This is a genomic window from Priestia taiwanensis (assembly GCF_014638355.1).
In the GTDB taxonomy this organism is placed as follows: Bacteria; Bacillota; Bacilli; order Bacillales; family Bacillaceae_G; genus Priestia_D; species Priestia_D taiwanensis.
This window is the reverse complement of the sequence record NZ_BMFK01000001.1, coordinates 1,414,002-1,471,672: the sequence shown is the minus strand read 5'-3', so window position 1 is coordinate 1,471,672 and position 57,671 is coordinate 1,414,002. Positions and strand designations below refer to the sequence as shown.

Sequence of the window (57,671 nt, the reverse complement as noted above, 5' to 3'; positions counted from 1 at the left end):
TGATTCAATTGAAGAGAACGTACAACAATTATTCATCGTATCTGAGTTCGTTGTAGCAGCTGGTGAAGCACCAGAAGAAGCACAACAATTCGATACATGTGCAATCGTAGTAAAACAAGCAGAAGGCGATACGTGTGAGCGTTGCTGGACTGTAACACCAACTGTTGGAACAGATAGCGAACATGCAACATTATGTACGCGCTGTGCATCAGTAGTCAAAGAATTAGCATAACATGTAAAGACTGATTAGCGATGTAGCTAGTCAGTCTTTTTCGGGTAGAAAAGACAGAATTTTGTGATAAAATCACAATTAAAGGAAAAAGGAGGATGACGATGATTACGATTGAAAGAGCGAATGAACAACATATTGAAGGGATTTGCAAAGTATGTACAGATGGCTATCGGGAAACGTATAAAGAGATGTATCCGCAGTATTATATTGAACGAGTGATTGGAGAGTTTTATAGTTATGACCGAGTAAAAGGGGAAATAGAAAACATCTCAAAAGAATGGAATGTCTGGTTCGTTGCTTTAGAGAATGATGAGGTTGTTGGTGCTATCGGTGGAGGGTTAACCGCAGATACAGTAGGAGAAGTACATGTGTTTTATTTAGATCCAAATCGAAGAGGAGAAGGTATTGGCACGCTACTATTAAAAGGTTTAACAGATGTGCAAAAAGAGTTAGGTATAACAGAACAAGGGGTGTCTGTATCTAAAGGGAACAATAAAGGTATTCCTTTTTATGAAGCGAGAGGATTCGTATTTCAATCCGAAAGACCTAGCTATGCAAATGAAGAAGGGGAAGCATACATTTCGAACCGTTATCACCGAACAGTTTAAAAAGTTCGTCATTGCGACAGAAGGTCTACTTTTTTAATGCCTATAATGAACGGTGAAAGGATGTATGTAAAATGATTGGAATACTAGCGGGGATGGGACCGATGTCCACAGGTCCTTTTATTGATAAAGTGATGATGCAGTGCCAGCAATTATACGGAGCAATGGAAGATATGGATTTTCCAGAAGTGATGATTTACTCGTGCCCGACACCTTATTATACGAATAAGCCAATTAATCATAATGATATGGAAAAAGCAATTATTGCGGGAGCTAAACGCTTAGAAAAAACTGGTGTAGATTTCATTGCGATGCCATGTAATACAGGGCACTTGTACATACATAACATTAAGCAACAACTTACCATTCCTATCTTACATATCGTTGAAGAAACGATGAAAGCGATTCCTAAAGAAGCGAAGAAAGTTGCAGTTTTAGCAACGCAAACGACTGTGGATTCTTGTTTGTATGATGAGTACTTACAGGAAGTAGAGCATATTCAGAAAAATGAATGGCAAGTAGCAATTAATGAATTATTAGCAATGATTAAGGCAGGGAAGATAGTTGAAGCTACACGTGTATGGAACAGTTTATATAAAGAGTTGAAAGCGACTGTAGACGTTTGTATCGTTGCTTGTACAGATTTAAATGTCGTAATAGACGTGGAAGCAGAGAAAGACTTTTTCGTTGATTCGTCTACTTGTTTAGCACAGGCGACTGTTCGTGAATACATAGTACGTAACAATGTACAAGTTAGATAAGTAAAAGGTATTTTCGTTGTGATTTCGGATATATCCTTTTATGATAAGTGTATAACAGACAGAAAGGATTGTGGCACACATGGCAACTATATTTGTAGCAGGAAACATACCAGAGGAAGGATTACGTTTGTTAGAAGGGCATAACGTAGATATGTATACTGGCGAAGAATTAATTAGCGAGGAAGAGCTTCAAGTACGCGTCCGTAAGAGTGATGCGATCCTTAGCTTATTATCAACGAAAGTAAGTCGTGCAACAATCGATGTAGCAACGAAAGCAAAAATTATTGCGAATTACGGCGCTGGTTTTGACAACATTGATTATCAATATGCGGAAGAAAGAGGTATTCATGTAACAAATACACCGAATGTATCGACCGAAGCAACGGCTGAATTAACGTTTGCATTACTGCTAGCGGCTACTCGTCGTGTTGCAGAAGGAGACGAATTGTGTCGCGCAGTCGGTTTTAATGGATGGGCACCGCTTTTCTTCTTAGGGCGTGAAGTATACGGCAAAACACTTGGTATTATCGGTTTAGGGAAAATTGGCCAAGGTGTAGCGAAGCGTGCAAAAGCATTTGGCTTACATGTTATCTATACTGGGCCAAATCGTAAAGAAGAAGTAGAGAAAGAACTAGGTGTCACCTATGTACCATTTGAGGAGTTATTGCAAACGGCTGATTTCATTACAATTAACTGTTCGTACAACGCATCGATGAAACATATGATTAGCACGGACGAATTAGCAATGATGAAGAAAACAGCGTATATTGTAAACGCATCGAGAGGCCCAATCATGAACGAACAAGCATTAGTTGATGCGCTAAAAAATGGTGTCATTGAAGGTGCAGCGCTTGATGTATTCGAATTCGAGCCACATATCACGGAAGAATTAAAGACATTAAAGAATGTGGTGTTAACACCGCATATTGGCAATGCAACAATTGAGACGAGAGATGCAATGGCTGTGATGGCAGTGGAGAATATACTTGCTGTCCTAGGCGGAAAGAAGCCGCTTACGCCTGTTAATGAAGTGAAAGAATGTGTATATAGCTAAAGAAGAGGACGATTACTATGCAACTAGTAGTCGTCTTTTTTTATGAAGAGGATGAAGAGTTTTTATAAAACGGAACGGAGAGTGAGGACTCAAGCGGGGAGGTATATGGTATCGAAATCCTTGGATAATTTTGCGGGATTAAATATTTGAATATAAGGAAAAAAGTGTGTGCCGTAGAGAAAAAAATTTCGGATACACTAATGACTACAACAACGACTTACAACAACGTTTCAAGGAGGATTTTCATAATGAGGGATGCATTTTTGGAAATACAATCAGAGCTTGAACTGACAAAGAAAGAACTTGAAACGAGATTATTGAAAGAGTATTACAATAAGTATGATACAGAAATAAGTGAAGAGTTAACATTTCACCCAGGAAAAGCTGCTGAAGAACAAGTAAAACGTAAAATGCTTGTGCATCATATAAAAGAAGATTTACAAGATGTAAAGCGAGCGCTTTTAAAGATGCAACTTGGGATTTATGGTATTTGTGAAGAAACAGGAACGAGAATGGAAATAAAGCAACTACGTATTTTACCGACGGCGCGAACAGTGGCGGACGTATCATACCAGAGATTTTATCGCTGAATACTTGCCAATTGTCCATAGAAAAAGAAGAAAATATGCAATTCTCGTATGTTTTCTAGACAATCCCTTTTCTCTTATAGAAAGAGTGTGCTAAAATGCATAAGTAACACCTATACTATTATGGCACACTAGAGGGGGAAATTATGTATTTTTATCTCATTGCATTCGTAGTAATATTAATTGACCAGTTAACAAAATGGGCAATTGTCAAGTATATGGAATTAGGACAAAGTATTCCTGTTATTGAAAATTTCTTATATATTACTTCTCACCGCAATCGTGGTGCAGCGTGGGGGATTTTACAAGGTCAAATGTGGTTCTTCTATATCGTAACGGTTGTCTTTATTGCAGGAGTTATGTATTTTGTACGTAAAGAAGGTTTACAAGATAAATTATTAGGAACAGGATTAGCATTAATGTTAGGTGGAACGATTGGTAACTTTATTGATCGTGTGTTCCGACAAGAAGTAGTTGATTTTGTTCATACATATATTTTCTCGTATAGTTTCCCGGTGTTCAACGTGGCAGACGCGGCTTTATGTATTGGAGTAGGACTAATTTTTATTCAGACGATTTTAGAAGGGAAAAAAGGAAGCTAACACGCTTCCTTTTCTTTCGTAGCATATAAGAAAGAGGGATAGTTAAATGGAAACAAGAACAATTACAATTGATGATACATTGCAAGGTGAGCGTATTGATAAAGTATTATCAACTGTAGACGCACAGTGGTCTCGTTCGCAAGTACAAGCGTGGATCAAAGAAGGTGTTGTAACCGTGAATGGAAAAGCACCAAAAGGAAATTACAAAGTAAAATTAAATGATGAAATTGTTATCGAAATACCTGAGGCACAGCCGTTAGATATTTTACCAGAGAAAATGGACTTAGACATTTACTTTGAAGATAGCGACGTATTAGTTGTGAATAAGCCAAAAGGAATGGTTGTTCACCCTGCAATCGGACATGTGACAGGTACATTAGTAAACGGTTTAATGGCACATTGCACAGATTTATCAGGAATTAATGGTGTAATGCGTCCAGGTATCGTTCACCGTATTGATAAGGATACGTCTGGTTTATTAATGGTTGCGAAAAATGATATCGCTCATGAGTCATTAGTAAATCAACTTGTCGCAAAAACAGTTGTGCGCCGCTATGTGGCGTTAGTACACGGTGTGATTCCGCATGATAAAGGAACAATTGACGCACCAATTGGTCGTGACAAACAAGATCGTCAAAGTATGACAGTAACAGAAGAGAATAGTAAACATGCAGTAACACATTTCCACGTGTTAGAGCGTTTCCATGGCTATACGTTAGTGGAATGTCAATTAGAAACAGGTCGTACGCATCAAATTCGTGTACACATGAAGTACATTGGTTTCCCATTAGTAGGTGATCCAAAGTATGGACCGAGAAAAACAATGAATCTTGATGGCCAAGCATTACATGCAGCTGTACTAGGCTTTGAGCACCCAAGAACGAAGGAACATATTGAATTTGAAGCACCAACGCCAGCATATTTAGAAGCAGTTTTAGAAGAGCTAAGAAAAAGTTATTGACATATAACCATTTTGGTGCAATAATGTTCACAACAGTATAGATGATCCTTTAACACAGCCCCGTGAGGTTGAGAAGGAAACGGTTATAGAGGGAGTAGTTTACTCTCTTGAACGGTATCCTCATGTCAACTCAGGCATGAGGATATTTTTTTAGTTACAGGTCACTCTAACTGTGTAATAAGAAAAAGAGGTGAGTGCACATGGCACAAAAAGCGATCGTATTAGATGAACAAGCGATTCGAAGAGCCCTTACTCGTATTGCACACGAAATTATCGAACGTAATAAAGGTATTGATAATTGTGTATTAGTAGGCATTAAGACAAGAGGTATTTTCATTGCGAACCGACTTGCGGAGCGCATTAAGCAAATTGAAGGTAAGCAAATTGGTGTGGGTGAGTTGGACATTACGTTATATCGTGATGACTTAACAAAAACAACAATGGATGAAGAACCTTTAGTGAAAGGGACGAACATCAACGCAACTATTACAAACAAAAAAGTTATTTTAATAGACGATGTATTATTTACGGGTAGAACGGTGCGTGCCGCAATGGACGCATTAATAGACGTAGGCCGCCCATCACAAATTCAATTAGCTGTACTAGTCGATAGAGGTCATCGAGAGCTTCCAATTCGCGCAGATTATGTAGGAAAGAACATTCCGACATCAAGTGATGAGAAAATTATGGTAACGCTAAAAGAAGTAGATAGTACAGATCAAGTTAGTATACATGATAAATAAGATGCCCTTTTAACAGGTAGTCCAGAGAGGCTAACAAAGGGTCTTCCTTCCTCATGCTTATTTGAGGAAGAGGAAAGACTCTTTGTGTCCAAAACACAAAGAGTTTTTTTATACCCTAAGACGGCATCGATAAAAATTAGGGGGAAACAAAATGAAACCAGTATTAGAAATTCACGAAAGACCAAAATTAACACAATGGTTCTTGCTAAGTGTACAGCACTTATTCGCCATGTTCGGTGCAACGGTATTAGTACCATTCTTAACAGGGATGGACCCAGCGGTTGCATTAATCTCAAGTGGTATCGGTACATTAGCATTTATTCTTATCACGAGAGGTCAAGTACCATCTTACTTAGGATCATCATTCGCATTTATCGCACCAATTATTGCATCGAAAGCATTCGATGGACCTGGGGCAGCGATGGTCGGAAGTTTCATGGTAGGTATTGTGTATGCACTTGTAGCACTCTTAATTAAGACAACAGGTGTAAAGTGGTTAATGCGCTTATTACCACCAATCGTTGTAGGGCCAGTAATCATGGTTATCGGTTTAGGATTAGCAAGTACAGCAGTAGGAATGGCAACGAATGATGCAGACGGGAAATATAGCTTAATTCACTTCTCGGTAGGACTTGTAACGTTAGCCATTACAGTGTTAGTAGCAGTATTTACAAGAGGATTTTTAAGTATCATCCCAGTATTAGTAGGAATCGTTGGAGGTTACTTATTCGCCTTCACGGTGGGATTAGTTAATTTCACGAAAGTACAAGAAGCAGCATGGTTCGCAGTACCGAATTTCGTAATACCATTCGTTGATTACACACCATCATTCTCATGGACAGTGTTTGCCATAATGGTACCAGTAGCGATCGTACCAATTGCAGAACATATCGGTCATCAGCTAGTGTTAAGTAAGGTAGTAGGAAAAGATTTGGTAGAGAAGCCAGGCTTACACAGTTCGATATTAGGAGACGGAGTAGCAACAATCCTTGCCTCATTGGTTGGCGGTCCACCGAACACAACATATGGTGAGAACATCGGAGTACTGGCAATCACGAGAGCTTATAGCATCTACGTATTCATCGGTGCAGCAGTGTTTGCAATCTGCTTCGGATTCATCGGAAAAGTTTCAGCATTACTATCAACGATTCCGACACCAGTAATGGGCGGTGTATCAATCTTACTATTCGGAATCATCGCTTCTAGCGGATTACGCATGTTAGTAGAGAATAAAGTAGATTTTGGAAACAAGCGCAACTTAATTATCGCATCGGTTATCCTAGTAATCGGAATTGGTGGTGCATCGCTTCATCTTGGAGATGTATCTCTTGAAGGGATGGCATTAGCATCAATCATCGGAATCATTCTAAACTTAGTTCTTCCAGGTCGAGAAAGTGTAGAAGAGAACTTATTTGAGACGGAGGAAGACAATGGAAAAGTAGCAACAATCGCATAACCTTTTAATGAAATCCAGAGAGGTTTCAAAGGGTGTTAAAGATACGCGTATTAACACCTTAGTCTACCGTGATTAAGGTGTTTTTATAAAAAAAAATATACCGAATATTCATAATAAAACAGGGGGAATGACGCATGAAACACTTATTAACGATGAGTGAACTTTCTGTGCAAGAAGTGTTAGACATCTTAGAAGAAGCACAAGCAATTGCAGATGGTAAAGAAACGAAAGCAATAGAGCAGACGTTTGTCGCAAACTTGTTCTTTGAGAATTCAACGCGAACGCGTTTCAGTTTCGAAGTAGCAGAGAAACGCTTAGGCTTAGATGTACTAAATTTCGCGGCAGAAAGTTCTAGTGTGCAAAAGGGAGAAACGTTATACGACACAGTGAAAACACTTCAATCGATTGGTACAAAAGCAGTTGTCATTCGCCATACGGAAGATCGTTACTTTGATGAGTTGGTTGGTAAGATAGACATTCCAGTGTTAAACGCTGGGGATGGATGTGGTAATCATCCAACACAATGTTTGCTAGATTTACTGACAATTAAACAAGAATTTGGTCTATTCGATGGATTGAAAGTAGCCATCGTCGGAGATATACGCCATAGCCGTGTAGCGAGATCGAATGCCGAAATGCTAACGAGGTTAGGAGCGACGGTGTACTTCGCTTGTCCAGAAAAATGGCAAGATGAGACAAACACATACGGGGCATACGTTCATATCGATGATGTAATCGATGATGTAGACGTGGTGATGTTACTTCGTGTACAACACGAGCGTCATGAAATGAAAGCCGGAGAGATGATGGATAGTTTCTTACACACATACGGTTTATCTGTAGAGCGTGAGGAACGAATGAAAGTCGCAAGTATTATTATGCACCCAGCACCATTTAATCGAGATGTAGAAATTGCGAGTGAACTAGTAGAATGTGAACGTTCACGAATCTTCAAGCAAATGGAGAATGGTGTGTATGTAAGAATGGCTGTCTTAAAACGAGCATTACCAAATGTGTTAGGAGGAATTGAAAATGAAGTACTTGCTTAAAAATGGTCGTATGTTAAACGAAGAAGGAACATTACAAGTAGTAGACGTATTAGTGGAAGAAGGAAAAATTGCTACCATTTCTCCATGCATAGAGGCAACAAATATCGAGGTAGTAGAATTAGACGGAAAATTAATTACACCAGGATTCATTGATGTGCATGTACACGTTCGTGAACCAGGTGGAGAACATAAAGAAACGATTGAAACGGGTGCAAAGGCAGCCGCACGAGGTGGGTTCACAACAATTTGTGCAATGCCAAATACACGACCGGTACCAGATACAGTCGAGCAAATGAATTGGTTAACAAATCGCATTAAGGAAACGGCAATCGTGAATGTACTTCCTTATGCATCTATTACAACTCGTCAAATCGGAGAAGAGTTAACAGACTTTGCTGGATTAAAAGAAGCGGGAGCATTCGCTTTCACAGATGACGGAGTAGGCGTGCAATCAGCAGATATGATGCTGCAAGCGATGACGAAAGCAGCAGAGCTTGGCGTGAGTGTTGTTGCTCACTGTGAAGAAAATACATTAATCCACAAAGGGTGTGTACATGAAGGCGAGTTCTCAAAGAAACATGGCCTGAACGGTATTCCTTCTGTATGTGAATCAGTACATATCGCGCGTGACGTGTTATTAGCAGAAGCAACAGGCTGTCATTATCATGTGTGCCATATTAGTACGAAAGGTTCGGTCCGTGTTGTACGTGATGCGAAGCGAGCTGGTATTAACGTAACAGCGGAAGTATCACCACACCATTTATTACTGAATGATGGCAATATTCCAGGCTTAGATACAAATTACAAGATGAATCCGCCATTACGTGGGAAAGAAGATCAAGAAGCATTAATTGAAGGGTTACTAGACGGAACAATCGATATGATTGCGACAGACCACGCTCCTCATACGGAGGACGAAAAGGCCCAAGGAATGCAGCGTGCACCGTTTGGTATCGTTGGATTAGAAACAGCATTCCCATTGTTATATAGCTACTTTGTAAAAAGAGAAGTCATAACATTAAAGCAATTAGTTGATTTCTTAACAATCAAACCTGCCGAAACTTTCGGAATTAATAAAGGATTTTTAGTAGAAGGAGCGGTAGCGGACCTTACAATCGTTGACTTAGAACATAGCCAAACGATTGATCCGACACACTTCGCTTCAAAAGGGAAAAATACACCATTCACTGGCTGGGAATGCCAAGGATGGCCAGTAATGACCATTGTAAATGGAAACATTGTGTATCAAAAGGAGAGTGTAAACGTATGAAAAGACAACTAATTTTAGAAGATGGAACAGTATTCGTAGGTAAAGCGTTCGGCGCTGATGTAGAAAAAAATGGTGAAGTTGTCTTCACGACTGCTATGACAGGATATCAAGAAATTTTATCAGACCCGTCATACTGCGGACAAATCGTTACACTAACGTATCCATTAATAGGAAACTATGGTATTAACCGTGATGACTTTGAAACAATTCGCCCAGCAATTCACGGCTTAATCGTTCGTGAGCTTTGCGAACATCCATCAAACTTCCGAAATGAACAAACGGTAGATGCATATTTAAAAGAAAAGAACATTCCAGGATTAGAAGGAATTGATACACGTAAGTTAACACGTATTATCCGTCAATACGGAACATTAAAAGGTCGACTATGCAGTATGGAAGCAAACATCGATGAAGTAGTGAATGAACTACGTATTACATCATTCTTCACAGATCACGTGAAGCGTGTATCAACGAGAGATGCATACCCAAGTCCAGGTCGTGGATACCGTGTTGTATTAGTAGACTTCGGAATGAAGCATGGTATTTTACGCGAATTAAACAAACGTGACTGTGACGTAATCGTTGTTCCTTATAACACAACAGCAGAAGAAATTTTACGCTTAAATCCAGATGGCATCATGTTAAGTAACGGCCCTGGAGATCCAAAAGATGTAGTAGAAGGAATTGAAATGATTAAAGGTGTACTAGGAAAAATTCCATTGTTCGGTATTTGCTTAGGTCATCAGTTATTCGGACTTGCAGGTGGTGGAAACACAAGTAAATTGAAATTCGGTCACCGCGGATCAAACCATCCAGTAAAAGACGTAAAAACAGGTAAAGTAGCAATCACATCACAAAACCACGGTTATGCGGTTGAGATGGATTCATTAGAAGGTACAGAGTTAGAAGTAACACACGTTGCGTTAAATGATGGAACGGTAGAAGGATTAAAACACAAAACATTACCAGCATTTACAGTTCAATACCATCCAGAAGCGTCAGCAGGACCAGAAGATGCAAACTACTTATTTGACGAGTTCTTACAAATGATCACAAACTTTAAGAAAGAAGGGGAAGAGTTATGCCAAAACGCGTAGACATTGAAACTATTTTAGTAATCGGATCGGGACCTATCATTATCGGGCAAGCAGCGGAGTTTGATTACTCGGGAACACAGGCATGCCAATCGTTACGAGAAGAAGGATACAAAGTAATTCTTGTTAACTCAAACCCTGCAACAATCATGACTGATACAGAAACAGCAGATAAAGTGTACATTGAGCCATTAACGTTAGAATTTGTAACACGCATTATTCGTAAAGAGCGTCCGGATGCGCTTTTACCGACGCTTGGAGGTCAAACAGGACTGAACTTAGCGGTTGAATTAGCAAAAAGCGGTGTATTAGAAGAGTGTGGTGTTGAAGTATTAGGAACGAAATTATCAGCAATCGAGCAAGCAGAAGACCGTGAGTTATTCCGTAACTTAATGCAAGAATTGAACGAGCCAATCCCAGAAAGTACAATCATCCACACACTGCAAGAAGCGAAAGACTTCGTAGTGGAAATTGGCTATCCAGTAATCGTTCGCCCAGCATTCACAATGGGTGGAACTGGTGGTGGTATTTGTTCAAATGATGAAGAGTTAGTAGAAATCGTATCAAATGGATTAAAGTTATCACCAGCAACACAATGTTTATTAGAAAAATCAATTGCAGGTTGCAAAGAGATTGAATACGAAGTAATGCGTGATGCAAATGACAACGCAATTGTAGTATGTAACATGGAAAACTTCGATCCAGTAGGTGTACATACAGGAGACTCCATCGTAGTGGCACCATCACAAACGTTAAGTGACCGTGAATACCAAATGTTACGTAACACATCATTAAAGATTATCCGTGCACTAGGTATTGAAGGTGGATGTAATGTACAGCTTGCATTAGATCCGCATAGCTTTAACTACTATGTAATTGAGGTTAACCCTCGTGTAAGTCGTTCATCTGCATTAGCATCGAAAGCGACTGGGTATCCAATTGCGAAGTTAGCGGCGAAAATTGCAGTGGGCTTAACGTTAGATGAAATTATTAACCCAGTAACGAAAACATCTTACGCATGTTTCGAGCCAGCACTTGACTACATCGTATCGAAAATCCCACGCTGGCCGTTTGATAAGTTTGAATCAGCGAACCGTAAGCTAGGAACACAGATGAAGGCAACTGGTGAAGTAATGGCAATAGGTCGTACGTTTGAACAATCGATTTTAAAAGCTGTTCGCTCATTAGAGCTTGGTGTATACCATCTTGAAATGGAGCACTTAAAAGGCATGGACCGTGACGAAATGAAGCGCCGTATTGAAAAAGCAGATGACGAGAGAATGTTCATCATCGCAGAGGCAATTCGTCAAGGGGTAACATTAGAAGACATTCATGCATGGTGTGAAGTAGATTACTTCTTCTTACACAAAATAGAGAACATCATTAAATATGAAGAGAAGCTTCGTAACAATGTAGGAGACGTAGTTGTTCTTCAAGAAGTGAAAGAATTAGGCTTCAGTGATGCATACATTGCAGCAGTTTGGGGAATGAAAGAAATTGACTTGTATAACAAGCGTAAAGAGTTAAGCATGATGCCAGTGTATAAAATGGTTGATACGTGTGCGGCGGAGTTTGAATCAGCAACACCATACTTCTACGGAACATACGAAGAAGAGAACGAATCAATTGTAACAGACCGTAAGAGTGTAGTAGTACTAGGATCTGGCCCAATTCGTATCGGTCAAGGTGTAGAGTTCGATTACGCAACAGTACACTCTGTATGGGCGATTAAAGAAGCTGGTTATGAAGCAGTTATTATTAACAACAACCCAGAGACAGTTTCAACAGACTTCTCTATTTCAGATAAATTATACTTTGAACCGCTAACAATTGAAGATGTGATGCACGTTATTGATCATGAGAAGCCAGAAGGGGTTATCGTTCAATTCGGTGGTCAAACAGCAATTAACTTAGCTGCAAAATTAGCAGAGCGTGGTGTGAAGATTTTAGGAACATCATTAGAAGCGTTAGACCGTGCAGAGAACCGTGATAAGTTTGAAGCAGCATTGCAAGAATTAAATATTCCACAACCAAAAGGGAAAACAGCGACGACAGTGGAAGAAGCAGTAGCAATTGCGACGGAAATCGGTTATCCAGTATTAGTAAGACCTTCTTATGTACTAGGTGGACGCGCGATGGAAATCGTGTATAAAGAGGAAGAGTTATTGCACTACATGCAAAATGCGGTAAATGTAAATCCAGAACATCCAGTATTAGTAGACCGCTACATGATTGGTAAAGAAATCGAAGTAGACGGTATTTCAGACGGAAAGAACGTCTATATCCCAGGTATTATGGAACATATCGAGCGTGCAGGAGTTCACTCTGGTGATAGTATCGCAGTATATCCACCGCAAAGCTTAACACAAGAAGTGAAAGATAAAATCATTGACTATACAATTCGCCTAGCAAGAGGATTAGAGATTGTTGGACTACTAAATATCCAATTCGTCGTCTTCGAAAATGAAGTATACGTAATTGAAGTTAACCCACGATCAAGCCGTACAGTACCGTTCTTAAGTAAAATCACGAACGTACCGATGGCAAACCTTGCAACGAAAGTAATCTTAGGTATCTCACTTGAAGAGTTAGGATATGGTACAGCATACCATCCAGAAGAAAATGAAGTATATGTAAAAGCACCGGTATTCTCGTTTGCGAAGTTACGTTCAGTAGACATTACATTAGGACCAGAAATGAAATCGACTGGTGAAGTAATGGGGAAAGATACGACCCTTGAGAAAGCATTATACAAAGGATTAGTAGCGTCAGGAATTAACATTCCGACTTACGGATCAGTAATTATTACAGTTGCAGATCATGATAAAGTAGAGGCAATTGATATTGCTCGCCGCTTCAATGACATTGGCTACAATATTTTAGCTACGAGTGGTACAGCGGAATTATTAAAGAAAGAGAATATTCCGGCGACAGTTGTTAATAAGATTGGTGATGGTGAGAACAACTTACTGGATATCATTCGCCAAGGAAAAGCACAGTTCGTTATTAACACGTTAACGAAAGGAAAACAACCAGCACGTGATGGTTTCCGCATTCGTCGTGAATCAGTAGAGAACGGTGTAGCGTGCTTAACCTCACTTGATACGACACGCGCAATCTTGCGTGTTATCGAGTCAATGACATTCTCAGCATACTCAATGAAAAAGGCAGAGAAACGTCAGGTGGTATATTCATGATCAAACAACAACATATGAAGCTAGTAAAGCAAGAAGAAATCGCACAAGATATTTTTGAACTTGTTCTTGAAGGTAGCTTAGTTGATGAGATGAACGAACCAGGGCAGTTCGTAAATATAAAAGTAGCAGAGGGCGATACGCCTCTGCTACGCCGCCCAATTAGTATTTGTCAGATTGATAGAGAGAAGAAGCAATTCACGATGTTATACCGTGCAGAAGGAAAAGGGACAACGATTCTATCAAAACGTCGTGTTGGTGAAAACGTAGATATTCTCGGTCCACTAGGAAATGGCTTCCCGGTGAGAGAAGCGCAAGTAGGTGATACAGCGTTACTTGTAGGTGGGGGAATTGGTGTACCACCACTATATGAACTATCAAAGCGCTTAGTAGCATCAGGTGTGAAAGTCATTCACGTATTAGGTTTCCAGACGAAGGACGTTGTGTTCTATGAAGAGAAATTTAACGAATTAGGGGACACATATATCGCAACAGTTGACGGCACACATGGAACGAAAGGTTTCGTGACAACTGTTATTGAAGAACAAGGTATTTCGTTTGATGTTTTATACTCGTGTGGTCCAACACCAATGCTTCGTGCCCTGGAGCGAAATTACGGTCACAAAAAAGTATACATTTCATTAGAAGAACGAATGGCTTGTGGTATTGGTGCATGTTTCGCATGTGTGTGTCATAAGCAAGATGACCCAAATGGTCATACATATAAAAAAGTATGTGTAGATGGACCAGTATTTAGAGCAGGGGAGGTTGTGCTATGAATCGATTAGCGGTTGAATTACCAGGGTTAAGTTTGAAAAATCCAATTATCCCTGCATCAGGTTGTTTCGGATTCGGCCGAGAATTCGCGAACTTGTATGACCTTAGCGTTCTAGGATCTATTATGATTAAAGCGACAACAGCAGAACCACGCTTTGGCAATCCGACACCTCGTGTTGCAGAAACGCCGGGTGGAATGTTAAATGCAATTGGACTTCAAAATCCAGGTTTAGAGAAAGTAATGGCAGAAGAGTTGCCTTGGTTAGAGCAATTTGATCTTCCGATTATCGCAAACGTGGCCGGTTCTCAAACAGAAGATTATGTACACGTTGCCCGGGAAATAGCAAAAGCGCCAAATGTACATGCATTAGAACTAAATATTTCATGCCCTAATGTAAAAACAGGTGGGATTGCGTTTGGGACGGTACCGGAAGTGGCAGCGGAGTTAACGAGACGTGTAAAAGAAGTATCGGAAGTACCTGTATACGTGAAGTTATCACCGAACGTAGCGAATATCGTGGAGATTGCGCAAGCAGTCGAACAAGCAGGGGCGGATGGCCTAACGATGATTAATACGTTACTTGGCATGCGGATTGATTTGAAGACGGGTAAGCCTATCTTGGCGAATGGTATGGGTGGATTATCAGGGCCAGCTATTAAGCCGGTTGCAATCCGTATGATTCATCAAGTAAGTCAAGTGGTGAACATCCCGATTATCGGAATGGGTGGAATTCAATCAGCAGAAGATGTTATTGAATACTTCTACGCAGGTGCAAGTGCAGTTGCAGTAGGAACCCAAAACTTCGTTGATCCATTTGTTTGTCCGAAAATCATTGAAGAGTTACCAGCATTATTAGATAAGTTAGGATTTGATCATATATCAGAGTGTCACGGAAGGAGCTGGAAAGAAGTATGTCTAACAACGTAATTATTGCCCTTGATTTCTCAAGTAAACAAGAAGTAGAAACATTTCTAGCAAACTTTGGTGAAGAGAAGCTTTATGTGAAAGTAGGTATGGAGCTTTTTTACAAAGAAGGAAATAGCATCATCACCTATTTAAAAGAAAAAGGACATCAAATTTTCTTAGACTTAAAGCTACATGACATCCCGAATACAGTAAAGAGCGCGATGCGTAACTTGGCACGATTAGATGTAGATATGGTAAATGTTCATGCTGCAGGTGGAAGTAAGATGATGCAAGCTGCATTAGAAGGTTTGCAAGAAGGTACACCAGAAGGAAAAGAGCGTCCATTATGTATCGCTGTCACACAATTAACAAGTACGACAGAAGAAGTAATGCAAAAAGAATTAATGATTCCACTTACGTTAAACGTAGCAGTTGTTCAATATGCAAAGTTAGCGAAAGAGAGTGGATTAGACGGAGTTGTATGTTCTGTCCATGAAGTAGCGCTATTACGCCAAACGTGCGGTGAAGAATTTGCGACAGTTACACCAGGTATCCGTTTAGCATCTGATTCTGTGGACGATCAAGCACGTGTAGCAACACCAGAAATTGCGAGAGAAAAAGGAAGCAGTTATATTGTTGTAGGTCGTTCTATTACGAAAGCTAGCAATCCATTACACACATACAAACTAGTAAAAGAACAAATGGAGGGACAAACTGTATGAAACAGCAAATAGCAGAACATTTATTAACGATTGGCGCAGTATTTTTAAAACCAAATGAGCCATTCACATGGTCATCAGGTATTAAGTCGCCAATTTATTGTGATAACCGTTTAACGTTGTCTTATCCAGAAGTTCGTAAAGATATTGCAACAGGATTAGCAAAGTTAGTTGAAGAGTATTATCCAGAAGTTGATGTCATTGCTGGTACAGCAACAGCAGGTATCCCACACGCTGCATGGGTAAGTGATGTGTTAAATGCTCCGATGTGCTACGTTCGTAGTAAGGCAAAAGAGCACGGCAAAGGAAACCAAATTGAAGGAAAAGTAGCGCCTGGTCAAAAAGTTGTGATCGTAGAAGATTTAATTTCAACAGGTGGAAGTGTGATTACATGTGTAGAAGCACTACGCCAAGCTGGTTGTGAAGTGTTAGGAGTTGTATCAATCTTTACATATGAATTAGAAGTTGGAAAAGAACGTATGAAAGAAGCGAATGTGAAGAACGTATCGTTGAGTGACTATACAGCTTTAACAGAAGTAGCAAGAGAAAAAGGAATCATCTCAGAAGAAGAGTTAATGAAATTAACAGGATGGCGTAGGAATCCACAAGATGAATCTTGGATGGTCATAAATAATTAAATGCAAAAGACACTCGGTATTCATACCGAGTGTCTTTTATGTTTAGTTAAATAAGGAGAAAACTCCTACAACATTTAAGAAAATAAGAAGAACTGCAATTGGAACAACAAATCGAATTAAGAAATACCAAGCATTAACCCAAATATGTCCGTGTTTTGTACCGATACTTAATTCTTCTTGTACGACCTGCTTAGATACTTTTAGTGGTGCGAACAAAGCAATAAGTAAAGCACCTAGAGGTAACATAATATTACTTGCTGCGAAATCAGCTAAATCAAAGACTGTTTTGCCAAATAAGACCGGTTCGCTTAAGAGACCGAATGATAGAGCTGATGGTATTCCAACAACGAACACACATAAACCAATAATTGCAGCTATCTTTGGACGCTTTTTCGTGTTGTTCTTTGAGAAACTAGATACGGTAATTTCTAACATAGAAATTGCCGATGTTAATGTTGCGAAGAAGAATGCAACTAGGAAAAATACGAAAAATACTTTTCCAAATGGGATATTCGCAAAAATATATGGTAATGCGATAAATAATAAATCAGGACCTTGTGCTGGTTGCATCCCCATCGCAAAGATTGCAGGGAAAATAGCTAATCCAGCTAGTAATGTAATGATAATTGTTAACGATACGATTGATGTTGTTGACTTTGTTAAACTTTCTTTCTTCGATAAATAAGAGCTATACGTAATCATAACAGATGCACCAACTGTTAAGGAGAATAGTGCCTGTCCCATGGCATCCAATAATGTTTGTGCTGTAACGGCTGAAAAATCAGGCTTTAATAGAAACTCAACCCCTTGCATTGCTCCTTCAAATGTAAGAGACCGAACGATTAATACAATAAATAAAACAAACAATAATGGCATCATATATTTATTAGCTAGTTCTAGTCCTTTTTGGACACCTAAGCTAACAATAAATATTGTACATAGTAAGAATAGGAACTGTGCACCGACTGCAATATAAGGATTTGAGATAGTAGCACCAAACATTGCGCCGAAATCATTATTATGCTCCCATAACTTTCCTGTTAAAGCATAAAATAAATAAATCATAATCCAGCCACCAACTACACTATAGAATGACAGCACGATTGATGCAGTGGCCATTCCTAGGCGGCCAATAAGTGACCAGAAAGAGTTAGGAGCAATTGCTTTATAGGCGCTAATTGCTTCTTTTTGTGTACTACGACCAATAATAAATTCGGCTAGTAATAAAGGTACACCAATTATTAATGTGAAAAGTAAGAACAAGATGAAGAATGCTCCGCCACCATTATTACCGGCCATATAAGGAAACTTCCAAATCGCGCCAAGCCCGATTGATGCGCCTGCAGCGGCAAGGATAAATCCTAATTTCGATGTCCATTGTTGATTTTTGTTCATGAATAATACCTCCTTTAAGGTTATCTAGTATAGAAAAATAATGATAGACGACAAAAAGCCCTCTATATGTTGATACACATATAGAGGGCGATATATACAAATACCGTGGTGCCACCTCAATTGGATAAATAATCCCACTCATCAGGTACGAGAATATATTTCTGATACCCTATCCTTTTAACGGCGGAACCCGTGCTGCCTACTATATATGTTCAGCTAGCCTCTCCTAAGTCCATTCGGTATAATGTGTCGTACTGGATTCCACCATCCCCAGCTCTCTGAAACGCAGCAATTATACGTACTCTTCTTATTCGACGATTTATGTTATGAAATGATTGAACCAAGTATAGTACAAGAGAAAAAATTTGTAAACATTTTTTTTACAGATAACATCATAATATTATATTGATATTAGGTAATTTGTCCCTTTTTTTGAGATTATAACTTTGTAATTCCCTAGAAAAATATGTATAATAATCTGTAAGAATACTTAGATAGTGAATCCATTTTATAGGGCGGTCATAATGGAGAAAAGTAATAGTTTTGAGATAGATAACCTACTAGATGAAGTGTTAAAAGAGAATATATATGGGGAAATGGGAGGGTTGCTTCTTAGTAAGGGGACGAAAGTTACAGAAAGGCAATTAGCTTTGTTGAAAAGGCATCGTTTAGAGGCACAGAGACGAGACAGAATCCCTATGCAACAATTTGAACAGCTTTTAAATGACGTACAATTAAATATGGACCATTTAAGGAATCTTATTGAGTCGGGAGAAGGTGACTTAGTAGAAGAGATAGATGGGACGATAGAAACATTTTCAGGGTTGTTAGAAGAGATGTTGCATACGCGTCATTTAGCAGAATTTATTGAACTACTTCAAGGATATGACCATTCTATTTATTGTCATTCTATTAATGTTGGCTTGCTTGCGGGGTTAATAGGAAAAATACTTGGATTCCCAGATAAAGTGAATCATATCTTAGGGCAGATGGGTTTCTTACATGATATTGGGAAACTACGTATTCAGGAATCAATTTTACATAAGCCAGCACGATTGTCTGATGATGAGTATGCGCATGTGAAAAAACATCCTATTTATGGATATCAACTTTTAAAGAGTAATAAAAAGATAAATAGATTTGTTTTATTAGGTGCTCTTTTACATCATGAACGATTAGATGGTACAGGCTATCCGTTTTCTTTGAAAAAAGAGCAAATCCCATTTTGTGTACAAATCCTTTCTGTTGCAGATACGTATGATGCGATGACAGCAAAGCGAACATACTCTAAAGGGAAATCTCCTTTATATGTAGCAGAAGAGTTAAGGAAAGAGGCGTTTGAAGGGAAATTAAATGCAGTTATTATTTTACCATTTATCGAATACATCATGCGTCAAATGTTGAACCAAGAAGTTCTCTTGAACAATGGGAAGTTTGGAAAAATCATTTATTATTTTGAAGGTCATCCAACGAAGCCCTTAATTTTAGTAGACAATGAATGCATTGATTTACGAAGTCGCAAAGATCTTTTTATTATATAGGGATAGATAGTTTGGAAGGGGAAGCGGAAGAGAATGAGTACAACATATAAAATAGTAAATGGTATATTACAGCACGATATTTATACAGAGGGCGGTGTATTGCTGTTAAGTAAGGGAACCAACATGCAAGAATCACATATGAATTTACTTGCAAGACACGCTGTAAAAACAGAACATATAACAGAATGTGAAGAAGAAGTTAATGATGTAAAATATAACGATGCTGTACAGCATATGAAGCAATTAATGGGAGAAGTCGCAGATGGGAATGTATCGAACTTAGAAGATGCAATTACACCATTCCATTCTTTATTAGAGGATATGTTGCAAGAACATAACTTATTGCATATGAGTCGAGCATTGCATACACAAGATGCGCTTACGTATGAACACTCTGTAAATGTTGGTTTCTTATCAGCTTTAATAGGAAAAATATTGAATGTACCAGATGCTTTAATAGGTAAATTAGGTGAGATGGGATTACTTCACGATATTGGGAAGTTGAAAATACAACAAGAGGTAGGATTAGAAGGTTCCTTTGAATTATCAGAAGAATCAGAAGACAAGAGGCATACTCAGTATGGATACGAGTTGTTGAAAGGAAGTCCGGGTATTCACTACTTAGTACCAGTTGCTGCACTTTTACATCATGAGGCTTGTGATGGGTCTGGTTACCCGCACGGATATACAGAAGAGAAGATACCATTCCCGGTTCAGATTGTAACGGTCGCAGATAAGTATGACCGACTATGTTCATCAGAAGTGGCTGGTGGAAAGGTTTCTCCATTAGATGCAGCAGAGCGAATTAAGAGAGATTCATTTGATGGAAAACTAAACCCGAAAATTGTGTTACCATTTGTCAATTATTTAAAACAACATTTCGTTCATCAGACTGTCACATTAAGTGATGGTCAAGTAGGAGAAATTATATACTTCTCAAATGATGAATTAACAAAACCACTTGTTCGTGTAGGTGATACGTTTATTGATTTGAAAAAGGAAACGAATTTAAGAATTATTGGATAAAAAATATCCAGTCCGAGCTGACGGACTGGATATTTTTTATTTTTTTGACAGCTGTAATACTAAATCGGCATTAGGCGTCACGTACATCGTTTGTTGGTGCGTATACGTCACAAATCCGGGCTTTGCTCCGCTTGGTTTTTTCACATGACGAACGGCTGTATAGTCGACTGGGACAGAACTAGAGTTGCGACTTTTACTGAAATAAGCAGCTAGATGTGCAGCCTCAAGTAATGTCTTGTCACTCGGCTCTTTTGTACGAATAACGACGTGGGAGCCTGGTATGTCTTTTGTGTGCAGCCAAATGTCGTCCCGGCTTGCAAGCTTGTTCGTTACGTATTCATTTTGTTTGTTATTCTTTCCGACTAAAATAGTTGTTCCATCTGTTGATGTGTATTCATCTAAAATCGGCTTCGTTTGTTTCTTCTGCTTTTTAACGATACGTGCTTTTATATACCCCTCTTCAGCTAATTCTTCACGAATTCCCTCAATATCTTTTGAAGAAGCGGCCTCCATTTGTTGAATTAAGCTATCGATATAGATCATTTCTTCTGCTGTTTTTTCTAATTGTTCATGAATATGAAGAATAGATTTCTTTGCTTTTTGGTACTTTTGGAAGTAGCTTTGTGCATTTTCAGCAGGTGATTTGAGCGGATTTAATGGGATGGTAATAGTTGCGCCATTCTCATCATAATAGTCAATTACTTCTACTTGTTTATCTCCGCGCTTCATCATATAAATATTTGCTGTTACTAATTCACCAAGGTGTTGATAACGATCGGCTTTTTCTGCATCAATGAGTGATTGTTGCAACTTCTTTTGCTTCTTTTTGTTTTTCGCCAGTTCATTTGCTAGGAATTTCTCTAGATCATTTGTTTGTTGTTTGACGCGATCTCGTTCAGCTTTACCGAAGAAGAAACGATCTAGTAGTTCGCTTAATGTAGCGAATGTCTTTCTTTCCCCTTGGATGTGAGAGAGAGGGAGCATATAGAAATACTCTTTATCATCGGTAATGATCATATTAGCGGTAATCTCGTTTATTTTTAACGGTGTAACAGCCGTAAAGAATGCTTTTGGTAATGTACGTTCGTTCACTAGTTTTGCCTCTGCGACAATTTCTTTTGCGAAAATTGGAGAAATACCTGCGAATGTTTGTACAAGTTGTTGCTCCATTTTTCCTGCAAGGAAATCGAGTGGCATGATGACATCTTCCTCTTTTTCTACTAGAAGCGGATTACGTTTGTTTTGTGCTGGTGGTGCAACGTACATGAACCCTGGTAACACGGTACGATGACGATTGACCGCGGGAGAGAGATGCTTCAAACTATCGAGGATTTTACCTTCTTCATCAAGTAAGAGAATGTTACTATGGCGACCCATAATTTCGATTAAGATACGCTTAGAAGATTCGTCACCAAGTTCATTTCTGCTACGAACTTTTAATTCAATAATGCGTTCTAACTCTAGTTGGCATATTTCCTCAATAATACCGCCTTCAAGATGTTTGCGTAATAACATACAAAACATTGGTGGTGTTGCAGGAGACTCATATGTGTGTTCCGTAAGATGAACTCGTGCGTAGCTTGGATGTGCGCATAGTAGGAGTTTGTGATTTTTTCCTTTTGCACGAATATGAAGGAGAATCTCATATTTAGATGGCTGATATATTTTTGAAATTCGTCCAGTTTCAATTGCTGTTGTGAGCTCAGTTGTCATTGCATGTGTAAATAATCCATCAAAGGACATAAAGACACTTCCTTTATCTATGTGAATTTCGTGAAACGGCTAGCAAATGGTGAAAGTGATAGTCGTTATCTCATTTCTTATTTTGTTAATTATAGCATTAATTAGGACGAGTCTGAATAGTATTTCAGTAGACAACGTTATCTAGATATGAGGTGAAGGAATGAACTGGTATGAATTAAGAGGTGACCAAGTAGAAGAACGGGTAAATACGAGTGTAGCGACTGGTTTGTCGGAAGGAGATGTGAAAGCAAGGCAAGCGAAGTTTGGGAAGAATGAATTGAAAGAAACGAACAAGCAGTCTGCTCTTGTGTTGTTCCTATCTCAATTCAAAGATTTCATGGTATTAGTGTTAATTGGAGCAACGATTATTTCTGGACTGCTAGGAGAGTACGTTGATGCCATTGCAATTGTTGCAATTGTTATTTTGAATGGTATCTTAGGATTTGTGCAAGAGACGAGGGCGGAGAAATCGTTGCAAGCATTGAAAGAATTTGCAGCACCACAAGTGACAGTGAGACGTAACGGTAACTGGATTAAAGTCGCTTCGAAAGACATTGTTGTAGGGGATGTTATTAAATTTTCCAGTGGAGATCGGATTGGAGCGGATATTCGTGTTATTCAAGCAACAAGTTTGTACATAGAAGAATCTGCACTCACAGGGGAATCTGTTCCGGTTCAAAAGAAAGAACAAGCGATAAATGGTTCGCATATTGGTTTAGGAGATCAAGAAAACATGGCCTTTATGGGTACGATGGTAACACGTGGCTCAGGGATGGGAATTGTTGTGGCAACTGGTATGAAGACTGCTATGGGGCAAATTGCAGATTTACTACAATCAGCTGAAGTAATGATTACGCCGCTTCAACGAAAATTAGAGCAACTCGGCAAAATTCTGATTGTGCTTGCTTTAGGGTTGACTGCATTAGTTGTCTTACTTGGTATTTATCAAGGTCATAATATGTACCATATGTTTTTAGCAGGAGTATCGCTTGCAGTGGCTGCAATTCCAGAAGGGTTACCAGCTATTGTGACAGTGGCACTATCTCTTGGTGTTCAGCGAATGATTAAAAAGCGAGCGATTGTACGAAAATTACAAGCAGTAGAGACATTAGGGTGTGCGTCCGTTATTTGTTCAGATAAAACAGGAACGATGACACAAAATAAAATGATGGTAACTCATGTTTGGTCAGCTGGCGAGTTATGGAATGTAAATGGGAAGGGATACGAGCCTGTTGGTGAATTTTTTAAGGGAGATAAAGTAATTAATCCAACGACTTCCCGTTCGTTGTATCAAATGTTAACATTCGGTTATTTATGTAATAACACAGAAATTATTAATCGAAAAAAAGAGTTCATATTAGACGGTGATCCAACGGAAGGAGCACTTGTCGTTGCGGCACGAAAAGCAGGAATTACGAGAGAGTCATTAGCTACTCAATATGAAGTAATTCATGAGTTCCCATTTGACTCAGCTAGAAAGATGATGAGTGTAATTGTGAAAGACCGTAATGGGAAGAAGTATGTTGTAACAAAAGGAGCACCTGATGTTATTTTGAATATTAGTAATGGTGTGCTGTGGAATGATCAGTTAAGAGTCATGACGAAAGAATACAAAGACCGTATTCAAGAAACGATTCACACGTTAGGTAGTAATGCGTTACGTACGATTGCAATTGCGTACAAACCACTCCCACAAACAGCTAGGTCAGTAACGGAGAAAGATGCAGAAAATCAATTGACGTTTGTCGGTATTCAAGGGATGATTGATCCGCCACGTCCTGAAGTCAAACAAGCTGTGCAAGAGTGTCGTGAAGCAGGGATTAAAACAGTGATGATTACAGGAGATCATAAAATTACGGCGACAGCCATTGCAAAGCAGTTAAGTATTTTGCCAGAAGGTGGACGTGTATTAGAAGGAAATGATTTAACTAATATGAGTGTTGAAGACTTAGAGGGAGTAGTGGATGACACGTATGTATTTGCTCGTGTATCGCCAGAACATAAGTTGAAAATTGTGAAGGCGTTTCAAAATAAGGGACATATCGTTGCGATGACAGGAGATGGAGTGAATGATGCCCCCGCTATTAAGAGTGCGGACATCGGTATTTCGATGGGGATTTCTGGAACGGATGTAGCGAAAGAAGCATCGGCACTGGTACTATTAGATGACAATTTTGCGACGATTAAAGCGGCGATTAAAGAAGGACGTAATATTTACGAAAATATTCGGAAGTTCATTCGTTACTTATTAGCATCGAATGTAGGAGAGATATTAGTAATGTTGTTTGCGCTGATGTTAACTCTCCCGTTACCACTCGTACCAATTCAAATTTTGTTAGTGAACTTAGTGACGGATGGATTACCGGCAATGGCGCTCGGGCTTGATTCTCCAGAAGGGGATGTAATGAAGCGTAAGCCGCGTAATCCAAAAGAAGGAATCTTTGCAAGAAGTCTTGGTTGGAAAATCATTAGTCGTGGATTTATGATTGGGATTGTCACGTTAATAGCGTTCGTTATTACCTATAATCAGAATCCAAATGATTTAACATATGCACAAACAGTTGCATTTGCGACGTTAGTATTCTCTCAATTAATTATCGTGTTCGATTGCCGTAGTGAGCGTTCTATTTTCCATCGTAATCCATTCCAAAATATCTATTTAGTAGGGGCGGTAATTATTTCAGCATGCGTCATGTTAGCAGTTATTTACTACCCACCACTTCAAGTAATCTTTAACACAGTGTCCATAAAAGCGAGAGATTGGTTGTTAATTAGTGGATTAGCAGCATTACCTACATTCCTATTAGTAGGTGCTCTTTTCTCAAAGAAAAAGGAAGAGCGTAATGCATGAGATAATAGAAAGAATGGAGCACGTTAGCGTTAAAATTGCTGACGTGCTTTTTTGTCGTATAAGGATACAGTGACGATGAAAAAATATAAATAATTAGATGGGAATATAATACAATTTATTTGACGTTAGACGAGTGTTGACAAAAGTCCGAATTGAAAATAAAGTAGTAAGTGCTACATATGAAACGCTTTACAAGAAGAATAGATGTATAGTGATTTTAGACATGACTACATCAGATATTCCGTTGTATGACGTCATATGTCAATATGTATAAAAGCCGTATAGTGAGGAAAAGAAATTTACTCGTAACATGGAAGGAGCCGTCGTAGTATGAGTCAACTATTTAGGCGTAAATCAGTAGAAGGACTTCTACAAAATAATGGGGAAAAGAAAAAAATAACGAAGACGTTAGGAGCAATGGATTTAACGTTAATGGGAATTGGAGCTGTTATCGGAACGGGTGTACTTGTATTAACAGGTCTTGTTGCAGCACGCGATGCTGGCCCGGCCGTTATTCTTTCTTTTATTTTAGCAGCGATTGTATGTGGATTTGCAGCACTTTGTTATGCTGAGTTTGCATCCACAATACCTGTATCAGGAAGTGCTTACGCCTATACGTATATAACAATTGGGGAGTTCGTTGCTCATTTAATGGGGTGGACATTGTTATCTGTGTACGTGTTAACAACTTCGGCAGTTGCGGGTGGTTGGTCTGCTTATTTAGGGGGGTTCCTTGAGGGATTCGGAATCTATCTCCCGGACAAGCTAATGAATATACCGAGTAATGGTGGGCTTATTAACTTGCCTGCTGTTGTCATTATTTTATTTATTACATGGTTACTTTCAAAAGGAACAAAAGAAAGTAAACGCGTTAATAATATGATGGTAGCGGTAAAAATTGGAGTTATTCTTTTATTCCTAGTTGTCGGAGTATTTTATGTGAAACCAGAGAATTGGACGCCATTTATGCCGTTTGGAGTGGAGGGTGTATTAGCTGGTGCATCAGCTGTATTCTTTGCGTTTTTAGGGTTTGATGCATTGTCGACATCGGCAGAAGAAGTGAAAAATCCACAACGCGACTTACCGATTGGGATTATTACTTCACTTGCGGTATGCACAGTTATTTATGTTGCTGTATGTTTAGTAATGACGGGAATGGTTTCGTACACAGAGTTGAATGTTCCGGAGGCGATGGCGTATGTACTACATGCTGTAGGTCATGATGCAATTGCTGGGATAGTTGCTGCTGGAGCAATCATTGGAATTATGGCCGTTATTTTTGCATATATTTATGCAACAACTCGTGTATTCTACTCAATGGCACGTGACGGATTACTTCCGAAAGCTTTTGCGTCTATTAATCCAAAAACAGAAGCGCCAACAATGACGACCTGGCTATCAGGGGTTATCGCAGCGTTTGTTGCTGGTTTTATCGATTTGAAAGACCTAGCAAATTTAGCGAATATTGGTGCATTATTAACGTTTGCGATGGTAGGCTTATCTGTCATTATTTTACGAAAATCGCATCCTTCTTTAAAGAGAGGCTTCCGTGTACCTCTCGTTCCGTTCTTACCAATTGTATCTATCGGAACGTGTGTGTTTTTAATGATTAATTTACCTAGCTCTACATGGTTATACTTTAGCATCTGGATATTACTAGGTGTGGTCGTATACTTTGGTTATTCAAAGAAACATAGTGTTCTTGTACCGAAAGTACAGGAAGAAGAGCGCAAACGAGCATAAGTAATTAAGAAAGGGTATAGTACAATGGTGTACTTTACCCTTTTTATGTTTTCTGTCTGGAACCTTTTTATATGTTTTGTATATCATGGAGAACAATGTGAAAATACACGTGTACAAAAGAATATGAAAGAGATATAATGAGTGAGTTAAAAAGTAACGGAAAAGGAGTTGATAGGAATGAATGGACAGAGTACGAGTGAACCTGATCCGAGTAGTAGGTATGAGAAGATCATGATTTTATGGACTATCTTCGTTCATCCTATCGACGGTAGGAATAAATGTAGGTCTTCTCTTTAAAGAAGAGGGGGTTACGTGATGTTGCAGTTTTACTTAACAGATAGGGACGGCAAATTACAACAAGTAGAAGAGATGACAAAGAATTGTTGGATTAATATGATTGCTCCAACAGAAGAAGAAATAAAAAAAGTATCCACACAATTACAAATTCCATTAGACTTTATCAAAGATGCGCTAGATAATGATGAGCGTTCTCGTATTGAGAAAGATGATGATAAATTATTAATTATTGTCGATTTTCCTATTGTCACATATGATGAATTTAAGACACCTTATTATGAAACGATGCCGATAGGGGTAATCATTACAAATGACTATTTCATTACGGTATGTTTAAAAGATACACCAATTCTTCATGAATTTATAAACGGTAGAGTAAGAAGTTTCTTTACTTTTAAGAAAACAAGGTTTGCCCTGCAAATTTTATATGTTATTTCGTCTTATTATTTACGTCACTTAAAGCAATTGAATCGCCAAACAGATGAAATTGAAAAAGAACTTCATCAATCAATGAAAAATAAGCAATTATATGCGTTGATGAGTATTGAAAAGAGCTTGGTCTATTTCATTACATCGTTGAAATCGAACAAGATTGTCATGGAGAAGATGATGCGTCAAAATATTTTGCGCATGTATGAAGATGATCAAGATTTATTAGAAGATGTTATTATTGAGAATAAACAGGCGATTGAGATGGCAGAAGTTCATAGTACAATCTTAAGTGGGATGATGGATGCATATGCGTCAATTATTTCAAATAACATGAATATTGTAATGAAATTCTTGACGTCATTTACAATTGTGTTAACATTCCCGACGATGGTATTTAGTTTCTACGGAATGAATGTAGAATTACCGTTTCAAGATATACCTTTTGCGTGGGTGATGACAGTATCGCTTGCATTTGTATTATCAAGCGTTACGGCTATTGTGTTTTGGAAGAAGAAATACTTCTAAAATGATGTGGTTAATACGTGCAAGAAATGTGTGAGTTACCGCTTGTTAAATGAAAAGTTTTCTTGTGGATTAACGTTTCACTTTGGATAGGAAGTATGTTATAATAAGGATTCGCTAAGGTAGTAGAGATAGCTCTATTACCTTTTCAATTTATTTAGCGACTATTTGATAATGCTAAGAAGATTGAGAAAAGACAGTGGATGTGATCAAATGATAGTAAGTATGACAGGATTTGGAAGATCGGAATTTGAAACAGAACAATATCAAATGATCGTTGAAGCAAAGACGGTCAATCATCGATTTTTAGAAATGAACATTCGAATGCCACGCCCGATGATGAGGCATGAAGACAAAGTACGAAAAATTGTGCAAGAGGTCCTTAATCGTGGTCGTGTTGAAATGAATATTACAATTGAGGGACAAGGACTACAGGAGACGACGCTACAAGTAAATTGGGAGTTAATGCGCCAATATATGGGTATGCTTGAGCAGACGAAAGAAATGTTCCATTTGAATGATTCGATTACTGCGAAAGATTTAATGCTGCTACCAGAAGTTACATCGTTAATTGATGTAGAGAAAGAGGATGAAACATTCGTGTTGAATCTCTTACGTGTTGTACGAGAGGCGGTAGAACAGCTAAAAGGAATGCGTGAAAAAGAAGGAGAGTCATTGGAGAGAGATTTGATACTTCGTTTATCGAATATTCAAGACTCTTTATTAGAAATCCATACGCATATCCCAAATGTTGTGAAGAATTATAAAGAACGCTTGTTGGCGAAGTTTCAAGAATTACAGCTAAGTGAATATGATGAACAACGAATTTTAACAGAAATTACGATTGTGGCAGATCGTTGTGATATTTCGGAAGAACTTGTTCGAATGGACAGTCATTTAGAACAGTTCCGTGAAACGCTTCAAGCGAATGAGCCGGTTGGAAGGAAGTTGGAGTTCATTGTTCAAGAAATGAATCGTGAAATAAATACGATTGGTTCAAAGGCAAATGATTTATATATTTCAAAACATGTAGTTGAAATGAAAAATAATCTTGAAAAAATTCGTGAGCAAGTGCAAAATATTGAATAGTGTGTTTACATATGAGTAGCATCTCATTTAGATTTTAAAGAGTGAAGGGTAGGTTTTTTGCTATATGAAGCGAGAAAAAGGCTTGTTGATTGTGCTTTCGGGGCCGTCAGGTGTAGGGAAAGGTACGGTACGTAAAGCATTATTTAGCCAAGAGGATATCGAATTACAATATTCAATTTCCATGACGACGAGACAACCTCGTGAAGGAGAAGTGGACGGCGTTGATTATTTCTTCCGTTCAAGAGAAAAATTCGAACAGTTAATTAAAGAAAATAGGTTGTTAGAATGGGCGGAGTTTGTAGGTAACTACTATGGTACGCCTGTTGATTACGTAAGAGAAACAATCGAATCTGGAAAAGACGTATTGTTAGAAATTGAAGTGCAAGGTGCAATGCAAGTGAAGGAAGTATTCCCAGAAGGAGTATTTATTTTCTTAGTACCGCCAAGTCTTTCAGAACTTCGTAGTCGTATTGTAGGAAGAGGTACGGAAACGGAAGATGTAATTCATAATCGCATGCAGATGGCAAAAGAAGAAATTGATTTAATGGATGCGTATGATTATGTAGTAGAAAATGATAAAGTAGAGTTTGCTTGTAATCGCATTAAAGCAATCGTTCAAAGTGAACATTGCCGACGTGACCGAGTAGCCAAATTATATAAAAGCTTGACGGAGGTTGAATAAGATGTTAAATCCATCAATTGATTCATTAATGGAGAAGTTAGATTCAAAATATACGTTAGTAACTGTATCAGCAAAACGTGCACGTCAAATGCAAGAAGATAAAACGGACACAGTTGTAGAAAAGCCAGTATCTCATAAATTTGTTGGAAAAGCGTTAGAAGAAATTAACGAAGGATTACTTCACTACCGTCGTCTGGATTCAGCGAACGATAATGAATAGAAAGAAACGACAACCTATTTTTGATAGGTTGTCCTTTTTTTAGAAGGGGAAAATTTCGACATTTAAAGTTTCGATTTTTTATGATTAGGACTAAAATAGATAGTAGGAATGGATTAGACCGAAGGGGGCAACAACGTGAACGGAAAGAAAGTATTACTTTGTGTAACTGGAGGAATTGCTGTTTTTAAAGCAGCTGCATTAACGAGTAAACTTGTGCAAAGCGGAGCTGACGTAAAAGTAATGATGAGCACGTCTGCAACAAAATTTGTTACACCGTTAACGTTCCAAGCTTTATCACGTAATCACGTATACATAGATACATTTGATGAAAAAGAGCCACAAGTTGTTTCACATATTGAATTAGCTGATTGGGCGGATGTTGTAATTATTGCACCAGCGACAGCGAATACAATTGGTAAATTAGCAAATGGTATTGCAGATGATATGATTACAACGACGCTACTTGCGACGAGAGCACCAATCTTTGTTGTAGCGGCAATGAATGTACATATGTATGAAAACAAAATCGTAGAAGAAAACATGAACAAGTTAAAGAGTTTTGGTTATCATTTTATTGAACCAAATGAAGGATTCTTAGCTTGTGGATATGTAGCAAAAGGCCGAATGGAAGAACCTGAAACCATCATACAAGTTGTTGCGAAGTTTTTTGCTAATGAAACGTTGTTAAAGGGTAAGGTAGTACTCGTAACAGCTGGACCGACGCGTGAAAGGCTTGACCCGGTTCGCTATATGACGAACTTCTCTAGCGGGAAGATGGGATATAGTGTAGCAGAAGAAGCGGCGAAACTAGGGGCGGACGTCATTCTTGTATCAGGGCCGACTGATTTGCCTAATCCAATTGGTGTGAAGACAATTCGCATTGAGTCCGCGCAAGAAATGCTAGATGAAGTAATGAAGCATTACGGAAAAGTAGATATTGTTGTAAAAACAGCAGCTGTTGCAGACTATCGTCCCAAAACGGTACATGCTCAGAAGATGAAAAAACAAGAAGGTAATGCGGTTCTTGAATTAGAACGAACAACTGATATTTTAAAAACATTAGGCGAGTATAAAGAAACCCAGTTCCTTGTCGGATTTGCGGCTGAAACAACAAATGTAGAAGAATATGCGAAGCGCAAGCTAGAGAAGAAGAACTTAAATATGATTGTGGCGAATAATGTAACAAAAGAAGGCGCTGGATTTGGGACAGATACAAATATTGTAACGATTTATAAGCGCACGGGTGAGATAGTAGATTTACCAAAAATGCAAAAGCGTGAAGTTGCATACGAATTATTACGCCAAATTGCGTATGAATTGGATGAGGGTGTATGAAAAATATTGCAAGCGTCATTGTAGATGTTACTACAAGGCAATTGGATCGCCCGTTTGATTACTTGATTCCACCAAAGTGGGAGGGCACAATTCAACCGGGGATGCGTGTTATCGTACCATTTGGTCCAAGGAAAATACAAGGTTTCGTCATTAATTTAAAGAATGAACATGAAGTGAAGTTAGACAAGTTAAAAGCAATTGAAGATGTATTAGATGTAACACCGGTATTGAACAAAGAGTTGCTTCAACTTGGTTATTGGCTGACAAAAAAGACATTATGCTTTACGATTTCTGCTTTTCAAGTGATGCTTCCTGCTGCGATTAAGGCGACGTATAATAAATATTTGCAATGTACAGAGGAAGATAAAGTGAATCTTCCTGATGAATGGCAGGCGTTATTTCTAAACCGTACAAAAGTAGATTGGAAAGAAGTTGAGCACCTACCTTTAACTACAGTTCAAAAACAAATCGAACGCGGTGTGCTAGAAGTTGTGTATGAAGTGAAAAGTAAGGGTGGAAAGAAGACAGAACGAGTAATCGGCCCCATTGTCTCATTAGAGCAATTAAAACAAGTATATGAGGAAACGAAAGCGCAAAAACAGCGTGATGTATTGGCAACTTTCATAGAAGATGCCTCTCCGATTCGAAAGAAAATGTTACTTTCTTCGCTCGGGATTACTGATGCGCCTGTGAAGAGTCTTGTGAAAAAAGGTGTGTTAAAAGAAGACGAAGTGGAAATATATCGTGATCCGTATGCAGAGCGTGATTTTGTTCCAACGAAGCCGTTTCCGTTAAAGGAAGAACAGCAAGTAGCGTTAGATAGTATTAAACAAAGTGTTCACCATAATCGCCATGACGTATTTCTTCTATATGGCGTGACTGGTAGTGGAAAGACAGAAGTATATATGCAAGCGATTGATGAGGTGCTTCAGCAAGGAAAAGAAGCCATTGTCCTAGTACCGGAAATTGCTCTTACTCCGCAAATGGTTGAGCGTTTTAAAGGGAGATTTGGTTCGAAAGTAGCTGTATTACATAGTGCTTTGTCTGTTGGTGAAAAGTATGATGAATGGCGCAAAATTCAGCGGAAAGAAGTAAGTGTCGTTGTAGGGGCGCGTTCAGCAATATTTGCGCCATTTGAAAATATCGGCATGATTATCATTGATGAAGAACATGAGAGTAGTTATAAGCAAGAAGATAATCCTCGTTATCATGCGCGTGATGTGGCAATTGAAAGAGGAATCTACCACCAATGTCCAGTTGTGTTAGGTAGTGCGACACCAACATTAGAGTCTTTCGCCCGCGCGAAAAAGGGTGTATATCACTTATTGACAATGACGAAAAGAACGAGTGAGCAAGGCTTGCCGACGGTTGAAATTGTTGATATGCGTGAACAGTTACGAGGTGGAAACCGCTCGATGTTTTCAAAAGAGTTACATGAGAAAATTGAAGATCGCCTACAAAAAGGACAACAAACAGTGCTTTTCTTAAATAGACGTGGACACTCTACATTCGTTATGTGTCGTGATTGTGGATACGTAATTGAATGTCCTCACTGTGATATTTCACTTACGTATCACCGTATGAATCAACGAGTAAAGTGCCATTATTGTAGCTATGAAGAGGCGTTGCCAAAGACATGTCCAAGTTGTGAAAGTGATTATATTCGTTTCTTTGGAACAGGGACACAGAAAGTCGAAGAGGAATTAGTGAAATTATTTCCGGCAGCACGTATTATTCGCATGGATGTGGATACAACGAGTAGAAAAGGAGCGCATGAGAAACTCCTTAAGACATTTGGGGACGGAAGAGCGGATATTTTACTCGGAACACAGATGATTGCAAAAGGATTAGATTTCCCAAATGTTACACTTGTAGGTGTTTTAACAGCAGATACGATGCTGCATTTACCTGATTTTAGAGCGGGTGAAAAGACGTATCAACTATTAACACAAGTAAGTGGACGAGCGGGACGGCATCATTTACCTGGAGAAGTAATTATCCAAACGTATACACCAGAGCACTATAGTATTTCTCTTGCGAAGATGCAGAAATATGAACAGTTCTTTGTAGAAGAGATGCAAACAAGGAGATCGCGTCAATATCCGCCGTACTACTACTTGACATTAATTACTGTTTCGCACCCCGAATTAATGAAAGTTGTGAATGTCGTGGAGAAGATTGTGGCGTACTTACGTAATAAATGTGCAAACGATACAATTATCCTTGGTCCTGTTGTGTCACCAATCCCAAGGATAAAGGATAGATATCGCTATCAATGCATGATAAAATACAAACGGGAACCAGAGCTAATTAACTGGTTACAATTTGTGCAAGAGCAATACGCACAAGAAATGACAAAAGACAATTTACAAATATCGATTGATTTTAACCCAACAATGATGATGTAAGAAATAAATTTGGAGGAACAACATTGGCTATCTTAGAAATTGTAAAACATCCTAGTGAAATATTAGAACAAGAATGTGAGCAAGTCGTTACATTCGATAAGAAATTAATTAAGTTATTAGATAACATGTATGACACAATGCTGCAAGCAGATGGCGTTGGTTTAGCGGCTCCTCAAATTGGAGTTGCAAAGCAAATTGCTGTTGTAGATGTTGACGATCGTCATGGACGTATCGATTTAATCAACCCTGTAATTTTAGAAAGTAAGGGAGAGCAAGTCGGACCAGAGGGATGTTTAAGTTTCCCTGGATTATTCGGGGAAGTAACGCGTGCGAATTACGTGAAAGTACGTGCCCAAAATCGTCGTGGCAAAGTATTTACATTAGAAGCGACAGGGTTCTTAGCTCGTGCGCTTCAGCACGAAATTGACCACTTACATGGCGTACTGTTTACAGAAAAAGTAACGCGTTATTACGAAGAGGGCGAAATAGAAGGGGAGGATAAAGAATGACAAAAATCGTATTTATGGGGACACCAGAGTTCTCTGTACTAGTATTACAACAACTTATTCAAGACGGCTATGACGTAGTTGGTGTTGTAACTCAACCAGACAGACCGGTAGGACGTAAGAAAGTATTAACGCCCCCACCTGTGAAAGTAGAAGCAGAAAAACATAACATTCCAGTTCTTCAACCGTTAAAAATTCGTGAACAAGAAGAGTTAAATAAAGTGTTGGCGTTAGAGCCAGATTTAATTGTGACAGCTGCATTTGGCCAAATATTACCGAAAGAGCTATTAGAGTCTCCTAAGTATGGGTGTATTAATGTACATGCATCTCTTCTTCCAGAATTACGAGGCGGTGCACCAATTCATTACTCAATTATTAGTGGAAATGAAAAAACTGGTGTGACAATTATGTATATGGTTGAGAAGCTTGATGCAGGAGATATGTTATCAGTGGTAGAGGTACCGATTGAAGAGAGAGATAACGTTGGAACACTTCATGACAAGTTAAGTGTTGCAGGTGCTAAGCTTCTTTCTGAAACAATTCCAGACTTATTAGCAGGACGTATCACGCCGGTGAAGCAAGATGAGAGCAAAGTAACATTTGCATGGAACATCAAGCGTGAAGAAGAGAAAATTGATTGGACAAAGCAAGGGGAAGAAATTTACAATCATATTCGCGGAATGCATCCGTGGCCAGTTGCATATACAACGTTAAATGGCGTTACGCTAAAAGTATGGTGGGGCGAGAAAATCCCTACTATGAAAGAAGGGAAACCTGGTGAAGTAATCGCAATCGAGAAGGACGGTATTGTCGTTGCGACAGGTAATGAAATAGCAATTAAAATTATAGATATCCAACCTGCTGGTAAGAAGCGCATGACTGGTGAGCAATATGTGAACGGAACAGGCGCAAGTGTACAAGTAGGAGCACAGTTAGGAGAATAGCATGGCAAAGAAGAAAGTAAGAGAGGTTGCTCTCGACATTTTGCTTCAAATTGAGAAGAATGGTGCATATAGTAACCTTTTATTAAATAGCAGTATTGAGAAGAACAACCTTGATCCAAAAGATGTAGGATTATTAACAGAAATCGTCTATGGAACAATCCAACGAAAAGATACGTTAGAATTTTTCTTAGCGCCTTTCGTCAAGAAACGTAATAAGTTAGCGCCTTGGGTAATGCCACTATTACGTATGTCATTATATCAAATCGTGTATTTAGATCGTATTCCAGAGCGAGCTGCAATCCATGAGGCGGTTGAAATTGCGAAAAAATGGGGCCATAAAGGTGTATCTGGCCTCGTGAATGGTGTCTTACGTTCCATTCAACGAGAGGGTTTACCATCCTTAGAGGAGATTCCAGATGCTATTGAACGCATCGCAATTTCAACGAGTCATCCGAAATGGTTAGTAGAAGAGTGGACAAAGCAATACGGTTTGGACGTAACGAAGCAAATGTGTGAAGTGAATTTATTGCCACCAGTTCCATCTGCGCGTATAAATACGATGATGTCGTCTGTTAATGAAATGATTGAGGAGTTAACAGATGCGGGCATGGAAGTAGAAAAAGGTGATTTAGCGGAAGATGCGATTGTATTTAAGAGTGGAAATATCGCGCATACAGAAGCGTTTAAGAAAGGTCGCTTATCCATTCAAGACGAAAGTTCGATGCTAGTAGCACGAGCTTTAGGTGTTGAAGAAGGAGACCGTATTTTAGATAGCTGTGCGGCACCAGGGGGAAAAACATCTCATATCGCTGAGTTATTAAAAGGTAGCGGACAAGTCGTGTCACTTGATTTACATCCGCACAAAGTGAAATTAATTCGCGAGCAAGCAAAACGTCTTCATCTTGAAAATGTAGAAGCGAAAGCATTAGATGCACGAAAAGTACGTGAAGAATTTGAAGAGGAAAGCTTCGACAAGATCTTAGTCGATGCTCCTTGTTCTGGATTCGGAGTTATTCGTCGTAAGCCAGATATTAAGCTAGGTAAAGAGAAGAAAGATATTCAAAATTTATCTCGTATTCAACGTGCCATTTTAGAAGAGATTGCACCTTTCGTAAAAAAAGGTGGCAAACTAGTTTATAGTACATGTACAATTGAATATGATGAAAATAAGGGAGTGATTACTTCCTTCTTAGAGAATCATCCAGAATTTGAGTGGGATATGACGTTGAAAGAGCGTCTACCTCGTCCAGTACAAGAATTAATTGAAGATGGACAAGTACAGATTTTACCTCATCAGTTTTTAACAGACGGGTTTTATATTGCTTGTTTAAGGAAGAAGGTGTAATACTGTGGAGACAACAATGAATCGACAGAAACAAAAAGATATGAAGGATAAGAAACCTTCTATTTATTCATTAGAATTAGCAGAATTAGAAGCGTGGTTAAAAGAAAATAAAGAACCAGCGTTTCGTGGAAAGCAAATTTTCGATTGGTTATATGTAAAACGTGTAGCAAGTTTTGAAGATATGACGAACTTAGGAAAAGAGTTACGTCAGAAGTTAGAAAACTACTTTGAGATTACAACGTTAAAGACGTTAGTAAAGCAGAAATCACTTGATGGCACGATTAAGTTCTTATTCGAGTTATATGATGGTTATTCGATCGAGACGGTATTAATGCGTCATGATTATGGAAACTCTGTTTGTGTAACAACACAAGTAGGTTGTCGTATTGGGTGTACGTTCTGTGCGTCAACATTAGGTGGATTAAAGCGTAACTTAGAACCGGGTGAAATCGTAGCACAAGTACTAGAAGTACAACGTGCAATTGATGAAGATGATGCTCGCGTAAGTTCGGTTGTAGTAATGGGTATCGGTGAACCGTTTGATAACTATGATGCATTAATGAGCTTCTTACGTATCATTAATCATGATAAAGGGTTACACATCGGTGCTCGTCATATTACAGTTTCAACAAGTGGTATTATTCCGAAAATTTATCAATTTGCAGATGAAGGTTTACAAATTAACTTTGCGCTTTCACTACATGCACCAAACTCAGAATTACGTTCGAAGTTAATGCCAATTAACCGTGCGTATAAGCTACCAGAGTTAATGGAATCAATTAGGTATTATAATGAGAAGACAGGGCGTCGTGTAACATTTGAATATGGCTTATTCGGTGGCGAAAACGACCAAGTCGAGCATGCGGAAGAATTAGCACAATTAATTAAGAGTATTAAAGGATTAAAGTGCCACGTTAACTTAATTCCAGTTAACTATGTTCCAGAGCGTAACTATGTAAGAACGCCAAAAGAACAAATTAAGGCATTTGAAGACACATTAAAGAAACATGGTATAAATGTTACAACTCGTAGGGAACAAGGACATGATATTGATGCTGCTTGCGGCCAGTTACGTGCAAAGGAGCGTAAAGAGGAGACGAGGTGAGAAGCGTGAGAACGTTTTTTATGACAAACCAGGGGAAGGTACGTCAGCACAACGAAGATTGTGCTGGCGTATTTGAAAATGAAGTAGGAAATATTCTTGGAATTGTAGCAGATGGAATGGGGGGACATCGCGCAGGCGATGTTGCAAGTTCTATGGCAGTGAAACATTTCGCTTCGGTGTGGAAGGATACAGAAGAATTTACAACTCCACAACAAGCAGAACAATGGATTAAAGAACAAGTTACAATTGCGAATCAACAAATGTATGAGTATGCATCTAATAATATGGAGTGCCAAGGTATGGGCACGACATTGGTTGTTGTAATTTGTACACATCATTTCATGACAATTGGTCACGTTGGTGATAGTCGTTGTTACATGCTATCGGGTGAATCGTTCACGCAGTTGACAGAAGATCATTCATTAGTAAATGAATTGGTACGAACAGGACAAATTTCAAAAGAAGATGCGGAAGTACATCCACGTAAAAATGTATTGATGCGTGCGTTAGGAACTGAAGAACGAGTGGCATTAGACATGAAGACGTTGGCGTGGGAAGTAGACGATACCGTTCTACTTTGTTCTGATGGATTATCGAATAAAGTATCTATGCAACAACTTAATGATACGTTACGAACAGATGAAACAATTGAACGAAAAGCAGAAACGCTTGTACAATTAGCGAATGATCTCGGTGGCGAAGATAATATCACGCTTGTGCTAATTGAGCATGTCATGCCTGTTCAGGAAAGAGGGTGACGATGGACGTGATGATTGGAAAGCGCCTAAATGACCGCTATAAAATTGTGAAAATGATTGGTGGCGGGGGAATGGCTAACGTTTACTTAGCCCGAGATATTATTTTGGAGAGAGATGTTGCAGTGAAAGTGTTGCGTCTTGACTTCGCTCACAATGAGGAGTTTATTAAGCGTTTTCGTAGAGAAGCGCATTCGGTAACCTCTCTTTCTCATTCAAATATCGTAAATATTTATGATATAGGGGAAGAAGAGGGGATTTACTATATTGTTATGGAGTACGTTGCTGGTTTGACACTAAAGCAGTACATACAACAAAAAGGGCATCTATCCGTTCAAGAATCGGTAGATATCATGGAACAATTAACATCTGCAATGGCTCATGCACATCATTGTGAGATTGTACATCGTGACATTAAGCCACAGAATATTTTAATAGCTCCTGATGGAACCGTAAAAGTAACGGATTTTGGGATTGCAATTGTAACGAGTGCTACAACAATTACTCATACCAATTCTGTATTGGGATCGGTGCACTATTTATCTCCTGAACAAGCAAGAGGTGGACTAGCAAATAAGAAATCCGATATTTATTCGTTAGGCATTGTGTTCTTTGAACTATTAACAGGAAGACCACCATTCTCTGGTGAATCAGCAGTTGCAATTGCCCTAAAACATTTGCAGAATGAAACACCTTCATTAAAGAGATGGAATGACTCCGTGCCGCAAAGTATCGAAAATATCGTCTTAAAGGCGACAGCAAAGGATCCGTTTTATCGATACAACTCAATTGATAATATGAAAGAAGATATCATGACGGCACTTCAACCAGAAAGAATGAACGAGCCGAAATTCTTTGTTCCAGAAGATGTAGATGCAACGAAAGTAATGCCGGTTATTAAAGATGACATGTTTGATACACATGTGGACGAAACGATTGTTCATCATACAGGTGAAAAGCCAGTTGTTTCCGAAAAAGCCCCCGTTACGGATAAAAAGGAAGGAAAGAAAGGTAAGTTTAAATTGCCTGCTGGATGGAAGAAAAAATATTCAAAAATTATCATTTCATTAACAGCTTTTATTATCATTTCGGCGATTTTGATGTTTACGATCTTCCCGAAATTTATGTTCCCAGGTGAAATAAAGGTGCCTGACGTAACAGGAATGGATTATGATAAAGCGGTAGCAGAATTATCTAGTAAAGGCTTTGTATTAAATGAGCCAAAACAAATTCACGATGAAGAAGTAGAAGAAGGCAAAGCTATCAAAACAGACCCTATTGCTGGTGCCAATGTAAAAGAGAAATCGTCTATTACAATTTATAAATCGTTAGGAAAGAAAAAAGGCGAGATGAATAATTACGTTGGTCAACAATATACAGATATTAAAGATACATTGGAGTCGAAGTATAAAAGTGTAGATGTGACAGAAAAAGAAAGCGACAAACCAGCTGGTGAAATTTTAAGTCAGTCTCCAACCTCTGGAAAAGAAATTGTTGATACAGACACTGAGTTGAAGCTTGTTATCAGTAAAGGTCCACCGAAAGTGAAGATGCCTAATGTATCTGGTTGGACATTAAGTAATTTAAATGGGTACGCAAAAGATAATAAGTTAAAGGTAGAAGCAAAAGAAGAATATTCGGAAACGGTCGAGAAGGGAGTAATTATTTCTCAATCTCCTGCTCCGAATGCACAATTGGGTCCTGGAGAAACAATTAAGGTTGTTGTATCGTTAGGTAAGAAAGAAACACCACCTAAAAAGATAACAAGAACGGTTGAGGTTAAATATGAGCCATCAGAGCCAGATAAACCACAAACAATCGAAGTATATATTGATGATTTAAATAACGACATGAAAGAACCTGTGAAGAAAGAATCGATAACATCAACGAGTACAGTTACGATTCCAATTACGATTCCTTATGGAAAAGAAGCAAAGTTCAAAGTTGTTCGAGATGGAAAAGTATATGCAGAAGAAACGATTCCATACTCGGCTGAGTAAGAACGCATTGGAGTGTGAATATATGCCAGAAGGCAAAATTATTAAAGCATTGAGTGGATTCTATTATGTTGCCAATGGTGATGAGGTTATTCAATGTAGAGGTAGAGGAGTATTTCGTAAGAATAAGATTACTCCATTAGTTGGGGATCATGTAGTATTCCAGGCCGAGAATAAAGACGAAGGTTATGTATTAGAAGTGAAAGAACGCAAAAATGAGTTAGTGAGACCACCTATTGCAAATGTAGATCAAGCAATTCTTGTGTTTTCGGCGGTGCAACCAGGTTTCAGCACTCATTTACTTGATCGTTTTTTAACGTTAATTGAACATAACCATATTCGTCCTATCATTTGTATTAGTAAAATAGATTTGCTAGATGAAGAGGAAGAAGCGGAAATTGCCAAGTATGTAGAATACTATCAAAGTATTGGATATGATGTGTTGTTAACGTCGGCCAATGAAGAAGAGAGTGTGCAAAAAGTAATCCCGTATTTAGAAAATCAAATTACTGTATTTGCAGGGCAATCAGGGGTAGGGAAGTCTTCGTTATTAAATGCTCTTCGTCCAGAATTAGAGTTAAAAACAAATGATATTTCATCCCATTTAGGTCGTGGGAAACATACGACAAGACACGTGGAACTGATTGAAATAGGGAATGGTCTTGTTGCCGATACGCCAGGCTTTAGTTCGCTTGATTTCATCGGTATTGAGGCAGAAGACTTATCATTTTGCTTCCCTGAAATAAGAGAGTATAGTGTAAATTGTAAGTTCAGGGGATGTCTTCATGTTGCTGAACCCAAATGTGCAGTGAAAGAAGCAGTAGAGAGTGGAGAAATAAAGAAATATCGATACGACCACTACTTAACTTTCTTAGAAGAGATTAAAGATAGAAAGCCGAGGTATTAATCATGATTAAAATCGCACCATCTATTTTATCAGCAGACTTTGCAAAATTAGGGGAAGAAATTAAAGATGTAGAACGTGGAGGAGCAGATTATATTCACGTTGACGTAATGGATGGACATTTCGTACCGAACATTACAATTGGACCGCTAATTGTGGATGCAATTCGCCCGGTTACAAAGTTACCATTAGATGTACATTTAATGATTGAAAATCCAGATCGTTATATTCCAGAATTTGTGACGGCTGGAGCTGATATTATTACTGTACATGTGGAAGCTTGTCCGCATTTACATCGTACAATTCAGTTAATTAAATCATTAGGTGTAAAAGCGGGAGTTGTATTAAACCCTGCAACACCAGTAAGTGCGATTGAACATGTATTAGAAGATATCGATATGGTATTACTAATGACAGTTAACCCAGGATTTGGAGGACAGAAGTTCATTCATTCTGTTTTACCGAAAATTACGCAAGTGGCAACGATGGTTCGTGAGCGTAACTTGGATGTTGAAATTGAAGTAGACGGCGGTGTGAATGAAGAAACAGCTCGTCTATGTGTAGAAGCTGGAGCGAACGTATTAGTAGCTGGCTCTGCTGTATATAACAAAGAAGACCGTGCAGAAGCAATTTCTTCAATTCGCGGTTAATGAAAAAGACAACAGCCTTGTATTTGGTTGTTGTCTTTTTAATACATATTATATAAAGGGTGAGAAGAGTGCATATTCATATTGTTGCAGGTGGACCGAAGGAATATCTTCCTTCCCTACAAGATTTTCAAGAAGAGAATGTTATATGGGTTGGAGCGGATAGGGGCGTCTATTACTTATTAGAGCAAGGGATTGTCCCACATGAAGCATTTGGGGACTTTGATTCTGTTACAGAGGAAGAACTGTCTTTCATTCAAGAGAAGATTACACACGTTCATATTTTTCCAAGCCAAAAGGATGAAACGGATTTGGAGATAGCAATCTCATGGGCGTTGGAGCAACAGCCAACGAATATTAAATTATTTGGAGTGACGGGCGGGAGGTTTGATCATACGTTAGCGAATATGCAGTTGTTAGTAAAAGGGATAGAACAGAAGGTTTTAATGGAGATTCTTGATCGGCAGAACAGGATATGTATGAAAGAAGCGGGAGAATATAGTGTGCAAAAAGAAGAAGAGTACCCGTACCTTTCGTTTGTACCATTTACAAAAGAAGTAACAGGTATATTTCTGCGTGGGTTTAAATATAGTCTTACTAATGCTTCCATTCAGTGGGGTTCTACGTTATGTATTAGCAATGAATTAGTTGAGGATACAGGTACTTATTCGTTTCTAAGTGGCATAGTAATAATGGTAAGAAGCAAAGATTAGGTGAGTTTCATAAGAAGTAACGTGTAGCAATGTATGCAGCATGTGCTATTTCTGATGCATTTCTTAATGTAAAGAATAGTGAGATTCGGTATAGTTCATACACAAACTTATTAAAATATAAGGGGGTGAAACCCGTTTCCAAGTAAAAGACGTCGTTGGATCTAGTGTAGGGAAGACGACTCCTTATACGTATGAATAAGGTTTTGGTAATGGGAGTACGTATGAAATTTTATACGATTAAGTTACCGAAAATACTAGGTGGAATAGTAAGAGCCATGTTAAATACATTCAAAAAAAAGTAAAGCACCAAGAGCATTGGTGCTTTTCTCTATGAAGAGAATAAAAAATGGAATGGATGCCCCATTAAAGGGATATCCATTCCATTTTCAACGATTATACACGTTCAACTTTGCCAGACTTTAACGCTCTAGCAGAAACATAAACCTTTTTAGGTTTACCGTTCACTAAAATACGAACTTTTTGAAGGTTAGCACCCCAAGTACGTTTGTTAGCGTTCATTGCATGAGAACGAGAGTTACCAGAACGAGAACGTTTACCAGTTATAACACATACGCGAGCCATCTATATTTCCCTCCTTACATACTTTACATACTTGATTTTTTTATTGTTTTTGTTCATAAGATATGCTTAGAAACACTAATATACTTTAACATAAGAATTTCGAGAATGCAATACAATCGCAAAAACATTTCAAGAAAAAAACCTTGACACATGACTTAGGACTACATATATAATTACAAAGGAAACTATGTTAAAATGGTAGAATGGGGAATGAATCCGTTAATTTGTTTTCTTGACGTGGCATTTTATTTTGAAAAAGTATATTATAGTATATAGGTTATTGCTGCGGGAAATGTATGAATGATAGTAACATGTAGCAAACTGAACTAATTCAATTGGATCCTTTATATTAAATAATAAAATAAAAGGGGGAACTGAATATGACAATTGAAATGAAAACAAAGTATGGCAATATCGATATTAGCAATGAAGTAGTTGCAACAATTGCTGGAGGTGCAGCGGTTGATTGCTACGGTATTGTAGGAATGGCCTCTAAAAATCAAATTAAAGACGGGTTAACAGAAATTTTGCGAAAAGAAAATTTCACACGCGGAGTCGTTGTTCGTCAAGAGAATGATGTGGTACATATTGATATGTACATTATTGTGAGCTACGGAACGAAAATTTCAGAGGTAGCAACAAACGTACAAAACACAGTGAAATACACGCTTGATAAAACAGTAGGGTTATCGGTAGATTCAGTAAATATTTATGTTCAAGGGGTTAAAGTAATTAACTAATCCTTGGTTGCATTAAGGAGGAAAATTTGTGTCAATTCAACAAATAGATGGAAAACGTTTTGCTCAAATGGTTATTCAGGGGGCAGCAAACTTAAGTAAAAACGTAAAATTGGTAGATGCCTTAAACGTTTTTCCAGTGCCTGACGGTGATACAGGGACAAACATGAACTTATCTATTACATCTGGTGCGAAAGAAGTGCGAAATAACGTATCTGAACATATTGGAAAAGTTGGACAAAGTTTCGCTAAAGGTTTATTAATGGGCGCACGCGGTAACTCAGGTGTTATTTTATCTCAATTATTCCGAGGTTTCTCGAAATCAATTGAATCAAAAGAAACAATTACAACAGCAGAATTTGCTGCAGCACTTGAGGCTGGTGTAGATACAGCTTATAAGGCAGTTATGAAGCCGATTGAAGGGACAATCTTAACAGTAGCGAGAGAAACGGCGAAGAAGTCAGTAGGTATCGCGAAGAAGCAAAAAGAATTCATCCCATTCATGGAAGAAGTATTAAAAGAAGCTAACGCGTCACTAGACCGTACACCAGACTTATTACCAGTATTAAAAGAAGTTGGTGTAGTTGATAGTGGTGGTAAAGGTTTAGTATGTGTATATGAAGGTTTCCTTGCTGAATTAAAAGGCGAGAAAATTGCAGACGTAGCAGCGGCTGCGCCAATGAAAGAAATGGTGAAGAAAGAGCACCATAGAAACGCACAAAGTCATATGAGTACAGCAGATATCGAATTCGGCTACTGCACAGAATTCATGGTGAAATTCGAAGCAGATAAATTAGCGGGGAATCCTTTCTCGGAAGAGCAGTTCCGTAATGACCTTAGCGCATATGGGGATTCGTTATTAGTTGTTGCTGATGAAGAAATCGTGAAAGTACACATTCATGCCGAGCATCCAGGTGACGTGTTAACGCATGGTCAGCGTTACGGAAGCTTAATTAACATGAAGATTGAAAATATGCGTGAACAACATAGCAACTTATTATTTGAAGAAGATGCATACGAGGCTCCAGTAGCTCCAGTAGCACCAATTTCAAAAGAGCAGCAAGAATACGGTATCATCACAGTAGCAATGGGTTCTGGTATTACAGATATGTTTAAGAGTATCGGTGCTTCAGTTGTTATTGAAGGTGGTCAAACGATGAATCCAAGTACAGAGGACATCGTGAAAGCAATGGAAGAAGCGAATGCGAAGAAGTTCATTATTTTACCTAACAATGGTAATATCGTAATGGCTGCGAAGCAAGCTGCTTCAGTTGTAGGAGAAAATGTAATTGTTGTTGAATCAAAGACAGTTCCTCAAGGGATGGCTGCATTGTTAGCATTCAATCCAACAGCTGATTTAGAAAGTAATGGAGCAATGATGAAAGAAGCATTGAGCCAAGTGAAGACAGGTCAAATTACGTATGCGGTTCGCGATACGCAAATTGATGGTGTTGAAATTACGAAAGATGACTTCATGGGTATTGCGGAAGGTAAGATTGTTGCAACTGCAACAGAAAAGCTAGAAGCTGCGAAGAAGTTATTAGAGCAAATGGTAACAGAAGATGATGAAATCTTAACAATCATCCAAGGGGAAGATGTGGAAGATGTAGAGGTAGAATCATTAGTAACATTTGTAGAAGAAACATTTGAAGATGTGGAAGTAGAAATTCATAAAGGGAACCAACCTTTATACTCATATATCTTCTCTATAGAATAAAATGAATAGAAGGGATTCTTCCCTTCTATTTCCTTTATATACGGATAAAAAGGGGGATGCTGGGATGAAGTTTAAAAGTGTGTTTGATATTATCGGTCCAATTATGATTGGTCCTTCTAGTTCGCATACTGCGGGTGCAGCAAGGATAGGACGTGTCGCACGAACGTTGTTTGGTAGAATGCCAAAAACAGTGCAAGTATCACTTTATGGTTCATTTGCTAAGACATACAAAGGTCATGGTACGGACGTAGCAATTATCGGTGGGATTTTAGATTTTGATACAAACGATACACGTATTCCATCTTCTTTACAGTTAGCGAAAGAATTAGGGATTGATATTGTATTCATTGAAGAGGAAGCGCTTTCTGAACATCCGAATACAGCAAAAATTGTTCTGTCTGATGAACAGGACAAGATGGAGTTAGTGGGAATCTCTATTGGTGGCGGTAAAATTGAAATTACAGAATTAAACGGATTCCAGTTGAAACTATCGGGGATAGACCCTGCTATTTTAGTTGTCCATAATGACCGTTACGGTGTAATTGCACATGTAACACAAGTATTGACGAAATATAAGATTAATATTAGTCATATGGAAGTGTCTCGCAAGGAAAAAGGAAAACTAGCGCTAATGATTATTGAAGTGGATCAAGCGTTTGAAGCGAGTGTTCTACAGGAGGTAGAACAATTAGAGCACGTAATACAAGTTGTACAGATGGTGGAGTAATGGAATATTCTATCTTATTAGCAGGTACAATAAAGTGGAAATAACATATTGTTCTAGTACCTCATCTTATACTAGAATAAGGGGATAAGGTGCAACAAGATGTTAGTAGTGTATCTAATGTATACAATGCTTTGTGGAAGGAGGAAGACTGTTCCGCTAACAAATAAGTGGTTTGCAAAATAAGCAATCATGTGGCGATAGCAGTTTGGCGACAACGGGATGATGTTGTCGTTACATAGAAACGTGAATGAACAAATGCAATTACCGATTACGGATGTAAAGGGAATCGGCGAAGAGACGGCCAGTCTATTACACGATATGGGAATTTACAACGTAATGAATTTGTTGGAGTACTTCCCATATCGATATGAAGATTATGAGATGAAGCCTCTCACAGAAGTGAAACATGAAGAACGTGTAACGGTAGAGGGGCAAGTACATAGTATGCCTGTTGTACAGTTCTTTGGGAAGAAGAAGTCGAAGTTAACGTGTAGAGTGTTAGTAGATAAGTACTTAATTACGGTGACATGTTTCAATCGACCGTATTTGAAAACGAAATTAACATTAGGTGAAACGGTGGTTGTGACAGGAAAATGGGATCAGCACCGTCAAATGATTACAGCATCCGAATTAACCATCGGTCCTTACAAGACACAAAAAGATATTGAACCTATTTACTCGGTAAAGGGAAAGATGACTGTAAAAGGGATGCGTAGGTTTATTGGTCTTGCATTGCAACAACACGGTGGACGTATTGAAGAGTTTCTACCAGTTGCTTTTTTAAGTCAATATAAGTTATTATCCCGGTCAGAAGCGATTTATTATATCCATAATCCGAAAAGTCAAGCTCATTTGAAACAGGCACGTCGACGTCTTGTATATGAAGAGTTTTTATTATTCCAATTGAAGATGCAAGCACTTAGGAAAGTGCAGCGAGAGAGTGCGATAGGTATAGCGAAGACGATAGATGAAGACCTATTGCGAGCTTTTGTTCAAGCCTTGCCTTTCCCTCTAACAGGGGCACAGTCTCGTGTTGTATCTGAAATGATGAAAGATTTAACATCGCCGTATCGAATGAATCGATTATTACAGGGGGATGTTGGGTCAGGTAAGACAGTCGTGGCGGCAATTGGATTGTATGCGAGTGTTCTAGCGGGTTATCAAGGTGCACTGATGGTTCCAACGGAAATTCTAGCAGAGCAACATTTTGAATCGTTAGTCTCCCTTTTTGAGCCATTTAATGTAAAGGTAGAGTTGTTAACCAGTTCTGTTAAAGGAGCAAGACGTCGGGATATATTAGCTCGTCTTCAAGATGGTGAGGTCAATATTTTAGTTGGTACGCATGCTTTAATCCAAGATGAAGTAAACTTTAAACGACTAGGTTTTGTTATTACAGATGAACAACATCGGTTTGGGGTAGCGCAGCGTCGTGTGCTGCGTGAAAAAGGCGAACATGCAGATGTGTTGTTTATGACTGCTACACCTATTCCACGTACGTTAGCCATTACTGCTTTCGGTGAAATGGATGTGTCGATTATTGATGAAATGCCAGCTGGAAGGAAGAAAATCGAGACGTATTGGGCGAAAGAAACCATGCTTGAGCGTGTGCTTGATTTTGTAGAGAAGGAATTAGCAAAGGGTAGGCAAGCGTATGTTATTTGTCCACTAATTGAGGAATCAGAGAAATTAGATGTACAAAATGCGATCGATGTTCATTCGATGTTAACGTTCCATTTTCAAAATAAATATAATGTCGGTTTAATGCATGGACGTTTATCGGCGGCTGAAAAAGAAGAAGTGATGAAAGAATTCAGTCGTAATGAGGTGCAGTTACTTGTATCAACGACTGTTGTAGAAGTAGGAGTGAACGTACCAAACGCAACAATGATGGTTATTTATGATGCTGAGCGTTTCGGATTATCACAACTTCATCAGTTAAGAGGTCGTGTTGGACGAGGGAGTGAACAGTCGTATTGTATTTTATTAGCTGATCCTAAGTCTGAAGTCGGTAAGGAACGTATGCGTATTATGACAGAAACGAATGATGGTTTCGTTCTGTCAGAGAAAGATTTAGAATTGCGTGGTCCAGGTGATTTCTTTGGTAGTAAGCAAAGTGGGCTACCTGTATTTAAAATTGCTGACATGGTCCATGATTACCGTGCGTTGGAGACAGCGAGAGCAGATGCGGCGCGTCTAGTGGACGAAGATGCGTTTTGGAAAGAAGAGGAATATAAGGTACTAAGGGAGTACTTGCACGCGAGTGGTGTGTTTCAAGGTGAAAAATTAGATTAAAATAAGTGCTTGCGCTTTTTTATATTTGATTATATACTACTGTTAGTACCTAGTCATAATTAATGTAGACGAGGTAGCAAAAATGCGAAGAAATAAGAAAGAAAGACAGCAGTTATTGAAAGAAACGATTGAACAAAATCCGTTTATTACAGATGAAGAACTAGCGGAGCAATTCCAAGTGAGTATTCAGACAATCCGTTTAGATCGTTTAGAATTATCTATTCCGGAATTACGTGAACGTATTAAAAACGTAGCGACACAACAATTAGAAGATGTGAAGTCTTTAGAAATAGAAGATGTAATAGGAGAAATTGTTGATTTAGAGTTAGATAACAGTGCTATTTCTCTTTTTGAAGTGAAGAGAGAGCATGTCTTTAGTCGAAATCATATTGCAAGGGGACACCATTTGTTCGCGCAAGCAAATTCCTTAGCTGTGGCGGTTATTAATGACCAATTAGCGTTAACTGCTTCTTCTACTGTTCGCTTCAAACGTCTTGTGAAAGAGAATGAGAGAGTTGTAGCGAAAGCGAAAGTCTTGGAAGTAGAGAACGAAAAGGGAAGAACGGTCGTAGAAGTAAATAGCTTTGTTGGAACAGAGTTAGTTTTCACAGGAACATTCCATATGTACCGTTCAAATAAACAACATGGCAAGGAAGGTAACGAATAATGAGATTAGCAATTGATGCAATGGGTGGAGATAATGCTCCAAAAGAAGTCGTACTAGGAGTAATGGAAGCTGTGAAACAACTTCCAGATGTAGAATTTACACTTGTAGGAGATGAAGCCAAGATTCGCGAACATTTAACGTCAGAAGAACGTATCCATATTCTACATACAGACGAAGTAATTGAAGCAGATGAGGAGCCTGTACGTGCTGTAAGACGCAAGAAGAATTCTTCGATGGTCTTAATGGCACAAGAAGTGAAAGAGGGACGAGCAGCTGCTTGTATCTCAGCTGGTAATACAGGAGCGTTAATGGCAGCTGGATTATTCGTTGTTGGACGTATTAAAGGAATTGAGCGTCCGGCGTTATCACCAACTTTACCGACAGTGGATGGGCAAGGGTTTGTCATGTTAGATGTAGGTGCGAATGTAGATGCGAAACCAGAGCACTTGTACCAATATGCAGTAATGGGATCTATCTATGCAGAGAAGGTACGAGCGATTCCAAATCCACGTGTAGGCTTACTGAACGTCGGTACAGAAGATAAAAAAGGAAACGACTTAGCGAAACAAGCTTTCGCATTATTACAAAATTCAAATTTAAACTTTGTAGGGAATGTTGAAGCACGAGATTTAATGAGCGGTGTGGCGGATGTCGTTGTAACAGATGGATTTACAGGGAATGTTGCACTTAAATCGATGGAGGGTACGGCGTTAGCGATGTTCTCGATTTTAAAAGCGGAGTTAACGAGTACGTTTACGAGCAAATTAGCAGCAGGTCTACTAAAGCCACAATTTAAATCCATTAAGAACCGTATGGACTACTCAGAGCATGGCGGGGCAAGTCTATTTGGATTAAATGCACCGGTTATTAAAGCGCATGGATCTTCAACTGCAAAGACGTTTTATCATACAATCCGTCAAGCGCACGAAATGGCTAATCAACAAGTATCAACGATTATCCGTGAAACAATCGAGAAAGAAGGGTTGCGTGTAGACGAGTAAGAGAGGATGTAGACAAATGGGGAAAGTAGCGTTTTTATTTCCTGGACAAGGATCACAAGCAGTAGGGATGGGGAAAGAGTTATATGATTCATGTGAGAAAGTGGCGAATCTTTTTCATGTAGCAGATAACACGTTAAATATGAAGCTTAGTGACCTTATCTTCAATGGTCCACAAGAAGAATTAACATTAACAGTAAATACGCAACCAGCGCTGTTAACAGCGAGTACAGCTATTTTGATGAAGTTAAAAGAGGCTGGTATTAAACCGGACTACGTGGCGGGTCACAGTTTAGGTGAGTACAGTGCACTTGTTGCAGCGGACGTGTTATCGTTCGAGGATGCAGTATACGTTGTGCGTAAGCGCGGAGAATTAATGGAGCAAGCAGTACCAGCTGGGATTGGTAGCATGGCTGCGATACTTGGAATGGATGCTTCTATTCTTCATAACATCACGAAAGATGTAACGGCGGAAGGTCATGCAGTTGATGTTGCGAACATGAATAGTTCTGCTCAAATCGTTATTTCTGGTACAAAAGAAGGCGTTGAGATTGCATCAGCACGAGCGAAGGAACAAGGTGCAAAACGTGCAATTCCACTTCGTGTAAGTGGACCGTTCCATTCATCGTTAATGAAGCCGGCTGCCGAGAAATTCAAAGATGTTCTTCAAAGTGTATCTTGGAACGAAGCAAATGTTCCAGTGGTAGCGAATGTACTTGCGACTCCAGTGACAGCAGCGGAAGTTATCCAAGAGAAATTAGTAGAGCAACTATATTCACCAGTACAATGGTATCCTTCAATTGAGAAAATGATTGAGCAAGGTGTAGATACGTTCATTGAAATTGGACCTGGAAAAGTGTTAGCTGGATTAATGAAGTCGATTAATAAAAATGTACAAGCGTACTGTGTATATGATACTTCTACTATTCAAGAAACAGTGGCGAAATTGAAAGGGGAATGAAAATGTTACAGGGGAAAGTAGCGATTGTGACAGGTGCTTCAAGAGGTATCGGTCGAGCAGTGGCGTTAGAGTTAGCGGAAAAAGGCGCAAATGTTGTTGTAAACTATGCTGGAAATGAACAAAAAGCGAATGAAGTTGTAGATGCAATTAAAGCAATGGGTCGTGATGCTATTGCCGTGAAAGCAAATGTTGCGAGTAACGACGAAGTAGTGGCAATGGTGAAACGAACAATTGATGTATTCGGTCAAATCGATATTCTTGTTAATAACGCAGGTATCACAAGAGACAACTTACTAATGCGTATGAAAGAAGAAGAATGGGATAGTGTAATGGATACGAACTTAAAAGGTGTATTCTTATGTATTAAGGCGGTATCTCGTCATATGACACGTCAACGCCATGGTAAAATCGTCAACATCGCTTCAATTGTCGGGGTATCTGGTAATGCTGGACAAGCGAATTATGTAGCGGCAAAGGCTGGTGTCATTGGTTTAACAAAAACAACTGCAAAAGAATTTGCAAGCCGTAATATCCACGTTAATGCACTTGCGCCAGGATTTATTACGACAGATATGACAGATGAATTATCTGAAGAAGTGAAGAATGAGATGTTAAAAACAATTCCGTTAGCACGCTTTGGCGAAGCAAAAGATATCGCAAAGGCAGTAGCGTTTTTAGCATCATCAGATAGTGATTATATTACAGGTCAAACAATTCATATTGATGGTGGAATGGTGATGTAATTTCTCCTCCCGCTAATAAGCGAGAGGATCTAGATAATCTCTTATTATGCTTATTTAAATGGTACTAGTTTTTTGATAAAATATAATTTATAATATTTGAGGGGAGGTGACAAGCATGGCAGAGGTTTTAGAACGTGTAACAAAGATTATTGTTGACCGCCTTGGTGTAGATGAGTCAGAAGTTAAACCGGAGTCTAGCTTTAAAGAAGATTTAGGCGCGGATTCATTAGATGTAGTTGAGTTAGTAATGGAACTAGAAGATGAGTTCGATATGGAAATTTCAGATGAAGATGCAGAAAAGATTTCAACTGTGGGTGACGCTGTTAACTACATAGAAAGCAATCTATAAGATGCAATAAATTAAGCCCCATTACGGTGGGGCTTAATTCCTTTATGAATTCGGATAGATGTTTTTTCTTTTTGTGTTAACAAAGGTGTTTCCGTTGTTAAGTCTTACATCATTAACTTGACATATATTTGGAGGTACCGATGGCAAATTATAAGCGAATGAGAGAAAAGAGACATGAGCAAAAGTATCGTGAAGCATTTGCGCAATTTCAAAAAAAGCTGAACGTTACGTTTGTGAATGAAAAATTATTAATCCAAGCATTTACACATTCATCCTATGTGAATGAGCATCGTAAAAAGCCACATGAAGACAATGAACGACTAGAGTTTTTAGGAGATGCAGTATTAGAACTAACAATCTCTCAATACTTGTTTCAAAAATATCCAACAATGAGCGAAGGGGAGTTAACAAAACTTCGAGCTGCTATTGTATGTGAGCCTTCACTTGTCCAATTTGCAAATGAACTTCAATTTGGAAGTCTTGTTTTACTTGGAAAAGGGGAGGAGATGACGGGAGGCCGTGAACGCCCAGCGTTATTAGCCGACGTATTTGAAGCATTTATCGGAGCGTTGTTCTTAGATCAAGGATTAGAAGCTGTATGTTCATTCCTTCAGGATATTGTATATCCTAAAATTAATAATGGTGCTTTTTCTCATGTGATGGATTACAAGAGCCAACTGCAAGAATTAATACAGCGTGATGGCATTGGAAATATCGAATACAAGATTTTACACGAAAAAGGACCTGCACATAATCGTGAATTCGTATCGCGCGTTTCACTAAACGGTATTGTGTTAGGTCTAGGAAGTGGGAAATCAAAGAAAGAAGCCGAGCAACATGCGGCACAAGAAGCCCTGAAAAAATTAAAAGAAGAACGTGGCTAAATCCCCCTTTCGACAGGGGGATTGTTTTCGTATCGAGATAATAAAAGATTGGAGGGATTACGTTGTATCTTAAGCGATTAGATATCGTTGGATTCAAATCGTTCGCAGACCGTATATCAATTGACTTTGATAAAGGTGTAACAGCGGTAGTAGGGCCGAATGGAAGTGGAAAAAGTAATATTACAGATGCTGTTCGTTGGGTACTTGGAGAGCAGTCTGTGAAATCCCTTCGTGGTTCTAAAATGGAAGATATTATTTTCGGAGGAAGCGACTCTCGCAAAGCTCTAAACGTAGCGGAAGTAACGTTAACATTAGATAACGAAGATAATGCATTGCCTCTTGAGTACAACGAAGTGAGTGTGACACGCCGAGTATATCGTTCGGGTGACAGTGATTTCTTTATTAATAAACAAAATTGTCGATTAAAAGACATCGTTGATTTATTTATGGATTCGGGCTTAGGAAAAGAAGCCTTCTCTATTATTAGTCAAGGAAAAGTAGAAGAGATTTTAAGTAGTAAGCCAGAAGATCGTCGCGGTATTTTTGAAGAAGCTGCGGGCGTATTGAAATACAAAACACGTAAGAAAAAAGCGGAAGTTAAATTGTCGGAAACACAAGATAACTTAAATCGTGTAGAAGATATTTTGCATGAATTAGAAGGGCAAATCGAACCGTTAAAAATACAAGCATCTCTTGCGAAAGAATATTTGGAGAAGAAAGAAGAATTAGAGCAAGTAGAAGCAGCTCTTATTGTCTATGAAATTGAAGAATTGCATGCGAAGTGGGAGAAGCTAAAAGAAGAGTTCGAAGCACACGGGCTTAAAGAACTTGAGGTATCAGCTTCCTTGCAAAAGAATGAAGCGATGGTCGTTGATTATCGTGAGAAAATCCAAGTGATTGATGAAAGTATTCAGTCTCTTCAAGAAGTGTTGTTATTAACAAGTAATGACATTGAGAAGTTAGAGGGACAGAAAGAATTATTAAAAGAGCGTAAGAAAAACGCAGCTTCGTATTCTCTTCAATTAAAACAAAAGATTGAAGAATTAACAGGAACGACGAAGCAATTAAGTGAAACTCGCCTAGAAGAAGAATCGGAGTTGCAATTATTAAAAAAAGAAATAAAAGGACTCCAACATGTTCTGTGTGAGAAAGAAACAGGACTTCTCTTTGATGAAAAAGCGTTAGAAGAGCAAATTGATAACGTCAAAGCTGATTATATCGAGAAATTAAATCAACAAGCTTCATTCCGTAATGAGCTGAGTATGTTACAGGAACAGTTGAATCAATATGGTGCTAAGAACGCTCGTTTAGATGACGAGAATGCGAAATATTTAGTGCTGCGTCAACAGTTCCAACAACAAAAAGAGACGTTAGATGAACAGCTAGAGAAGTTAGTGAAGGAACTAGAGGCAGCGCAAGCAGACCTTCAGAAGTTACAAGTAAAGCAAGAGACGACAAAAGAAGAGTACAGTAAGAAAGAAACGTTGCTATATCAGGCGTATCAATATATGCAACAAACAAAGTCTCGTAAAGAAATGTTAGAAGAAATGCAAGATGATTATGCAGGATTCTATCAAGGGGTAAAAGAAGTCCTAAAAGCGAAAGAAACATTACCTGGTATTGAAGGAGCGGTTGCGGAGTTAATTACGGTGCCGAAAGAGTACGAAGTGGCGGTCGAAACAGCGTTAGGTGCAGCAATGCAGCATGTTGTTGTAGACAATGAAGCGAACGCACGTCAAGCAATTGGGTACTTAAAGCAAAATCGTTATGGTCGAGCGACGTTTTTACCTTTATCCGTTATGAAGGGGAAATCGTTCCCATTTGATCAATTAAATTACGTAAAGCAACACCCATCGTTCGTTGGCATTGCATCTGATTTATTAGTGTTCGATGCAAAGTATACGAACATCGTCACGAACTTACTAGGCACAGTTATTGTTACGAATGATCTAAAAGGAGCGAATGAATTAGCTCGTCAACTTTCATACCGCTATCGTTTCGTAACGTTAGAAGGAGATATTGTTAACCCAGGTGGTTCAATGACTGGTGGTGCAGTGAAGCAAAATAAAACATCGTTATTAAGCCGTCAACGTGAGTTAGAGGATGTGACAGAGAAGCTTCAAGATATGGTCAAGAAGACAACTGACCTTGAGCAATACGTAAAAGACTTAAAGGTAAACCTTCAAGCAAATGATGAAGCGTTATTTGAGAAAAGAGAACACGTGCAATCTTTACGCTTACAAGAACAGCGTCTATTAAGTGAGTTAAAGCAAGTGGACGTGGAAGCAAAAGGCGTTAATGATCGTTTATCTTTATATGACTTAGAAATGGCGGATTTTGCAGAAGAACGTGTGAAGATGGAAAATCGAATAACGTTCTTAAAGAAGTCGTTAGAAGAATCAACAGAGTTAATTACGAAGTTAGATGCGGAAGTTCAACTGTTAACGAAACAAAAAGCTGAGAAGCAACTATCGAAAGAAACGTTACAACTTGAAGTTACAGAGCTAAAAGTAAAAGTAGCTGAGAAACAACAAATTGCAACGAATCAAGATGAAAAAGTAACTAGGTTGAAAGAGCAACATGAATTACAAGTGAAAGAATTAGAAACAGCACGAGAAAACCTAGAACTTCTCCAAACAGACGTAACGACGAACGAGCACGGTGAAACGACAGTGGAAGAAACGTTACGTAAGAAGAAGCACGACAAAGAGCAGACATTAGAATTAATTACATCTCGTCGTCAAGAAAGATTAGAACTTGGTAAGCAAGTAGAAGACGTGGAAAATGAATTAAAAGAAACGAAACGTCAACATAAGTTCCTATTAGACACGTTAAAAGATGAAGAAGTACAAATTAACCGTCTTGATGTTGAACTGGATAACCGTCTACATCATTTACAAGAGGCATATGAGTTGTCGTATGATGCAGCGAAAGTAAAGTATCCGATGGTATTAGAAGTTCATGAAGCGAGAAAACGTGTGAAGCTAATTAAGATGTCAATAGAAGAGCTTGGTACAGTGAATTTAGGTGCGATTGATGAGTATGAACGTGTATCAGAGCGTTATACATTCTTGATGGAACAACGTACGGATCTTCGGGAAGCAAAAGATACATTACATCAAGTAATTAGTGAAATGGACGAAGAAATGAAGAAACGATTCCAACATATGTTCTCAAGTATTCGAGCAGAGTTTGGACAAGTATTTGCAGAGCTATTTGGTGGTGGGCGAGCAGATTTACAATTAACGGATAGTGATGATTTACTGAATACTGGTATCGAGATTGTAGCACAGCCACCAGGGAAGAAATTGCAAAACTTAGGACTACTATCAGGTGGAGAACGTGCGCTTACAGCTATTGCTTTGCTATTCTCTATCTTAAAAGTAAGGCCAGTACCATTCTGCATACTAGATGAGGTAGAAGCAGCGTTGGACGAAGCGAACGTAGCTCGTTTTGCCCAGTACTTAAAACGCTTCAGTGCTGAAACTCAGTTTATCGTTATTACACATCGTAAAGGTACGATGGAAGAAAGTGACGTTCTGTACGGTGTGACGATGCAAGAGTCAGGTGTATCGAAGTTAGTATCTGTTCGTTTAGATGAGCAAGAAGAGGTTGGTGTTTAACAACCAGAAGGTAGATAATGTTCTACCTTCTAGTTATACATAAAGTGTAGGGAAAGGGCGTGTACATATGGGATTCTTTAAAAAGTTAAAAGAAACAATTTCACGACAAACAGAGAGTGTAACTGAAAAGTTTAAGACAGGTCTTGAGAAGACGAGAAATTCGTTCTCAGAGAAAGTGAATGACTTAGTAGCGAGATATCGCAAAGTAGACGAAGATTTCTTTGAAGAGCTTGAAGAAATTTTAATTGGTGCAGATGTTGGTGTTAACACAGTAATGGACTTAATTGATGAATTAAAGTTCGAAGCGCAGAAACGCAACATTCAAGAAACGAAAGATTTGCAAGAAGTTATTTCAGAGAAGTTAGTCGATATTTACAACGAAGCTGGCGAAACGAGCCCAGCTCTTAATATGCAAGAGAATGGTTTGACTGTAATTCTATTCGTAGGTGTAAACGGTGTTGGTAAAACAACAACAATTGGTAAGTTAGCACATAAATTTAAGCAAGAAGGTAAATCGGTATTACTGGCAGCGGGTGATACAT

52 protein-coding genes and 1 other annotated feature (2 of these 53 cut by a window edge) are annotated in these 57,671 nt (G+C 38.7%); of the genes, 49 read left to right on the top strand and 3 right to left on the bottom strand.

Annotation, left to right across the window (positions count from 1 at the left end):
- The 17 genes from ileS to pyrE form a co-directional block, all read left to right on the top strand.
- Window positions 1-232 carry the end of an isoleucine--tRNA ligase gene (gene ileS, locus IEV41_RS07590; protein ID WP_188387788.1) on the top strand. It extends 2,525 nt beyond the left edge of the window, so only the last 232 of its 2,757 coding nucleotides appear in the window; its start codon lies beyond the left edge, outside the window; it ends in the stop codon at window positions 230-232.
- Between the two features lie 101 nt (window positions 233-333).
- Window positions 334-840 carry a GNAT family N-acetyltransferase gene (locus IEV41_RS07585; RefSeq protein ID WP_188387787.1) on the top strand — a complete coding sequence of 169 codons (507 nt, stop codon included), beginning with the start codon at window positions 334-336 and terminating at the stop codon, window positions 838-840.
- Between the two features lie 71 nt (window positions 841-911).
- Window positions 912-1,598, top strand: coding sequence for an aspartate/glutamate racemase family protein (locus tag IEV41_RS07580; RefSeq protein WP_188387786.1), 687 nt, complete (start codon window positions 912-914; stop codon window positions 1,596-1,598).
- 79 nt (window positions 1,599-1,677) lie between these two features.
- Window positions 1,678-2,652, top strand: coding sequence for a 2-hydroxyacid dehydrogenase family protein (locus tag IEV41_RS07575; protein WP_188387785.1), 975 nt, complete (start codon window positions 1,678-1,680; stop codon window positions 2,650-2,652).
- 248 nt (window positions 2,653-2,900) lie between these two features.
- Window positions 2,901-3,242, top strand: a complete 342-nt coding sequence (locus IEV41_RS07570; protein ID WP_188387784.1) for a TraR/DksA C4-type zinc finger protein — start codon at window positions 2,901-2,903, stop codon at window positions 3,240-3,242.
- 143 nt (window positions 3,243-3,385) lie between these two features.
- Window positions 3,386-3,841 (top strand): signal peptidase II, encoded by a 456-nt coding sequence (gene lspA, locus IEV41_RS07565; RefSeq protein WP_188387783.1) that lies wholly within the window; start codon window positions 3,386-3,388, stop codon window positions 3,839-3,841.
- A 46-nt stretch (window positions 3,842-3,887) separates the two neighbouring features.
- Window positions 3,888-4,802: an RluA family pseudouridine synthase gene (locus IEV41_RS07560; RefSeq protein WP_188387782.1), complete on the top strand. Its 915-nt coding sequence runs from the start codon at window positions 3,888-3,890 to the stop codon at window positions 4,800-4,802.
- 200 nt (window positions 4,803-5,002) lie between these two features.
- Entirely contained in the window at window positions 5,003-5,545 is a 543-nt protein-coding gene (pyrR, locus tag IEV41_RS07555) for a bifunctional pyr operon transcriptional regulator/uracil phosphoribosyltransferase PyrR (protein WP_188387781.1), read from the top strand.
- Window positions 5,546-5,696: 151 nt separating this feature from the next.
- Window positions 5,697-7,001, top strand: a complete 1,305-nt coding sequence (gene uraA / locus IEV41_RS07550; RefSeq protein ID WP_188387780.1) for a uracil permease — start codon at window positions 5,697-5,699, stop codon at window positions 6,999-7,001.
- 134 nt (window positions 7,002-7,135) lie between these two features.
- On the top strand, window positions 7,136-8,050 hold the full coding sequence (locus IEV41_RS07545) for an aspartate carbamoyltransferase catalytic subunit (protein ID WP_188387779.1): 915 nt from the start codon (window positions 7,136-7,138) through the stop codon (window positions 8,048-8,050).
- A complete protein-coding gene (gene pyrC, locus IEV41_RS07540) occupies window positions 8,034-9,320 on the top strand; it encodes a dihydroorotase (protein ID WP_188387778.1) in 1,287 nt (428 codons plus the stop codon). The genes IEV41_RS07545 and pyrC overlap by 17 nt, the downstream gene beginning before the upstream one ends.
- Window positions 9,317-10,417, top strand: coding sequence for a carbamoyl phosphate synthase small subunit (locus IEV41_RS07535; RefSeq protein WP_188387777.1), 1,101 nt, complete (start codon window positions 9,317-9,319; stop codon window positions 10,415-10,417). Before pyrC ends, IEV41_RS07535 begins: the two co-directional genes overlap by 4 nt.
- Window positions 10,402-13,611, top strand: a complete 3,210-nt coding sequence (carB, locus tag IEV41_RS07530; RefSeq protein ID WP_188387776.1) for a carbamoyl-phosphate synthase large subunit — start codon at window positions 10,402-10,404, stop codon at window positions 13,609-13,611. The genes IEV41_RS07535 and carB overlap by 16 nt, the downstream gene beginning before the upstream one ends.
- Entirely contained in the window at window positions 13,608-14,387 is a 780-nt protein-coding gene (locus IEV41_RS07525; RefSeq protein WP_188387775.1) for a dihydroorotate dehydrogenase electron transfer subunit, read from the top strand. The genes carB and IEV41_RS07525 overlap by 4 nt, the downstream gene beginning before the upstream one ends.
- On the top strand, window positions 14,384-15,313 hold the full coding sequence (locus IEV41_RS07520) for a dihydroorotate dehydrogenase (protein ID WP_188387774.1): 930 nt from the start codon (window positions 14,384-14,386) through the stop codon (window positions 15,311-15,313). The genes IEV41_RS07525 and IEV41_RS07520 overlap by 4 nt, the downstream gene beginning before the upstream one ends.
- The gene (gene pyrF / locus IEV41_RS07515) at window positions 15,298-16,014 is read left to right on the top strand and encodes an orotidine-5'-phosphate decarboxylase (RefSeq protein WP_188387773.1); all 717 of its coding nucleotides are present in this window, start codon (window positions 15,298-15,300) and stop codon (window positions 16,012-16,014) included. The genes IEV41_RS07520 and pyrF overlap by 16 nt, the downstream gene beginning before the upstream one ends.
- Window positions 16,011-16,649 (top strand): orotate phosphoribosyltransferase, encoded by a 639-nt coding sequence (gene pyrE, locus IEV41_RS07510; RefSeq protein ID WP_188387772.1) that lies wholly within the window; start codon window positions 16,011-16,013, stop codon window positions 16,647-16,649. Before pyrF ends, pyrE begins: the two co-directional genes overlap by 4 nt.
- Before the next feature lie 42 nt (window positions 16,650-16,691).
- On the opposite strand, the gene IEV41_RS07505 is transcribed toward pyrE, so the two are convergent.
- Window positions 16,692-18,044, bottom strand: a complete 1,353-nt coding sequence (locus tag IEV41_RS07505; protein ID WP_188387771.1) for a sodium-dependent transporter — start codon at window positions 18,042-18,044, stop codon at window positions 16,692-16,694.
- An 80-nt stretch (window positions 18,045-18,124) separates the two neighbouring features.
- Window positions 18,125-18,368, bottom strand: a binding site (T-box leader).
- Window positions 18,369-18,568: 200 nt separating this feature from the next.
- On the opposite strand from IEV41_RS07505, the gene IEV41_RS07500 reads away from it, so the two are divergent.
- A complete protein-coding gene (locus tag IEV41_RS07500; RefSeq protein ID WP_188387770.1) occupies window positions 18,569-19,585 on the top strand; it encodes an HD-GYP domain-containing protein in 1,017 nt (338 codons plus the stop codon).
- Window positions 19,586-19,618: 33 nt separating this feature from the next.
- Window positions 19,619-20,611 (top strand): HD-GYP domain-containing protein, encoded by a 993-nt coding sequence (locus IEV41_RS07495; protein ID WP_188387769.1) that lies wholly within the window; start codon window positions 19,619-19,621, stop codon window positions 20,609-20,611.
- Between the two features lie 36 nt (window positions 20,612-20,647).
- Here the strand turns inward: IEV41_RS07495 and IEV41_RS07490 are convergent, their stop codons facing one another.
- The gene (locus IEV41_RS07490) at window positions 20,648-22,354 is read right to left on the bottom strand and encodes an Rqc2 family fibronectin-binding protein (protein ID WP_188387768.1); all 1,707 of its coding nucleotides are present in this window, start codon (window positions 22,352-22,354) and stop codon (window positions 20,648-20,650) included.
- Window positions 22,355-22,514: 160 nt separating this feature from the next.
- On the opposite strand from IEV41_RS07490, the gene IEV41_RS07485 reads away from it, so the two are divergent.
- From IEV41_RS07485 to spoVM, 18 genes are all read left to right on the top strand, one after another.
- The gene (locus IEV41_RS07485; RefSeq protein WP_188387767.1) at window positions 22,515-25,205 is read left to right on the top strand and encodes a cation-translocating P-type ATPase; all 2,691 of its coding nucleotides are present in this window, start codon (window positions 22,515-22,517) and stop codon (window positions 25,203-25,205) included.
- A 330-nt stretch (window positions 25,206-25,535) separates the two neighbouring features.
- Entirely contained in the window at window positions 25,536-26,948 is a 1,413-nt protein-coding gene (locus tag IEV41_RS07480) for an amino acid permease (RefSeq protein WP_188387766.1), read from the top strand.
- Between the two features lie 315 nt (window positions 26,949-27,263).
- On the top strand, window positions 27,264-28,202 hold the full coding sequence (locus IEV41_RS07475; RefSeq protein ID WP_188387765.1) for a magnesium transporter CorA family protein: 939 nt from the start codon (window positions 27,264-27,266) through the stop codon (window positions 28,200-28,202).
- 210 nt (window positions 28,203-28,412) lie between these two features.
- Entirely contained in the window at window positions 28,413-29,288 is an 876-nt protein-coding gene (locus IEV41_RS07470; protein ID WP_188387764.1) for a YicC/YloC family endoribonuclease, read from the top strand.
- 64 nt (window positions 29,289-29,352) lie between these two features.
- Complete coding sequence (gene gmk / locus IEV41_RS07465; RefSeq protein WP_188387763.1) at window positions 29,353-29,970, top strand: guanylate kinase; 618 nt, start codon at window positions 29,353-29,355, stop codon at window positions 29,968-29,970.
- A gap of 1 nt (window position 29,971) precedes the next feature.
- The gene (gene rpoZ / locus IEV41_RS07460; RefSeq protein WP_188387762.1) at window positions 29,972-30,190 is read left to right on the top strand and encodes a DNA-directed RNA polymerase subunit omega; all 219 of its coding nucleotides are present in this window, start codon (window positions 29,972-29,974) and stop codon (window positions 30,188-30,190) included.
- Between the two features lie 135 nt (window positions 30,191-30,325).
- Window positions 30,326-31,525 (top strand): bifunctional phosphopantothenoylcysteine decarboxylase/phosphopantothenate--cysteine ligase CoaBC, encoded by a 1,200-nt coding sequence (coaBC, locus tag IEV41_RS07455; RefSeq protein ID WP_188387761.1) that lies wholly within the window; start codon window positions 30,326-30,328, stop codon window positions 31,523-31,525.
- Window positions 31,522-33,933: a primosomal protein N' gene (priA, locus tag IEV41_RS07450; RefSeq protein ID WP_188387760.1), complete on the top strand. Its 2,412-nt coding sequence runs from the start codon at window positions 31,522-31,524 to the stop codon at window positions 33,931-33,933. Before coaBC ends, priA begins: the two co-directional genes overlap by 4 nt.
- A gap of 23 nt (window positions 33,934-33,956) precedes the next feature.
- Window positions 33,957-34,442: a peptide deformylase gene (gene def, locus IEV41_RS07445; RefSeq protein ID WP_188387759.1), complete on the top strand. Its 486-nt coding sequence runs from the start codon at window positions 33,957-33,959 to the stop codon at window positions 34,440-34,442.
- Window positions 34,439-35,383: a methionyl-tRNA formyltransferase gene (gene fmt / locus IEV41_RS07440; protein ID WP_188387758.1), complete on the top strand. Its 945-nt coding sequence runs from the start codon at window positions 34,439-34,441 to the stop codon at window positions 35,381-35,383. Before def ends, fmt begins: the two co-directional genes overlap by 4 nt.
- A 1-nt stretch (window position 35,384) precedes the next feature.
- Window positions 35,385-36,728 (top strand): 16S rRNA (cytosine(967)-C(5))-methyltransferase RsmB, encoded by a 1,344-nt coding sequence (rsmB, locus tag IEV41_RS07435; RefSeq protein WP_188387757.1) that lies wholly within the window; start codon window positions 35,385-35,387, stop codon window positions 36,726-36,728.
- Between the two features lie 4 nt (window positions 36,729-36,732).
- Window positions 36,733-37,833 carry a dual-specificity RNA methyltransferase RlmN gene (gene rlmN, locus IEV41_RS07430; protein ID WP_205181465.1) on the top strand — a complete coding sequence of 367 codons (1,101 nt, stop codon included), beginning with the start codon at window positions 36,733-36,735 and terminating at the stop codon, window positions 37,831-37,833.
- Window positions 37,834-37,838: 5 nt separating this feature from the next.
- Window positions 37,839-38,591: a Stp1/IreP family PP2C-type Ser/Thr phosphatase gene (locus IEV41_RS07425; protein WP_188387755.1), complete on the top strand. Its 753-nt coding sequence runs from the start codon at window positions 37,839-37,841 to the stop codon at window positions 38,589-38,591.
- A gap of 8 nt (window positions 38,592-38,599) precedes the next feature.
- Window positions 38,600-40,588 (top strand): Stk1 family PASTA domain-containing Ser/Thr kinase, encoded by a 1,989-nt coding sequence (gene pknB, locus IEV41_RS07420; protein WP_188388723.1) that lies wholly within the window; start codon window positions 38,600-38,602, stop codon window positions 40,586-40,588.
- A gap of 22 nt (window positions 40,589-40,610) precedes the next feature.
- Window positions 40,611-41,492, top strand: coding sequence for a ribosome small subunit-dependent GTPase A (rsgA, locus tag IEV41_RS07415; protein WP_188388722.1), 882 nt, complete (start codon window positions 40,611-40,613; stop codon window positions 41,490-41,492).
- A 2-nt stretch (window positions 41,493-41,494) separates the two neighbouring features.
- The gene (gene rpe, locus IEV41_RS07410) at window positions 41,495-42,139 is read left to right on the top strand and encodes a ribulose-phosphate 3-epimerase (protein ID WP_188387754.1); all 645 of its coding nucleotides are present in this window, start codon (window positions 41,495-41,497) and stop codon (window positions 42,137-42,139) included.
- 68 nt (window positions 42,140-42,207) lie between these two features.
- The gene (locus tag IEV41_RS07405; RefSeq protein WP_188387753.1) at window positions 42,208-42,849 is read left to right on the top strand and encodes a thiamine diphosphokinase; all 642 of its coding nucleotides are present in this window, start codon (window positions 42,208-42,210) and stop codon (window positions 42,847-42,849) included.
- Between the two features lie 221 nt (window positions 42,850-43,070).
- Window positions 43,071-43,151, top strand: a complete 81-nt coding sequence (gene spoVM / locus IEV41_RS07400; RefSeq protein ID WP_188388721.1) for a stage V sporulation protein SpoVM — start codon at window positions 43,071-43,073, stop codon at window positions 43,149-43,151.
- Between the two features lie 91 nt (window positions 43,152-43,242).
- Here spoVM and rpmB read toward each other — a convergent pair whose 3' ends face one another.
- Entirely contained in the window at window positions 43,243-43,431 is a 189-nt protein-coding gene (rpmB, locus tag IEV41_RS07395; protein WP_188387752.1) for a 50S ribosomal protein L28, read from the bottom strand.
- 380 nt (window positions 43,432-43,811) lie between these two features.
- Between rpmB and IEV41_RS07390 the strand changes: the two genes are divergently transcribed.
- The 12 genes from IEV41_RS07390 to ftsY form a co-directional block, all read left to right on the top strand.
- The gene (locus tag IEV41_RS07390) at window positions 43,812-44,171 is read left to right on the top strand and encodes an Asp23/Gls24 family envelope stress response protein (RefSeq protein ID WP_188387751.1); all 360 of its coding nucleotides are present in this window, start codon (window positions 43,812-43,814) and stop codon (window positions 44,169-44,171) included.
- 28 nt (window positions 44,172-44,199) lie between these two features.
- A complete protein-coding gene (fakA, locus tag IEV41_RS07385; RefSeq protein ID WP_188387750.1) occupies window positions 44,200-45,885 on the top strand; it encodes a DAK2 domain-containing protein in 1,686 nt (561 codons plus the stop codon).
- Window positions 45,886-45,949: 64 nt separating this feature from the next.
- A complete protein-coding gene (gene sdaAB / locus IEV41_RS07380) occupies window positions 45,950-46,612 on the top strand; it encodes an L-serine ammonia-lyase, iron-sulfur-dependent subunit beta (protein WP_188387749.1) in 663 nt (220 codons plus the stop codon).
- Between the two features lie 243 nt (window positions 46,613-46,855).
- A complete protein-coding gene (gene recG / locus IEV41_RS07375; RefSeq protein WP_188388720.1) occupies window positions 46,856-48,904 on the top strand; it encodes an ATP-dependent DNA helicase RecG in 2,049 nt (682 codons plus the stop codon).
- A gap of 82 nt (window positions 48,905-48,986) precedes the next feature.
- Window positions 48,987-49,571: a transcription factor FapR gene (gene fapR / locus IEV41_RS07370; RefSeq protein ID WP_188387748.1), complete on the top strand. Its 585-nt coding sequence runs from the start codon at window positions 48,987-48,989 to the stop codon at window positions 49,569-49,571.
- Window positions 49,571-50,572 (top strand): phosphate acyltransferase PlsX, encoded by a 1,002-nt coding sequence (gene plsX / locus IEV41_RS07365; protein ID WP_188387747.1) that lies wholly within the window; start codon window positions 49,571-49,573, stop codon window positions 50,570-50,572. Before fapR ends, plsX begins: the two co-directional genes overlap by 1 nt.
- 16 nt (window positions 50,573-50,588) lie before the next feature.
- The gene (gene fabD, locus IEV41_RS07360; RefSeq protein ID WP_188387746.1) at window positions 50,589-51,530 is read left to right on the top strand and encodes an ACP S-malonyltransferase; all 942 of its coding nucleotides are present in this window, start codon (window positions 50,589-50,591) and stop codon (window positions 51,528-51,530) included.
- Window positions 51,531-51,532: 2 nt separating this feature from the next.
- Complete coding sequence (gene fabG / locus IEV41_RS07355) at window positions 51,533-52,273, top strand: 3-oxoacyl-[acyl-carrier-protein] reductase (RefSeq protein WP_188387745.1); 741 nt, start codon at window positions 51,533-51,535, stop codon at window positions 52,271-52,273.
- A gap of 115 nt (window positions 52,274-52,388) precedes the next feature.
- Entirely contained in the window at window positions 52,389-52,622 is a 234-nt protein-coding gene (gene acpP, locus IEV41_RS07350) for an acyl carrier protein (RefSeq protein ID WP_188387744.1), read from the top strand.
- Window positions 52,623-52,762: 140 nt separating this feature from the next.
- Window positions 52,763-53,506, top strand: a complete 744-nt coding sequence (gene rnc / locus IEV41_RS07345; protein WP_188387743.1) for a ribonuclease III — start codon at window positions 52,763-52,765, stop codon at window positions 53,504-53,506.
- 62 nt (window positions 53,507-53,568) lie between these two features.
- Window positions 53,569-57,129 carry a chromosome segregation protein SMC gene (gene smc / locus IEV41_RS07340; protein ID WP_188387742.1) on the top strand — a complete coding sequence of 1,187 codons (3,561 nt, stop codon included), beginning with the start codon at window positions 53,569-53,571 and terminating at the stop codon, window positions 57,127-57,129.
- 67 nt (window positions 57,130-57,196) lie between these two features.
- Window positions 57,197-57,671: the start of a signal recognition particle-docking protein FtsY gene (gene ftsY, locus IEV41_RS07335; RefSeq protein WP_188387741.1), read on the top strand. It continues 515 nt past the right edge of the window; only the first 475 of its 990 coding nucleotides appear in the window; its start codon is at window positions 57,197-57,199; its stop codon lies beyond the right edge, outside the window.

Excerpts from the sequence above, each read along its gene's own strand:
- plsX (WP_188387747.1), top strand. The coding sequence starts at position 49,571 with ATGAGATTAGCAATTGATGCAATGGGTGGAGATAATGCTCCAAAAGAA.
- pyrR (WP_188387781.1), top strand. The coding sequence starts at position 5,003 with ATGGCACAAAAAGCGATCGTATTAGATGAACAAGCGATTCGAAGAGCC.
- IEV41_RS07500 (WP_188387770.1), top strand. The coding sequence starts at position 18,569 with ATGGAGAAAAGTAATAGTTTTGAGATAGATAACCTACTAGATGAAGTG.
- acpP (WP_188387744.1), top strand. The coding sequence starts at position 52,389 with ATGGCAGAGGTTTTAGAACGTGTAACAAAGATTATTGTTGACCGCCTT.
- carB (WP_188387776.1), top strand. The coding sequence starts at position 10,402 with ATGCCAAAACGCGTAGACATTGAAACTATTTTAGTAATCGGATCGGGA.
- IEV41_RS07490 (WP_188387768.1), bottom strand. The coding sequence starts at position 22,354 with ATGTCCTTTGATGGATTATTTACACATGCAATGACAACTGAGCTCACA.
- IEV41_RS07525 (WP_188387775.1), top strand. The coding sequence starts at position 13,608 with ATGATCAAACAACAACATATGAAGCTAGTAAAGCAAGAAGAAATCGCA.
- IEV41_RS07580 (WP_188387786.1), top strand. The coding sequence starts at position 912 with ATGATTGGAATACTAGCGGGGATGGGACCGATGTCCACAGGTCCTTTT.
- IEV41_RS07480 (WP_188387766.1), top strand. The coding sequence starts at position 25,536 with ATGAGTCAACTATTTAGGCGTAAATCAGTAGAAGGACTTCTACAAAAT.
- fabD (WP_188387746.1), top strand. The coding sequence starts at position 50,589 with ATGGGGAAAGTAGCGTTTTTATTTCCTGGACAAGGATCACAAGCAGTA.
- priA (WP_188387760.1), top strand. The coding sequence starts at position 31,522 with ATGAAAAATATTGCAAGCGTCATTGTAGATGTTACTACAAGGCAATTG.
- IEV41_RS07495 (WP_188387769.1), top strand. The coding sequence starts at position 19,619 with ATGAGTACAACATATAAAATAGTAAATGGTATATTACAGCACGATATT.
- fmt (WP_188387758.1), top strand. The coding sequence starts at position 34,439 with ATGACAAAAATCGTATTTATGGGGACACCAGAGTTCTCTGTACTAGTA.
- sdaAB (WP_188387749.1), top strand. The coding sequence starts at position 45,950 with ATGAAGTTTAAAAGTGTGTTTGATATTATCGGTCCAATTATGATTGGT.
- fapR (WP_188387748.1), top strand. The coding sequence starts at position 48,987 with ATGCGAAGAAATAAGAAAGAAAGACAGCAGTTATTGAAAGAAACGATT.
- gmk (WP_188387763.1), top strand. The coding sequence starts at position 29,353 with ATGAAGCGAGAAAAAGGCTTGTTGATTGTGCTTTCGGGGCCGTCAGGT.
- IEV41_RS07545 (WP_188387779.1), top strand. The coding sequence starts at position 7,136 with ATGAAACACTTATTAACGATGAGTGAACTTTCTGTGCAAGAAGTGTTA.
- IEV41_RS07475 (WP_188387765.1), top strand. The coding sequence starts at position 27,264 with ATGTTGCAGTTTTACTTAACAGATAGGGACGGCAAATTACAACAAGTA.
- IEV41_RS07470 (WP_188387764.1), top strand. The coding sequence starts at position 28,413 with ATGATAGTAAGTATGACAGGATTTGGAAGATCGGAATTTGAAACAGAA.
- rpe (WP_188387754.1), top strand. The coding sequence starts at position 41,495 with ATGATTAAAATCGCACCATCTATTTTATCAGCAGACTTTGCAAAATTA.
- IEV41_RS07575 (WP_188387785.1), top strand. The coding sequence starts at position 1,678 with ATGGCAACTATATTTGTAGCAGGAAACATACCAGAGGAAGGATTACGT.
- lspA (WP_188387783.1), top strand. The coding sequence starts at position 3,386 with ATGTATTTTTATCTCATTGCATTCGTAGTAATATTAATTGACCAGTTA.
- IEV41_RS07505 (WP_188387771.1), bottom strand. The coding sequence starts at position 18,044 with ATGAACAAAAATCAACAATGGACATCGAAATTAGGATTTATCCTTGCC.
- rpoZ (WP_188387762.1), top strand. The coding sequence starts at position 29,972 with ATGTTAAATCCATCAATTGATTCATTAATGGAGAAGTTAGATTCAAAA.
- IEV41_RS07520 (WP_188387774.1), top strand. The coding sequence starts at position 14,384 with ATGAATCGATTAGCGGTTGAATTACCAGGGTTAAGTTTGAAAAATCCA.
- pyrE (WP_188387772.1), top strand. The coding sequence starts at position 16,011 with ATGAAACAGCAAATAGCAGAACATTTATTAACGATTGGCGCAGTATTT.
- uraA (WP_188387780.1), top strand. The coding sequence starts at position 5,697 with ATGAAACCAGTATTAGAAATTCACGAAAGACCAAAATTAACACAATGG.
- rpmB (WP_188387752.1), bottom strand. The coding sequence starts at position 43,431 with ATGGCTCGCGTATGTGTTATAACTGGTAAACGTTCTCGTTCTGGTAAC.
- rsmB (WP_188387757.1), top strand. The coding sequence starts at position 35,385 with ATGGCAAAGAAGAAAGTAAGAGAGGTTGCTCTCGACATTTTGCTTCAA.
- pyrC (WP_188387778.1), top strand. The coding sequence starts at position 8,034 with ATGAAGTACTTGCTTAAAAATGGTCGTATGTTAAACGAAGAAGGAACA.
- spoVM (WP_188388721.1), top strand. The coding sequence starts at position 43,071 with ATGAAATTTTATACGATTAAGTTACCGAAAATACTAGGTGGAATAGTA.
- IEV41_RS07570 (WP_188387784.1), top strand. The coding sequence starts at position 2,901 with ATGAGGGATGCATTTTTGGAAATACAATCAGAGCTTGAACTGACAAAG.
- IEV41_RS07585 (WP_188387787.1), top strand. The coding sequence starts at position 334 with ATGATTACGATTGAAAGAGCGAATGAACAACATATTGAAGGGATTTGC.
- pyrF (WP_188387773.1), top strand. The coding sequence starts at position 15,298 with ATGTCTAACAACGTAATTATTGCCCTTGATTTCTCAAGTAAACAAGAA.
- IEV41_RS07535 (WP_188387777.1), top strand. The coding sequence starts at position 9,317 with ATGAAAAGACAACTAATTTTAGAAGATGGAACAGTATTCGTAGGTAAA.
- IEV41_RS07390 (WP_188387751.1), top strand. The coding sequence starts at position 43,812 with ATGACAATTGAAATGAAAACAAAGTATGGCAATATCGATATTAGCAAT.
- IEV41_RS07485 (WP_188387767.1), top strand. The coding sequence starts at position 22,515 with ATGAACTGGTATGAATTAAGAGGTGACCAAGTAGAAGAACGGGTAAAT.
- fabG (WP_188387745.1), top strand. The coding sequence starts at position 51,533 with ATGTTACAGGGGAAAGTAGCGATTGTGACAGGTGCTTCAAGAGGTATC.
- rnc (WP_188387743.1), top strand. The coding sequence starts at position 52,763 with ATGGCAAATTATAAGCGAATGAGAGAAAAGAGACATGAGCAAAAGTAT.
- IEV41_RS07560 (WP_188387782.1), top strand. The coding sequence starts at position 3,888 with ATGGAAACAAGAACAATTACAATTGATGATACATTGCAAGGTGAGCGT.
- rsgA (WP_188388722.1), top strand. The coding sequence starts at position 40,611 with ATGCCAGAAGGCAAAATTATTAAAGCATTGAGTGGATTCTATTATGTT.